Here is a 55,014-nt window from a genome sequence, read left to right as displayed (position 1 = left end):
CCGCCAGTCCATGTTCCAGTCGCCGAAACCGTTGGCGAAGGGGGCCATCTTCGCCCCGCCGCTGTTGACCACCTCCACGATGTCGCCTTCGCGGACCATTTCGAAGAACCAGGCGGCGTCCTCGGTGCTCATGCCGGTGCAGCCGTGGCTGACGTTCTCCTCGCCCTGCGCCTCCACCGACCAGGGCGCGGCATGGATGTATTCGCCGCTCCACGTCACACGGGTCGCGTAGAGCACGGGCAGGTCGTAGAACTCCTTGGTGCCGCGCTTGATGCCGACGGAGTCCCCGCGCATCCGGACCTTGGGCTCCTTGCGGAGCACGACCTTGATGCCGCTGCGGGTCCTGAACCCCGCCTTGCCGGTGGTGACCGGGATCGTCCTGATGATCCGTCCGTTGCGGCGTACGGTCATCAGGTGGGCGGCGGAGTCCGTGACGGCCTCGATCCGGTCCGCGATGGTGAACTGCACCGCGTCGGAGGGGCCGCCGTAGTCGTGGTCCCCGACCTCGACCCCGTCGAGACCGCTGCGGACGCGGACCACGGTGTGGGCGGGCCAGTACGTACGCGGCCTGAAGTGCAGAGTCGAGTCGTCGACCCAGTGCCAGGCGCCCTCGACGTGAGGCTCGGAGGTCACCTGGAGTGCCTGCTCCAGCCGGGCGCGCGCCGGGAGGTCGTCGGCGGGCACCGGCCGGCTGAGGGCGGCCGTCACGATCTCCCCCGCACCGTACGTGCCGGGGCCGGGCCCGAACTCGACCGTCAGCCTGCCCCCGTCCGCGGGCGGCGCGGTCCGGAAGGCCATGGTCACGCCGACCGGGGTCCCGGCCGCGTCCTGGGCGCCGACCTGCACGGTGTACGTCTCCCCCGCCCGCAGCGGCTCGGTGTTGAGCCAGCGCTCGCTGTGCGCGGCGAGCTCACCGGCCAGGTGGCGGCCGTGCCCGTCGCGTACGGTCACGTCGGTCAGGCGTCCCGGTTCCCCGAGGGTGATCTCCAACGGCCCGCCGGCGTCGGTGGGAAGCTCCTCCTCCCGCGCCGCGCGTGCCGCGTCGCCGAGGGACGGCTCCTTCAGCAGGGATCCCACCCCGCGGGCGGTGGCCCGTACGCGCTCCTCCTGCCAGGCGCTGCACAGTCCGGGCAGGAACATGCGCGTCGCACACCGCCCGCCGGCGGACCGGTGAACCTCGTGTCCCTCGGGGCCCTGGTCCAGCGCTCTCCCGACCAGGAGGGTGACCGCCGCTTCCCGCGGCGGACCTCCGAGGGTCCGCTCGGCGCTGTCCGCATCGGGCACCCGGCCCGGCGCCGCGGCGACGACCAGCAGGGTCCCCGTCACCGCGGCCACGGCACCCCACGCCTTGGTCGGTCGTGTCCGTCGCATGTGTGGCATAGCCGCATTAAAACGATCTGGGGCCAACATGATGATCATGAACGCGCGCTGCGGCCGAACAGGCAGCCCAAGTGAACTCGTACGGAGCAAGGAACCGCCCCCGCCCGCCTGTGAGTTCGATACCCAGGTGCCCGCGGGCTCTGCGCCCGGAACAATGCGTCCCATGCCTATTCGCACAGCACGCCTGGACGAGCTGACCGCCCTCCAGGACATCGAGCGGGCCGCCGGGCACTGCTTCCGGGCCATCGGCATGGCGGAGATCGCCGACGACGAGCCGCCGGCGCTCGACGAACTCGCCCGGTACCAGCGGGTCGGGCTGGCCTGGGTCGCGGTCGACGGAACCGATGCCCCGGTCGCCTACCTGATCGCCGAGCACGTCGAGGGCAACCTCCACGTCGAGCAGGTGTCCGTACATCCGGACAGTGCGCGCCGCGGTATCGGCCGGTCCCTGCTGGAGCACCTCGCGGAACTCGCGAGGAGCGAGGGGGTGCCCGCCCTGACCTTGACCACCTTCACCGAGGTGCCTTGGAACGCCCCCTATTACGCGCGCTGCGGCTTCCGGCTCCTGGACGACGGCCGGCTCACTCCCGGCCTGCGGGAGATCCGCGAGCGCGAGTCGGCGCACGGCTTGGACCGGTGGCCGCGCGCCTGCATGTGGCGGGACGCGTGAGGACCCCGGCCCGCACGAGGGGACGTCACCGAGGGGCGTTCCATTCGACGAGCTGGATGACGACGCCGTTGGGGTCGGTCATCTGGAAGAGGCGCTCCCCCCAGGGCTCTTCGCGCAGCGGCATGGTGATGGGGGCGCCCGCGTCGCGCAGCCGCGCTTCCTCGGCATCGAGGTCGTCGACCGTGAGCGCCAGGATCAGGCCGGCCGCCCGCCGGTCGCGCTGCTCCGGCGGGAGGACCTCGATGCCCAGGCGGAGCAGCACCACGTCCACCGCCGCGTCCTCGCGGGTCAGGGAGGCGAAACCGTCGGCGGCCGCGGCCACTTGGTAGCCGAGGTGGGTGCAGAGGAACTCGCGGGAGGCGTCCACGTCGGCGACGGTCAGGGAGAGGGTGGAGGTGGTGACGTTCACGGCGGCTCCTCGAAAATCTACTCAGTAGAACTTTACGACGGACGTAACTTTAGGCAGAGCCGTCGACTCGGTCAAGAGTATTTTTACGACCGATGTAAGATTTACTCATGGGCATCGAGATGGGACTCCGCGAGTCCAAGAAGCAGGAGACCAGGCAGCTGATCTCCGACCACGCCACCCGGCTCTTCATCGAGCAGGGCTTCGAACGGACGACCATCGCCGAGATCGCCACGGCGGCCCGCGTCGCCAAGAAGACGGTCACCAACTACTTCGCGCGCAAAGAGGACATGGCCCTCGACCACCACGAGGCGTTCACCCGAAGCCTGGCCCGCGCCGTCACCGGCCGCGCCGACGGCGAGTCCGTACTCTCCGCCCTGCGGCGGGAGTTCCTCACCGCGCTCGAACAGCACGACCCCGTCGCGGGCTTCGCCGGGCCCGAATTCGCCCGCATGATCGCCGACAGCCCCACCCTCACCGCCCGCCTGCGCGAACTCCACGACCAGCGCGAGGAGGCCCTCTCCGGGGCCTTGGCCGCCCTCACCCCCGGCCCGGCCCCCGACATCGCCCCCCGGGCGGCCGCGGCCCTGCTCGCCGCGGCGCACCGCCTGCTGTTCGAGCGCATCCAGGAACTGACCCTGGCCGGCGACTCCAACGACCGGATCACCGCGACGCTGACCCCGGAGGCCGCGCACGTCTTCGACCTCCTCGCCGCCTCCCTCGGGAACCGTACCGATCCGGCGCCGGTGTGACCCGGCGCCCTGTCGCCCCTTCGCCCTTTCGCCCAGTGCGAACCGCAACCTCAGTGCGCCGCCGATGTGTTGAGGTGGTGGGATGGATCTTCTGATATTGGGCGGGACGGCATGGCTGGGCCGGGAGATCGCGCGGCAGGCCCTGGCGCGCGGGCACGAGGTGACCTGCCTGGCGCGCGGCGAGAGCGGTGACGTCGTCCCCGGCGCACGCCTGGTGGCTGCGGACCGGGGAGCGGAGTCCGCCTACGCCGGCCTCCTCGGCCGTGACTGGGACGCCGTCATGGAAGTGTCGTGGCAGCCGGCCTTCGTCCGCGGGGCGCTCTCCGCCCTGGCGGGGCGGGCCCGGCACTGGACCTACGTCTCGTCCATCAGCGCCTACGCCGACCACGCCGCGGTCGGCGCCGACGAGTCGGCCGCGCTGCTGCCTGCGACCGGCCGCCCGTACGTCGAGCGCGACGAGTACGGGGAGGCCAAGGCCGCCTGCGAAGCGGCCGCGCGCGCGGCGGTCGCAGACCGCCTCGTCGTCGCCCGCGCCGGCCTGATCGGCGGCCCCGGCGACCACAGCGGGCGATCGGGGTACTGGGTCGCGCGCGCCGCCCGCGAGGTGGACCAGCCCATGCTCGTGCCCCGCTCCCACGGCCTGCCGACACAGGTGATCGACGTGCGCGACCTCGCGGGCTGGCTGCTGGACCTCGCGCGGCAGGGCGCCGCCGGGACCTTCGACGCCGTGGGGCCCGTCGTCCCGTTCGACGAGTGGGTCGACCTGTCACGGCGAGTGGGCGGCCACGCCGGACCGGTGGCGGCGGCCGACCCGCAGTGGCTGCTCGACCAGGGGGTCGGGCAGTTCATGGGTCCCGAGTCGATGGCCATGTGGATGCCGGACCCCCAGTACGCGGGCTTCTCCTCGCGCGACGGAAGCGCGGCGCGTGCGGCCGGGCTGCGCCATCGCCCCCGCGCGGAGGTGCTGGAGGCCACCCTGCGGTGGGAACGCGCCGAGGGGCTGGACCGCCCCCGCCGAGCCGGCCTGAGCACCGCCCGCGAGCGCGAGCTGCTCACCGCGCTCGGCGGCTGACCGTCAGGACAGGCCGTACCGCCGGGCCGACTCCTCCTCCTGGGCCAGCCGGTGCAGCGCCTTGAGCACCGGCTGGAAGAGGATGGCCGCCGCGACGGCGGTCTCGACCTTCTCCGCCTCGGAGGGGTAGGTGTCCACGAAGTCCAGGTCCCGCATGGCCGCTTGGTGCATCAGCTGGGCGTACGGCGCCATCAGCGCGGCGTCCCACGGGTAGCCGAGCCGGATGAGCGTGGCCACCGCCACCACGAGCGAGCGGTGGACCGGCGAGAGGGCGCCGAGCTCCCGGGCGGTCGACCAGCCCAGCATCTCCAGCAGCCGGTCCACCTCACCGCGCGCGGCGGTGGTGGCCTCGTCCTCACCCTCGCCCCGGCCGTCGTCCGTGTCGGGATCCTGCGGCAGTGCCCACAGGGCCGCGCCCAGGCGGATGGTGCGGCCCAGGGAGTCGTCGTCGACGTGCCGGAGCACTTCCCGGACCGTTGCCACCGGGACGTTGCCGACCTGGATCATCGCGCGTACCAGCCGCAGCCTGCGCAGGTGCCCGTCGTCGTAGTCGGCGGTGGTCGCGCTGACGCGGTGGCCCGGCGCCAACAGCCCTTCGCGCAGGTAGTACTTGATCGTGGCGATGGCGACGCCGCTCCGCTCACTCAACTCCGCGAGCCGCAATCTCTTGAACCTTTCCTTGGCGAGTGCCACTATCTAACCATGTGACGGTTGGATAGCAGCGCTATCCCACAAGGTGACCTGGAGGCCGGCGTGTTCGCGAAACCCTTACCGGGCCGTACCACCGCAGCCGCTGAGGGCGACGTCGTCGTCCTGCTCGTCGGAATGCGCATCAACCACTTCTGGGCCGTCCACCACTGGCTGCCGGTGCTCGTGGCCATGCCCCGCATGCTCCGCGAGCTGGCCAGGGACCGGAGCCGGGGGCTGCTCGGCCACGTGCTGCTCACGGCCTCGCCCCGGACGTACTACGTGGTCCAGTACTGGGAGTCCAAGGAGAAGCTCTACGCGTACGCCGCGGCCCCGGACATGTTCCACCACAAGGTGTGGTCGGTCGTCAACCGCAAGGAGCGGGCCGCCAAGCTGCGCCGCCACGTGGGCGTGTGGCACGAGTCCTACATCGTGCCCGAGGGATCGTACGAGTCGATCTACTTCGACATGCCGCCCTTCGGACTGGCCGCGGCCACCGGGTCCCTTCCCCTGGAGAGCCGCGGCCGACGCGCGGCCGACCGCTTCGCACACCGCTCCGCCGCGGCCGAGACCGCTCGGTGAGCCGGGCCTGCGGTCAGGTGCGGGGCCTGGTCGCGATGGCGGCCCGGACGGGAACGGTCCGGGCGTAGGTGCCCCGCGGGTCGTGCTCCAGCAGGGCTCGGCGCAGTTCGGACTCGAAGGCGTCCTGCCGGTCGCCGAACCGGGCCGGGCTGGAGCAGGGGAAGGAGAACTGGAGGCCGATCAGCTGGTCCACGGTGCAGCGGACGGGCTGCTCCCACGTGATGGTCTCGACGCGGGAGAACGGCGACTTCGCGAGGTGATCGTCCACGTCGTCCAGATCCTCCGGGTGCGCCGCCGGTACGAAGCCCGTGCGGTAGCCCGGCCCGAGGAAGCGCGCGCACACCTCCTCGACGACGGCGAGCCAGGGTGGGCGCGGGCCGTCGGACCCGGCCGGGGAGGTGATGAGGACGATCCCTCCCCGGGGCGCCAGCAGGGTGTCCAGGTCGGCCAGCACCCGGGCTCGCCCCATCCGGTGGAAGGCATTGCCGATCACGCACAGGTCGATCCGCGGCAGGCACAGCCGGCTGACGGCGGCGTCGTCGCCGGTCAGCCAGGAGATGTTCGCGAGGCCGCGCCCCTCCGCAAGCCCGGAACCCTCGGCGAGCATGGCCGGTTCCGGGTCGACGGCGTACACGTGGTCGACCAGCGGGGCCAGGGCCAAGGCGATCGCGCCCGGCCCGGCACCGAGGTCCAGTACGGTCTGGGACCCGTCGAGCGCGAACCGGTCCGCGAGCAGCTCGTAGAGCTCCGCCGGGTACGGCGGCCGGTAGCGGGCGTGGTACGGGGCGGTGGACGCGAACGGGGTGCTCATGGAGGTCCTCCCTGGCCGGGGTTGCATCCGCCGATCCTGGATCACGGCCCGCCGCGCGGGGGCGACTGGCGCACCGAATCCCCCGTACGGATGGCTGCCCACGCGCCGGGCGGCGGGACCTCGCGGCCACGAACCAAACCGAGCAGTTCAGCGACGCGGCCGTCGCGGAGTTCGTCGCCGAGGGCTACTCGGCGGCCTCGGTGGACACCGTCAAGCGGGCGGTCGGTGACCTCCCCCGGTGAACGGGTCGAGCCGGCGTCGGCGGCGGCTGATCGAGTCGGGGTCCCAGCCCGGGCGGGGCACGGACGCCAGCAGCAGCCGCGTGTAGGGGTGTTCCGGGGAGGAGAGCAGCTCGGAGACCGGGCGGTGCTCCATGGTCCGGCCCCGGTACATGACGAGGGCCTCGTCGCAGACGTAGCGGACGACGGCCAGGTCGTGGCTGACGAAGACCAGCCCGATGCCGGTGTCGCGCCGGATGTCCGACAACAGGTTGAGCACCTGCGCCTGCACGGACACGTCCAGGGCCGACACCGCCTCGTCGAGCACCAGCACGGCCGGTTCCACCGCCAGCGCCCTGGCGATCGCGGCGCGTTGGCGCTGCCCGCCCGAGAGGCGGCGGGGCAGGGCTGCCGCCTCGCGGTCGCCCAGGCCCACCTGGGCCAGCAGCTCCCTGACCCGTGCGGCCCGTGCCGCACGGTCGTGGGACCCGTGCAGCCGGAGCACGCCGTCGATGGTCGCGCCGATGCTGATCCGGGCGTCCAGGGAGAGGTAGGGGTCCTGGAAGACGATCTGGACGGCCTTGGCGCGCGCCAGCCGCGCCGCCCTCCCCCGTACGGACATGGCCAGCGGCTCGCCCTGTACGAGGATCTCGCCCGCGTCCGGGCGTTCGAGGCCGATCAGCATCCGGGCCGTGGTGGTCTTCCCCGAGCCGGACTCGCCGACGATGCCGAGGGCGCCGCCCTGCTGGAGGGTGAAGGACAGGTCGTCGACCGCGAGGACCTCCGTACCGCCGGCCGTCCGGTAGGTCTTGCGCAGGCCGCTCACCCGCAGGAGCGCGGGGGTTGGGGTGGAGGTGGGGGTGGGGGTGTGGGTGGTGTCGCTGGTCAACTGTCCTCCTTGCAGAGTGCGAGGGAAGGGGCCGGTGCCGTGGCCAGTTCGGCGGCGCGGTGGCACGCCACCTCCGCCGGGCCGTGCTGTAGCAGCGGGGGCGGGGACTGGTCGCAGCGGCCGGGCTCGGCGAAGCGGCAGCGGGGCGCGAAGGCGCAGCCGGGAGCGGTCTCCAGCAGTCCCATCGGGGCGCCGGGGATGGGGGTGAGGCGGCCGAGCGGACCCTCGAGGGGCGGTGAGGAACCGAGCAGGCCCGCGGTGTACGGGTGCCGGGGGCGGGTGAAGAGCTCGGTGACGGGCGCCGTCTCGACGATCCTGCCCGCGTACATCACGTAGATCCGGTCGCTGACCGCGGCCGCGAGCTCGATGTCGTGGGTGATGAGGAGGAGTCCGAGGTCCCGTTCGCGTTGGAGCCGTCCCAGGATGGCCAGGATCTCGGCCTGGGTGCTGACGTCGAGCGCGGTGGTCGGTTCGTCGCACAGCAGCAGCCGGGGTTCGGCGGTGAGGGCCGCCGCGATCACGACGCGCTGGAGCATTCCGCCGGAGAGCTCGTGCGGGTACTGGTTCATGTGCCGGGCGGGGTCGGGCAGGCCGACCGCGCCCAGCAGTTCGGCTGCCCGGGCGTTGGCCTGGGCCTTGGACCAGCCGTGGACCAGGCGCAGCGGCTCGGTGAGGAAGTCCCCGACGCGGCGTACCGGGTTGATGGCGGCGCGGGGATCCTGGTAGATCATCGCCGCCTTGTTCGTACGTACGTCGCGCAGGCTCGCGGCGTCGGCGCCGACCAGGTCGATCCCGTCGACGCGTACCCGGCCGCCGACGTCGGCGCCCGCCGGGAACAGGCCGAGGGCGGCGCGGGCGGTGACCGATTTCCCCGAGCCGGATTCACCGACCAGGGCGACGACCTCCCCGGCGGCGACCCGCAGGCTGACGCCGTCGAGGATCGGGCGGGCCATGGCGGGCAGGGTGACGCCGAGGGCGTCGTATTCGAGCAGTGTCATCAGGAGTCCCTCCCCGCGAGCCGGTCGCCGAGGTTCTCCCCGACGACGTTGAAGGCGACGACCACCAGGACGACCGCCACGGCCGGCGCGATCGCGGACAGCGGCTGCCCTTGCAGCACGGCCGCCTGCCCCTGGTTGATCATGGCGCCCCAGTCCGGGGTCGGCGGCTGTACGCCCAGCCCCAGGAACGAGAGGGCGGCGAGGTCGAGCAGCGCGTATCCGAAGTTCACCGTCGACTGGGCGAGCAGGGTCGGGGCGATGTTCGGCAGCATCCTGCGTACGGTGACGAACAGGGCGGAGTGCCCCTGTACCTGGTAGGCGGCGATGTAGGGCCGGGCCTTCTCCTGCACGGCCAGGCCGCGCACCAGGCGTGCGGTGTACGGCATGTAGGCGATCGCCATGGCGAGCACCGGGGCCGTCATCCCCTTGCCGAAGAGGGCCACCGCCAGGATCGCCAGCAGCAGCGCGGGGAAGGCGAACACCACGTCGAGCACCCGGCCGGCCATGGCGTCGATCCATCCGCCGCGCCAGGCGGTGAACAGGCCGACGGCTACGCCCAGGACGGTGGAGAACAGCACCACCGCGAGGGGTCCGGCGAGGCTGGTCCGGGTACCGACGATCAGTGCCGAGAGGGTGTCGTGGCCGCCCTGGTCGGTGCCCAGCCAGTGGCCGGCGCTCGGGCCCAGGAGGGTGTCGCCGAGCTGGCCGAAGGTCGGGTCGTAGGGCGCGAGCCAGGGTCCCAGCAGCGCGACGAGGACGAACAGGACGAGGAGGAGCAGGCAGGCCTGCTGGAGCCGGCTGCCGCCGAGGGTCCGCAGGCGCGTCAGCGGGCGGCGGCGCCCGGCCGCCAGTGCGGTCTGTGCGGTCTGTGCGTTCACCGGGCGCTCCCCGCTGCCGCCATGCGCGGATCGATCAGCGGGTGGACCAGGTCGACGAGGGCGTTGACCACGACGAACGCGGCCACCACCAGCAGGACGATCGCCTGGACCACCTGGAAGTCCAGCTGGTCCACCGACTGCACCAGCAGGGAACCCACTCCGGACATGCCGAACGCGGTCTCCACGATCGCGGTGCTGACGAGCATTCCCGAGACCAGGAGCGCGGAGACCGTCACGATCGGTCCCAGCGCGTTGCGCAGTACGTGGCGCCGGATGACGGTCCGGCGGGGTGTTCCGCGGCTCAGGGCCACCTCGACGTGTTCGCGGCGCAGTTCGTCGAGCATCGCCGAGCGGGTCACCCGGGTCACCAGCGCCACGAAGGTCACGGACAGGGCCGCGGCCGGAAGCACCACGTGGTGCAGTCGGTCGAGGATGCCGGTGCCGTTCCCGATGGTGGGGAACCAGCCCAGCTGCACCCCCAGTACCGACCTGAGCAGGAGGGCTGCGACGAAGGCGGGCGCCGCGGCGCCCACGGTCACCAGCAGCATCAGGGAACGGTCGGTCCGCGTGCCCCGGCGCAGCGCGCCGACCACGCCGGCGCCGATGCCCACGACCGCGATCATCAGGGCCGATACCCCGATCAGCAGCATGGAGGCGGGCAGGCGCGACCAGATGACGTCGCCGACGTCCTGGTGGAAGAGGTAGGAGCGGCCGAAGTCGCCGTGCAGGACCCCCTCCAGCCAGTTCCAGTAGCGGACCAGGAACGGCTCGTCGAAGCCGTACTGGCGGCGGATCTCGGCGAGTTCCTCCGGGCCGGGGCTGCGCCCCTTCACCAGGAAGGCGGCGGGGTCCCCCGGCGCGAGGAACAGCGAGGAGAAGACGAGGAAGGAGGTGACGAGCAGGGTCGCCGCCATGCCGGCCAGCTTGCGCAGCACCCGTCCGGCCCGGGTCACCGCGTGCGTCATCCCTTCGCTCCGATCTCGGCCGCCCACGGGTAGTAGAGGTAGGCGATGGAGGGCTGGACGCCGGTGATCCGCTTGCCGAGGAACACGCTCACGGGCTGGGTGTAGAGGGGCAGCCAGGGCAGTTCCTTCATGGCGATCCGCTGGGCCTCGGCGTTGGCGGCCGTGTGCTCGACGGGGTCGTAGCTTCCGATGGCCCGGTCGACGGCCGCGTCGAAGGCGGGGTCGGACCAGTTGCCGTAGTTGCTGTACGCGCCGGTCTGGAGGGAGCCGTACATGTCCAGCGGGTCGGTGATGGACGTGTACCAGAAGGTGAGGAAGAGGTCGATGCCCTCACGTGCGGCCGGGTCGGTGAAGAGCGTCGTGTACTTCTCCGCGGAGAGGGAGTCGATCTGCGGCTTCAGTCCGATGGCCGTGGCGGCCTGGGCGACGGCCTGGGTGATGATCGTGGTCTGGGAGTCCAGCGGACTGGTCGCGATCACGATCTTCTGGCCGTTCACTCCGGCCTCGGCGGCGAGCGCCTTGGCCTTGGCCGGGTCGTACGGGTACTTGGGCAGTTCCTTGAGGAGGGCCTCGCGGGTCGCGGCGGGCGCGTCGTTCCAGAGGTTGTCGGTCACGAGCGAGTCGGCGACTTCACCGACCCCGCCGGCGCCGGCCTTGACGATGCCCTTGCGGTCGATGGCCATGAGCAGGGCCTGGCGCACGCGGGCGTCGCCGAGCGGGCCCTTGAGGTTGCCGACCACCTCGTCGGCGACCGAGGTGTTGCGGCCGAAGTAGAGCGTTCCGGCCTGGGTGTCGCGCAGTTGGGCGTAGGCGTTCGGCGGGACCATCCAGCCGCCGTCGACCTCTCCGCTCTGGAAGGCGTTGACGCGGGTCGTCGCATCGCCCAGGAAGACGAACTTCACCTGGCCGGACTTGGCCTTGAGCGCGGGGTTCCAGTAGTCGTCGAAACGCTTGAGGGTGAGCGACTGGCCGGAGGTCCACGAGTCGAAGGAGAAGGGACCCGTGCAGTTCACGCCGGTCTGCGGATTGCCGTAGTTCTTGCCGGCCTTGGCGAGGGTGGCGGCGGACTCGATGGTGCCGGGGCTGGCGGCGAGGTACTTGTTGAAGGTGGAGTCGGGCTGCGTCAGGGTGACGGTGACTTCCATCGGCCCGGTCCGGTCCACGGACTTGACGTTGCGGAAGGGGTAGGCCCAGACGCTGGCCGTCTCCGGGGCGAGGTTGCGGCGCAGGGAGGCGACGACGTCGTCGGCGGTGAGCTTCGCACCGTCGTGGAACTGCACGCCGGGGCGGATCTGGTAGACCCAGGTGGTGGGGGTCGGGTTGGTGTACGAGGACGCGAGGTTCGGCGAGGTCGTCAGGTCCGGGTTCCAGCGCAGCAGGCTCTCGCAGACGTTGGCGAGGACCTGGTTGGGCGGGTAGTCGAAGGAGTAGGCGTAGTCGATGGTGGTGGGCTCCGCGTACATCGACCAGGTGAAGGAGTCCACGTCGCCGGTGGCGGTCGGCGTCTTGTCGGTGAGCTGGTAGGCGGTGGCCGCGTCCTTCGCCTGGCCGGCGGTGCCGCTGCACGCGGTGGTGATGAGCACCGTGGCCGCCGCGAGGGCGGCCCCTGCGGCGTGGCGGATCCGTCGGCGTCGCGGCGCGCGGTCGGCGGCGGGCGATGTGGCTGATGACATCGTCTGGCTCCCTGAGGGGTGAGCATGGTGGGGTACGTGGTGCTCGGCCGGTGGCGGCCCGGCCGGTGACTGACCGATCCGCCGGCAGTCCGTGATCGGTGCGTACGTGCCTGCGCGCGGGCGGCGGGCGTGCCTGCGGGCAGGCGGCGGGCGTGCCTGCGGGCGGGTGGACGGGTGGGCGGGCGCCGGTGTGTCAGTCCGTCGCGGCGAAGACGAGTTCGCCGTCGATGTAGGTCCGGAGCACCCGGGTGCCGGCGATCTCCTCGCTGGGGTGTGCGAAGGGATCCCGGTCGAGGACGACGAGGTCCGCGTACTTGCCCACCTCGACGGTGCCGGTGACCTCGTCGAGGTGGTTCGCCCAGGCGCTGCCCGCGGTGTAGGCGGTCAGGGCCTGGGAGAGGGTCAGGGCCTGCTCCGGGAAGAAGGGCGCCATGGGTTCGAACGTCCCGGACGAGTTGGGGGCCTCGTCGGGTACGGCGCGGTTGACGGCGACGTGGATGCCCCACAGCGGGTTGGGGCTGCTCACCGACCAGTCGCTGCCGGCGACGAGGCGGGCCCCGGCGCGCTGCAGGTCGCCGAACGGGTACTGGAGGGCGGCCCGTTCGGGCCCCAGGAAGGGGATCGTCAGCTCGTCCATCTGGGGCTCGTGCGCGGCCCACAGCGCCTGGATGTTGGCCGCCGCGCCCAGGCTCGCGAAGCGCCCGATGTCGTCGGGGTGGACGATCTGCAGGTGGGCGAGGTGGTGGCGGTTGTCGTTGGCGCCGTTGGCCGTACGGGCCGCCTCGAGTGCGTCGAGCACCTCCCGCACGGCCCGGTCGCCGAGGGCGTGGAAGTGGAGCTGGAAGCCCGCGCGGTCGAGCTGGGACACCGCCTCGGTGAGCAGGTCGGGGTCGATGAAGCTCAGCCCGGAGTTCCCGGTGGCGCAGCCGCAGCCGTCGAGGTAGGGCTCCAGCAGGCCGGCCGTGAAGTTCTCGGCGATGCCGTCCTGCATGATCTTCACGCTGGTGGCGTTGAAGCGGCCCACCTGGCCGGTGCGCCGGCGCTCCTCCAGCTCGGGTATCTGCTCCAGGCCGCGTTCGCGGTCCCACCACAGGGCGCCCACGACGCGTGCCCGCAGGGAGCCCTCCTCGGCGGCGCGGAGGTAGACGCCGAAGTTGTCGGGGTTGCCGGGGAACGCGCCGATCATGGCGTCCTGCCAGCTGGTCACGCCGAGGGAGAACAGGTGCTCCTGCGCGGCGAGCAGGCCCGCGTGCGCCTCGTCCGGTGTCGCGATGGGCACGTGGCGGGCGACCAGGTCCACGGCGCCCTCCTGGAGGGTGCCGGCGGGAGTGCCGTCCGGCTCCCGCTCGATGCGCCCGTCCGCCGGGTCGGGAGTGCTGCTGTCAACACCCGCGAGCCGGAGCGCCCGGGTGTTGACCCAGGCTCCGTGACCGTCCCGGTTGGTGAGCATGACGGGCCGGTCCGGCACCACCTCGTCGAGCATGGCGCGGGTGGGCGTGCCCCCGGGGAAGATGTCCATGGACCAGCCGCCGCCGCGGATCCAGGCCACGTCGGGGTGTTCCTTGGCGTACGCGGCCACCACCGCCAGGTAGCCCTCGATGGAGCGCTCCTCCGCCAGGTCGCAGCCGAGCATCAGCACGCCGGCCACGGCCGGGTGGACGTGGGCGTCCTGGAACCCGGGGACGAGCAGGCCGCCCGCCAGGTCGACCACCTCGGTGTCCTCGTCCGCGAGGGAGCGGACGGTGGCCGCGTCGGCGACGGCGAGGATCCGTCCGCCCCCGATGGCGACGGCCGCGTCGACCGGGGCCGGGCCGGTCCCGGTGAAGACCTTTCCGCCCACGAATACGGTGTCGGCCCGCTGCCCGGTCCGCTGCCTGTTGTTGGACATCGACGCATCCTCCGGCTCGGCGGGCGGACCCGCTCGGCTTGTTGTTGAGGAGGAGTGAACGGGAGCGCAACAATGTTGTCAACGGTGTTGCGCTCCCTCTGTTCCAAATCGATACACTGGCCGCACCATGCCGAAGCCATCCGACACTCCCGCCCGGTCCAAGCGCGCGGGCAGCCAGCTCACACCCGACGCGATCATCGAAGCGAGCCTGCGCATCGCGGCTCGCGGCAGCGAGGACGCCTTCACCGTCCGGCGCCTCGGCGAGGAACTCGGCGCCGATCCGACCGCGATCTACCGGCACTTCCGCGACAAGGACGAGCTGCTGCTGTCCGTCGCGGACCGCACGCTGGGCGAGGTGCTCGACAGCATCCCCGAGGGCCTCGACTGGAAGGACCGGCTGCGGGCGCTCGCCGACGGTTCCCTGGAGGTCGCGCTCAAGTACCCGGTCGTCGGATCGACCATGGCCAGCCGGACCACCCGGCGGCCCAACGAGTTCCGGGTCGTCGAGCTCATCCTCGGCGCCGTCACGGAGGCCGGGCTCACCGGCGCCGAGGCGGCCGTCCACTACCGGATGGTCGGCGACTCGCTCCTCGCCTACGTCGGCCAGCGCGCCGCCTACCTGCTCTTCCCCCCGGACATCCGGGAGGCCGACGAGTCCTCCTGGAGCCGCGAGTACCGCCTGCTCGACGCCCAGGGCTTCCCCCACATCAACCGACTGAGCACCGAGCTCGCCGAGGTGACGGACGAGCAGATCTTCGAGGCCAGGGTCGAGGCACTGATCACCGCGATCGAGAAGCGGGTCGAGGCCCTCCGCACCTCCTGACCCCCTTCGCCCTCACCTCATCCGTCCGCGATCCGTCCGCGCTCCATGAGCGATCCGTCCGCGCAACACCGTTGACAACGACGTTGCGCGGACGCTTCACTCCCCCTCAGCCCGAGTGCCACGCATTCACCCGGAAGAGGGAACACATGCATCGCAGGCATCACGCGCACCAGGAGCAAACCCCCCGATCCGCCCGTACGTTCACCCGTCGCCGCATCCTCGGCACGGCCGGTGCGACGGCCGTTGCCGCCGCACTGCCCGGCGGCCTGCTCGCCCCGAGCAGGGCGGCGGCGGCCCCCGGACCGCGCATCGTGATCGTCGGCGCGGGACTCGCCGGCCTGCGCTGCGCGCACCGGCTGTGGACCGGCGGAAACCCGGTCGCCGCGACCGTGTACGAGGCGGACACCACCCACATCGGCGGCCGCTGCTGGTCCCTGCGCGGCTTCTTCGACGGCGGCGCGGTCCACGAGCACGGCGGGGCCTTCATCAGCTCGACCGACACCGAGATCCTGGACCTGGCCCGGTCCCTCGGCCTCAGACGGGAGCTCGCCAACGGCGGCGAACTGCACGCCGGGGACTACGCGGCCTGGGTGAACAACGGCTCCTACCCCGGGCTCCAGCAGCAGGACGACTGGGTGGCCACCGCCTACGACGCCTTCAGCGCCTCCTACACGGCGGCCGGAACCGCCCGCTACAACAGCTTCACCCCCGAGGCGTACCGGCTCGACCAACTCTCCTGCCTGGACTACCTCGACGAGATCGGGCTGGCTCCCGGCTCCCGGCTCGGCCAGGTCATCCAGGCCCTCCAGCTCCAGTCGGGCGGTGAGCCGGCCGAGGCCTCCGCGCTGGGAATGATCGACTTCCTCGGGTCCTCGTCCGTCTTCGCCGGCGGACGCGGCTTCGACGAGAAGTACCACCTCGTCGGCGGCAACGACCGGCTCGTCAGCGGGATGGCGCAGCAGCTTCCCGCCGGCACCGTCCGCCAGGGGTACGAACTCATCGCCCTGCGCCGCAACACCGATGCCACGTACACCTGCACCTTCGACCACGGCGGCAGTACGGTCTGCGTCGCCGCCGACCACGTGGTGCTGGCCCTGCCGTTCAGCACCCTGCGCAACGTCGACCTCTCGGGCGCCGGCCTCTCCGCCCGCAAGCTGACCGCCATCCGGCAGCAGGGCATGGGCCAGAACGCGAAGCTCGTCACCCAGCTCTCGGCCAAGACCTGGCCCGCGCTCGGCTACAACGGGATCAGCAACACCGGCCCCCTCGGCTACCAGACGGCGTGGGACGGCTCGGTGGCGCAGGGACCCGCGGGCTCACCGGCGCTGCTGGTCAACTTCCCGGGCGGCGACACCGCCCGGGACGTGCTGACCGGAGCCGCGCACGGCCGGGCGCCCGCGGCGGACGTGAACTGGTTCCTCTCCCAGCTGGATCACCTCTACCCGGGCACCACGGCCGCGTACACCGGCAAGGCGTACGAGGACCACTGGTCGCGCGCACCCTGGCAGTTGGGCTCCTACCATTACTACAAGGTCGGCCAGTACACCTCGTTCGCCGGCTACGAAGGGGTCCAGGAGGGGCGGATCCACTTCGCCGGGGAGCACACCGACGTGGAGAACGCCACGCTGAACGCGGCGGTTTCCTCCGGCGAGCGCGTCGCGGCCGAGATCACCTGCCAGATCTGAGCCGCTCCGGCGCGGACCCGTCCCTCACTTCCGCGGGGTCAGCCGCTCCCACAGGAAGCTGTGGACCAGCGCCTCGTTGAAGGCGGTCTGCCCGTGGTCGGTGGCACCCGCGTGGCCGCCGCCCAGGTGCTCGTGGAAGAGCACCGGGTGCCCGAACTCGCGCAGCCGGGCGGCCATCTTGCGGGCGTGGCCGGGGTGGACGCGGTCGTCGCGGGTCGAGGTGAGCAGCAGCAGGGGAGGGTACGCGGGCCCGTCCGCCCGGACCTGGTGGTACGGGGAGATCCCCTCCAGGTGGGGCCGGTCGGCCGGGCTGTCGGGGTCCCCGTACTCGGCGATCCAGCTGGCGCCGGCCAGCAGCTTGTGGAAGCGGAGCATGTCCAGCAGCGGCACGTGGGCGACGACCGCGCCGAACAGTTCCGGGTCGCGGGTGAGCATCGCGCCCATCAGGAGGCCGCCGTTGCTGCCGCCCTCGATGCCCAGCTGGGCGGGGGTGGTGATGTCCCGGGCCACGAGGTCCCGGGCGACGGCGGCGAAGTCCTCGTACGCGCGGACCCGGTTCGCGCCGAGGGCCGCCTTGTGCCAGCCCGGCCCGTACTCGTGCCCGCCCCGGATGCCCGCGACGATGTAGGTGCCGCCGCGCGCGAGCCAGGCGCGGCCGGTGACCGCGCTGTAGTGCGGGACCATGGAGATCTCGAAGCCGCCGTACCCGTACAGGAGGGTGGGTCCGGGGCCGGGGCGGTCCTCGGGCCCGACGACGAAGTACGGGACCTTCGTGCCGTCCGCGGAGGTCGCGAAGTGCTGGCGCACGGCGAGACCGGCGGTGTCGAAGAGCGCCGGGCTCTGCTTGACGCTCTCGCTGTCCCCGCCGGCCGCGCCCCGGTAGAGGGTGGACGGCTGGAGGAAGCCGGAGACGTGGTGGAAGTATTCGTCGCTCACGTCCGGGTCGGTGCCGGTGACCGAGGCGGTGGACAGCGGCGGCACCCCCGGCAGCGGTGCGCGGCGCCAGCCGTCCGGGCCCGGGGTCAGGAGCTCCATCCGGGAGGAGACGTCGGCGTTGGTGCTGAGGATGAGGTGGTTGCGGGTCCAGCTGTAGCCGGCGAGCGCGGTGCGCTCGTCCGGGGCGAACAGCACCTCGGCCGTCCGCTCCCCCGCCAGGAAGGCGTCGAAGTCGAAGGCGAGGAGGGTGCCCGAGGGGTGGCCCAGCCACGGCGACTTGGGGGTGACGGTCAGCCAGTTCCGGAAGACGTTGGCGCTCGCGTCGTCCGGCACGTCGATCTTCAGCGGCTGGGCGGCTTCGCCGGCTCCGTCCTCCTGGAGGAGGAAGACCTCCTGGTTCCAGAAGTCGATCTGCCGGTGGACGAAGTCGCGCTCGAAGCCGGGGGTGTCGTCGTGCCATCCGGAGGCGGACATGTCCGACGGCCGGCCCTCGTAGACCAGCTCCGCGTCCTCGATCGGCGTGCCGCGCCGCCAGCGGCGCACCTGGAGCGGGTAGCCCGACTCGGACATCGAGCCGGCGCCGAAGTCCGTACCGATCCAGACCCGGTCGTGGTCGATCCACCCGATCCGGGTCTTGGCCTCCGCGACCTCGAACCCGTCCTCGACGAACTCCAGGGTCTCGAGGTCGAACTCGCGCACCACGCAGGCGTCGGCGCCGTCCCGCGACAGCAGGACCAGGGCGCGGCGGTGCTCGGGGGCCAGGACGCGGCTGCCCGCCCAGGCCCACTTCTCCCCCTCGGCCCCGGCCAGCGCGTCGAGGTCCAGGAGCACCTCCCAGGCCGGCCGGTCCGTGCGGTACTCCTCGAGCGTGGTGCGCCGCCACACCCCGCGCACGCGGTCGGCGTCCTGCCAGAAGTTGTAGAGGTGGCGGCCGCGCCGGACGACGTACGGGATCCGGCCGTCGTCGTCCAGGACCTCGCGCACCTCCTGCTCGATGACCTTGAACCGGGGCGAGTCGGTCAGCGCGGCCACGGTCTCGGCATTGCGCTCCCGCACCCAGGTGAGGGCGGCATCGCCGGTTACGTCTTCCAGCCAGAGGTAGGGGTCTTCATCGCTCATCCGAAGATTGTGCAGGACGACGGGCCTCGCGCAGGGCCGTGTGCACCGACCAGGTCACCGAGACCAGCGGGACCGCGACCACCGCGCCGACCATTCCGGCGGCGATGGCGCCCGCGACCACCGAGATCGCCACCACCAGGGGGTGCAGGCGAACGGCCCGGCTCATCACCAGCGGATGCAGCAGATGGCCCTCGATCTGGCCGATGACCACGATCAGCGCGACCACCACGGCCGCGACGAGCGGCCCCTTCCCGGCGAGCGCGACCACGGCGGCGACCCCGAGCGCGACCGGTGATCCGATGAGGGGGACGAAGGACGCGAAGAACTCCAGCAGCGCCAGCGGCACGGCCAGCGGGACCCCCAGGAGGTACAGCGACACCCCCACGAGGACTGCGTTCGTCGCCGCGACCAGGACGATCCCGTGGGTGTAGCCCGTGAACGTACGCCAGACCGCGCGCCCGCCGATCGCCACCCGGACGCGTGCCGTTTCGGGCAGCTGCGCGCAGAACCACGACCACTGCCGGTCGCCGCCGTGCAGGAAGAAGACCGAGCAGAAGAGCGCGAGGGCGAGGACGGTGAGGACGTGCACCAGGCGCCCGGCTCCGCTGACCGCCTCGCTGAGCAGGGTGGAGCGGTGGCTGGACAGGTACTCGCCGACCCGGGACTGGACGTCGGAGAGCGCCTGCGGGTTCAGCCGGAAGGGCGGCCGTTCCAGCCACTCCTCGATGCTGTCCAGCCCCCGGCGGAACTCCCGCATCAGGGTGGTGCTCTCGCCGGCCACCGCCTCGCCGACCAGCGTCAGCACACCCAGCAGCAGCGCCACGCTGCCGATGAGGCAGACGGCGACCGCGAGCGTCCGGGGCAGTACGCGCGCCAGCCGCCGGGTGGGCGGGCCCAGCAGCGCCGCTACGACGAGGCCGAGGAAGACCGCCACGGCGATCTCGTGGAAGCGGCCGAGCAGGGCGAAGACCGCGTAGACGGCGGCGGCGACGACCAGCAGGCGCCAGGCGTACGACGCGGCCGTACGCAGGAACGGCGACACCGGCGGCATGACCCATGACTGCCACTCCGGGGCCGCGATGCCACGCGCGGGACTGCGGATTCGCCCGTCCGGGGAGGTTGCGGACGCGCTGCGGCGGGCGCGAACGGGCGGACGCGGTCCGGGCCTGGTGGCAGGGAAAATCCGTTGCCGAGGCGGGGGTGAACACCGAGGATGGCCCCTCGTGAGTACCTCCCGATGGGCCGCCGTACTGCCCGATCTCGCCCCCTGGCGGTCCAGCCGCGACTTCCGGCTGCTGTTCTACCAGGGGACGGTGACGTACTTCGGCTCGTTCATGGCGATGATCGCGCTGCCGCTGCAGATCAAGCACCTGACGGACTCGCCGCTCGCCGTCGGCGCGATGGGCGCCGTGGAGCTGCTTCCGCTGGTGGTCTTCGGGCTGTACGGAGGCGCCCTCGCCGACGCGGTCGACCGGCGGCGGATGATCCTGCTGACCGAGGCCGGGCTCGGGGTGCTCGCTCTCGTCCTCCTGGTGAACGCCCTGCTGCCGAGCCCGCTGCTGTGGCCGCTGTACGTGGTCGCGGCCGGGGTGTCCGCGCTGGCCGGGCTCCAGAGGCCGGCGCTGGACTCGCTGATGGCGCGGATCGTGCCGCACGACCAGCTGACCGCGGCCGCCGCTCTGAACGGGCTGCGCTACCAGTTCGGCGCGATCATGGGTCCCGCGCTGGCCGGTCTGGTCGTGGCGTACGCCGGTCACGCCTCGGCCTACTCCGTCACGGTCGTCGGCTTCCTCGTCTCCGTGCTGCTGTGCCTGCGGCTCAGTCCGGCGCCGCCCGTGAAGGGCGCCGAGCGCCCGTCGCTGCGCGGGATCGCCGAGGGCGCGCGCTACGCGTGGAGCCGGCCGGTGCTGCTCGGTACGTACGCCATCGACCTGGCGGCGATGCTCTTCGCCTTCCCGAACGCGATCTTCCCCTTCCTCGCGGACGAGCTGGACGCGGTGTGGGCCCTGGGTCTGATGTACGGGGCGGGCGCGGTGGGCTCACTGGTGCTGGGGCTGACCAGCGGCTGGGTGTCCCGGGTACGGCGGCACGGGCTGCTGGTGGTCTCCGGCGCCGCGGTGTGGGGCCTGGCGATCGCGGGCGCCGGCGCCGCCACCGGCATCTGGCTCGTGCTGCTGTGCCTCGCGGTGGCGGGAGCGGGCGACATGCTGAGCGGGCTGGGCCGCGCCACGATCTGGAACCAGACGATCCCCGAGGAGCTGCGGGGCCGGCTCGCGGGGATCGAGGTGCTCTCGTACAGCGTCGGCCCGCAGCTCGGCCAGGTCCGGGCGGGGACCATGGCCGGCTGGACGGGTACCCGGTCGGCGTTCTGGAGCGGCGGTCTGGCCTGTGTGGCGTCGGTGGCGGTGCTGGCGGCGCTGCTGCCGAAGCTGATCTCCTACGATGCGGACACCGACGAGGACGCGCTGCGCCGCCGGGCCGCCCGGGAGGCGGAGCCGAGCCCGGCGGCGGCCTGACGACGGTCCCGGCAGGCTCCCCGGCTCTCCCCGTCTCTCGCTGGGATCGCCGGGTCTCGTTACGTCTCGTTCTCGGCGAGGATGCGGTCGGCGGCGTAGTGCGGGCAGTTGGGGATGTGCCAGGTCACCGACAGGGAGCGCGTTCCGGTCCGCAGGGTCCGCACCGTGCCGTCGGCGGCGCTGGCTTTACAGAAGGGGCACACGACGGTCTCCGGGCGCAGTAGATCGAACATGCCGTGTCCTTCCCGCAGCATTCTCACACCGGACCAGTCCAGAACTATCAAATCCGGCGCCATTCGGCCGCAGTACCCACAAGTACGGATGGGTACTCACGGCCTTGGCCGAGCGGGAAGGGCGGCGGGACGGGGACGGGGAGGCGCCCTCGGGCGGCGGCCGCGCCGCCCAGGACCCGGGCGGCGGCCCGGAGTTCGGCGTCGGTCGAGGCGGAGGCGCCCGGGCGCGTCGTCACTCCGGGAGGGTGGCTACGTCGTACGGGTTGCGCGGGGCCACCGCGATGACGGGGACGCGCCGGGCCGGGCGGTGGTCGGCCCGCCAGGTCCGGTCCAGGGTTACTCGCGAGGAAACACGGCCTTTGGCTATGGTGAGCGCCCTCGGTCGAGTCCCCCTTCGGATCCCATGATCAAATACGGATCCGTTGCGTCGATCGAAGGACGTCCCGCCAATCCGGGACATGAATATGTAGTGCGGGGCGACGTGGTGTCGGCAACACCGCCCGACGTCGGCTCGGCATGAGCCGGCCTGCCCTCGTCCTGTCACCCAGGACTGGAGGGCGGCGGCCCTCTCATTCACCTACCTCGCGAAGGCAAGGCAGAGATGGCAAGAAATCCCCGTCAGTCCTCCCGGCAGTCCTCCCGTCAGCAGACGCACACGCATCCCGTCGACGAACTGCTTCCGCTCCCCAGGCTGGCCCTGTACGGCTTCCAGCACGTCCTCGCGTTCTACGCGGCGGCGGTCATCGTGCCGGTCCTGCTCGGGAACGCACTGGGCCTCTCCCGCCAGGAGCTCGTCCACCTCATCAACGCGGACCTGCTGACCTGCGGCGTCGCCTCGATCATCCAGGCCCTCGGCGTCTGGAAGGTCGGCGCCCGGCTGCCCCTGGTCCAGGGCGTCACCTTCACCGCGGTCTCACCCATGATCGCCATAGGCACGGGGGCGGGCGGCGGTACCGCCGGCCTCCTCGTGGTCTACGGGGCGGTGATCACCGCGGGCATGGCCACGTTCCTGTTCGCCCCGCTCTTCAGCAAGCTGGTGAAGTACTTCCCGCCGGTGGTCATCGGCACGATCCTCACCATCATCGGCATCACGCTGATCCCGGTGGCCCTGCAGGACGCCGCGGGCGGTGCGCACCTGATCGGCACCCCCGCGTACGGGGACCCGAAGAACCTCGCCTACGCGCTGGGCACCCTGCTCTTCATCCTGACCATGGTGCGGATCGGCAAGCCGTTCCTCAGCAGCCTCGCCGTCCTGCTCGGGCTCGTCGTCGGCACGGCGGTCGCCTGGCTCTTCGGCGACGCCGATTTCACCCCCGTGCGGGAGACCGACTGGTTCGGGATCACCACGCCGTTCCACTACGGCATGCCGCGCTTCGAACTGCTGCCGATCGTCGCCATGCTCGTCGTCATCCTGATCACCATGGTGGAGACCACCGGGGACGTCTACGCGATCGGCGAGATCACCCGCAAGAAGGTCGACGCCGACACGGTCGCCAGGGCCCTGCGCGCCGACGGCGCGGCGACGGTACTCGGCGGCGTGCTCAACTCCTTCCCGTACGTGGCCTTCGCCGAGAACATCGGGCTCGTGCGCATGTCCAAGGTGATGAGCCGGTACGTGGTCGTCGCGGCGGGCGTGTTCATGGTCGTCCTGGGCCTGCTGCCGAAGGCGGGCAGCCTCGTCGCCTCGGTCCCGCACCCGGTGCTGGGCGGGGCGGCGATCGCCATGTTCGGCATCGTCGCCGCGGTCGGCATCCAGATCCTGGGGAAGGCCGATCTGCGCGAGGAGCGCAACACCCTGATCCTGGCGGTCAGTCTGGGCGCCGCACTGCTGCCGACCACCGTCGCTCCGTTCTTCGACCGGATGCCGGACGACCTCCGGGCGGTGCTCGACAGCGGGATCACGCTGGGCGCCGTCACGGCGATCGCGCTGAACCTGCTCTTCAACGTCTTCACCAGCCGCACCACAATGGAGATCGACTGGGACGACATCGGGGAAGCCGGCCCGGGCGAACCGCAGTTCGGAGCGGTCGCCCGCTGAGGCGGGCGACGGCGGGGAGGGGCGTCGGCGGCGGCCGCCCCTCCCCACCCCCATCCCCACCCCCACCCCCGCCCCCGCCCGTGCCCGTGCCCGTGCCGCCGGGTCAGCGTCCGCCCACGGGGAACGGCGACGCCTCCCCCTCCTCGCCGATCAACTCCCAGAAGTGGTCGACGAGTCGGCGCAGATATGCGGCGCGCTCCGCCGCGACCTCCTTGAGCCGGGCGTCGTCGTTGCGAGCGACGAGGTGTCCCATGTACCGCTCCGAGAACTGCGAGAACTCCGCGTGCATCGTGCGCAGTGCGTCCCCCACGCTGGTCGCGTCCACCACGGCGATCTCCGCCACCGGGTCCACGGACGCCTTCCACCGCCCGTCGACGGCCGATCGCAGGTGCTGTGTCAACTCCTCGACCCGGCCCATGATCCCGATGAGCTTCCGCAGGGACAGTCCCAGCGCCTCCACCAGCGCCCTGGTCTGCCAGGCGTCCCCGTGCCAGTGCTGCGCCGATTCGGCCTCGCGGTACTCGGTCGGGCCCATGCCTATGCGGTACGACAGCCGCTCCACGGTGAGCTTGCGGGCCAGCCGGTGCTCGGCGAGCGTCCGCGGTTCGACGCCCATCAGGGCCGTCGCCTCGCACCACAGGACGTCGGCGAGGGAGAAGAGCTCCCGGTCGGAGGGCACCTGCGCGCCCTCCTCCCAGGCCAGGACCAGTTGGGGATGGACGGGGGTGCCGCAGGCTGCCATGGAGTGGGCCACCTGGGCCGCGCTCAAGCCCATGCGGGCTCGCGCGGACCTGGCCTCGGCGGGGGAGAACGGAGTGCTGTGCACGTACGAGACACCTCGCAGCCCCCTCGGGCGCATGGCGTTCCGAGGGGAGGACGGATTGATGGATGAACACCAAGCGCGGGCACAGTAACAGATGTTCAGTGGGGTGCAACCGCCCTTACCCCTACGATTCAAAGGTTAGACAGGACCTCCAGGTTCGAAGCCCGCAAGCATCTGTACGAGCGCGGCCTGGTCCGGCCCCACGAACGGGTCGAGGCCCGGCACCGCGGCGATGGTGTCGATGAACTGCGAGGTCAGACCCACCGCGGGCGGCAGGTGCGTGCACAGGATGGTCTCCGGGTCCATCGAGCGCAGCGGATCCACCGTGGCGAGGAACCTGTCCGGATCCACCAGTTGCACCCAGGGGCTGTCCACGCTCGCCCAGAGCCGCTGGGCCACTCTCAGCTCCTCGGCCGGCAGCGCCGCGACGTCCGTACCCATGGCGATGTCGGCGGTGGGCATCGGCCCGCCGAAGCAGTCGGAGCTGAAGCACGTCCGCGACCGGTCGTCGTAGAAGCCGACGGTGGCCGGGTTGTCGAACAGCGGTGGGCGGAAGCCGTGCAGCGTACGGTCGCCCACGTCCAGGGACTGGCCCGGATTGAGGAAGTACACCCGGTCCATGGGCAGCGGCCGCTCGGTGGACATGATCCCGGCGCCGAGGAACGTGGTGACCACACGCGCCCCGGGCGCGGCTTCGAGGAGGTCGAAGAGGCCGCCCGTGTGGTCACGGTCGGGGTGGGTCAGCCAGATCCACCGCACGTCGGCGGGGTCCACCACCGATCCGAGCGTCTCGAGGAAGTGCCGGTCGGGCAGTCCGAGGCCGGTGTCGACGACCACCGGCTGCTCGGCGTGCAGGACGAAGGCGTTGACCGGGATGAACCCGATCCCCGGTACTTCCAGGCAGTCCGCGAGGACGGTGGTGTCGGGGCCCACTTTGTGCGTGCTCATGGCGATCTCCACGGTCCGGGGAGGGACAGGGGTCCTCACTCCATCGTGGCGCCGTCGACGTGCGCACGCGCGCGGGAGGCGGTATGCGCGGGACACGGTACGCGTGCGTGACCGGGCAGGGCCTAGTTCGGGCAGTCCGAGTCCTGGGCGGGACGCCTGCCGGTGGTGAGGAACTCGGTGACGGCGCGGTTGCCGCACGCGTTGCCGTTGCCGACGTAGAGCCCGTGGCCGCCCTGCTCGACGGTGACCAGGCGGGCGCGGTCCCCCAGGGCCTCGCGCATCTTCAGGCCCCCGAACAGCGGGGTCGCCGGATCCCGGCGGCTCTGGATCATGAGGATGTTGGACGGCCCGTCGTCGGTGATCCGGGTCGGCTCCTGCGTGGGGGCGCCCTTCCAGAAGGAGCAGGGCATCACGTTCACGGGCATGCCGGCCGTGAGGGGGTGCCGGGCCCGGTCCTCGTCGACGGCGCGCTGGTACGAGGCCGTGGGCGTACGGGGCCACGCCACGTCGTTGCAGATGACCGCGACCATGAGCGCGGCGTCCTCGTCCCGGATGGGCTGCGCGAGCTCCGGCGGGAGTGCGGGGGTCCCCGCCGGGTCCTGGACGGCCCGGACGAGCCGGGCGAAGGAGGCGAAGGCGGAGTCGCTGGTAAGGGTGTTCTGGAGGGCCTGGCGCAGACCGTTGCCGGTCAGGGGCACCCCCGGGGTCGTCGACTTCCGCGGCGCGCGGTCCAGCTCCGCGGCGAGGGAGACGACGAGCGGCCGCACCTCCTCCGCCCGCCCGGCCAGTCGCAGGCCGTCTCCGTCCCGGTCGGGATGGGCCGCCCACGCCGCGAAGTCGGGGAAGCGTTCCTCCACACCCGGCGCCATGTTCGCCAGCCAGCCGCGGGCCACCCGCTTCGGGTCGGGGTCGCCGCTGCTGTCCAGCACCCAGCGGTCCGTGTGCTGGGGGTACTTCTGCGCGTACACGGCTCCCACGTACGTCCCGTAGGAGATGCCCCACGCGGAGATCTTCCGCTCGCCGAGCGCCTCGCGGAAGCGGTCCATGTCGCGGACCTGGTTGGCGGTGGTGAAGCTGCGCAGCTCGGGTCCGCCGTTGCGGGCGCACGCCTCGGCGATGCGCCGGGAGCGGGCCACGTTCTCGGCGATCTCGCCGTTCGGGCCCGGCCAGGACCGCAGGCTGGTCAAGTAACGGTCTTCCGGGGCGAGTTCGCAGCTGGCCGTGGTGCTGGCGCCCACGCCGCGCGGATCGAGGGCGACGAGATCGTACGCGCCGGCCAGCTCCCGCTGGAGCGCGGCGCCCTTCTGGGTCAGGCGCTGCACGCCGGATCCGCCCGGGCCGCCGGGGATCACGACGAGCGTGCCGCGCCGGGCCTCGGGACGGTCGCTGCGGATACGGGAGACGGCCACGGTGATCTGTCGGCCGCCGGGGCGGTCGTAGTCGAGCGGCACGGGCAGCTCCGCGCACTCCTGGGCAGCGGGCCCATCCGGCTTGGCGCAGGGGCGCCACGTGAGCTGCGGGACGGCCGTCGCGGGCCGGGCGAGCGCCGGTGCGGCGGTCGCGGTCAGGCCGGCGGCCACGGTGGCCGTGGCGAGGGCGAGGAGGAGGGCCTTCTCCGGGTAAGTCGTCATGGCGCAAGCCTTGTTGACCGCGCCGCAGGCTCCCATCCGGCGGGCCGGTCAGCGCGCGGTGGGGAAAACCCCCGACCGGTTCAGGGCAGCGGGATTCCTCGGGCCGTGATCCAGAGCCTGTACCACTCCTCGTGCGTGAGGTCGGGCTCGCGCAGGACGGCGTCGCGGCAGGCGCGGATCCGGTCGGGGCGGGCGGTGCCGATGACCGGTGCGATGGCGGCGGGGTGCCGCATCAGCCACCACAGCAGGACCGACTCGGGGGTCGTGCCCTTGCGCCGGGCGAGCTGCGCCAGGAGCTCCGCGGTGGCCTGTTCGGCCGGCGTCTGCTGGCGTCCGGTGAACCGGCCCTGCGCCAGCGCGCCCCAGGCCTGGAGCCGTATCCCCTGGTCGCGGCAGTGCTCCAGCGTGCCGAACGGGAAGCCGTTGCGCGCGAATTCGGGCGTGTTGACGAGCACTCCGGCCTCGACCCAGTCGCGGCTGTGCAGGCTCATCTCCAGCTGGTTCGCCACCAGCGGTACGTCGAGACGCGCCTGGAGGTGGGCGATCTGCGCGGCGCCCATGTTGGACACGCCGAAGCTGCGCACCAGGCCGTCCCGGTGCAGGGACGTCAGCGCCGACGCGATCGAGTCCACGTCGGCGAGGGGATCGGGACGGTGCAGCAGGAGCACGTCGATCACGTCGGTCCGCAGCCGGGTCAGGCTCTCCTCCACCCGCCACCTGATGCTCTGCCCGCGCAGGTCGTACATCCCCGGGCGGGTCCCTTCGCCGAGCCGGATCCCGCACTTGGTCTGGAGCGTGATGCGCGCCCGCAGTCCCGGAGTCCGCGCGAGCACCTCGCCGAACACCGCCTCGGCCTTGCCGTGCCGGTAGATGTCGGCGTGGTCGAAGGCGGTGATCCCGCTGTCGAGGGCGGCGCTGATGGCCGCCTCGGCGGCGTCGATGTCGGCGGGCCCGTACGGCTCGGGCCCCCAGCTCCCGCCCAGCCCCATGCACCCGTACAGCACCCGCTCGCCCGCACTCACGTTCGTCGTCACCGCCCCACCCTAGTGCTGTGACCGGAAAGGTTTGCCGGGTCGCGGCCCCCGGCACGGCACCTCGCCGCGTTGTCGGACCGCGCCGGTACGTCCAGTACGAGCCGCAGCCCTCCGCCTTGCGATGCACCGCACCGGACGCCGCGACCCGGCAAACCTTTCCGGCCACAGCACTAGGCCTCGTCGTCGAGGTCCCGTCTCGCCGGGTCCTGCGCGCCCGCCCCTCCCGAAGAACCCGCTCCGGGGCGGCCCGGACCGGCCCCGTGACGGCCCTCGGGGCGCGCGTGGGCGGCCGCGCGCCGCACGGGAGGGGGGTGGCTCGTCCGCCCGGCCCACGGGCCCGCAGGGGTCCGTGCAAGCCCTCCGGGCACTGCCCCTGACCTGGGCTTTTACGCTTCCCGGACATAGAATCAGGGCCTCGGGAAAGGGGACTTGATGGACCAGAACGTGGACCGGAGCATACGCACGATGGAGGACGTACTGAGCCTTCTGGACGGCCTGTTCGCGCCGGAGGCCGACCGCTGGACCGCCGGCGGGGCCGGCTGGTGGGACGGCTTCTACGCCGACCGCTCGAAGCCGGTGCCGTTCTTCGTGGCGAAGCCGGACGAGAACCTGGAGTCGTACCTCGACCGGGGCCTGATCTCCCCGGGCCGCGCCCTCGACCTCGGTTGCGGCCCGGGCCGCAACGCGCTGCGCCTCGCCTCCCTGGGCTTCGAGGTGGACGCCGTGGACCTGTCACCGGCGGCGATCTCGTGGGCCGAGGAGCGTGCGCGGGAGGCGGGGGCCGACGTCCGCTTCCACTGCGGGGACGCCTTCGCCCTGACCGCGGCCGAGCTGAGCGGTCCGTACGACCTGGTCTACGACTCCGGCTGCTTCCACCATCTGCCGCCGCACCGCCGCGTCAGCTACCTCGCGCTCCTCGACCGGGTCCTCGCGCCGGGCGGTCATCTCGCCCTCACGTGTTTCGCAGCCGGCGCGATGGGCTCCGAGCTGCCCGACGCGGACTTCTACCGCCACTCCGGGCTCCAGGGCGGCCTGGCCTATACGCCGGAGTCACTGCGCCGGATCTTCTCCGACCTGGCGGAGGTCGAGCTGCGCCGGATGCGCGACGAGCCGTCCGAGTCCCCGCTGTTCGGCGAGGCCTTCCTCTGGACGGCCCTGTTCCGCCGGCCACAGCACTAGGGGGCGATCGGCAGCTGCCGCTTGTGCTCCGTGAGCCGGTAGCGGCGGACGATGATCTCGAAGGCGCGCTCGTCCACCGGCTTGCCCTCCAGGAAGTCGTCGATGTCGTCGTACGTGACGCCGAGCGCGTCCTCGTCGGCCTTGCCCGGGTCGAGGGTCTCCAGGTCGGCGGTCGGGGTCTTCCACACCAGCTCGGCGGGGGCGCCCAGGGCGTCCGCGACGGCCCGTACCCGGCGCTTGGTCAGGCCGGTCAGCGGGACGAGGTCGGCGGCGCCGTCGCCGAACTTGGTGAAGAAGCCGGACACCGCCTCGGCGGCGTGGTCGGTGCCGACGACCAGGCCGTCGTGCGCGCCGGCGACCGCGTACTGCGCGATCATGCGCTGGCGGGCCTTGATGTTGCCCTGGACGAAGTCCTGGTGGTGCGCGTCGCGGAAGGCCACTCCGGCGGCGAGCGAGGCCGCGAGGGCGGCGTCGCTCGCCGGCTTCACGTCGACGGTCAGCACCTGGTCGGCGCGGATGAAGGAGAGGGCGAGCTGGGCGTCGCGCTCGTCGGCCTGGACGCCGTAGGGCAGGCGCATCGCGTAGAAGGTGGCCTCGTGCCCGGCCGCGCGGGCCCGTTCCACGGCGAGCTGGCACAGCCGACCGGCCGTGGTGGAGTCGACGCCGCCGCTGATGCCGAGGACCAGGGAGCGCAGGCCGGTCGAGGTGAGCCGCTCGGTGAGGAAGGCCACCCGGCGCTCGATCTCGCGCTCCGCGTCGAAGGACTCGCTCACCAGGAGTTCCCGGGCGATCTCCTGCTGAAGTGCGGTGGACGCCGGCTCGGTCACGGCTTCTCCTCGGGGTCGCGCGTACGGTACGCGGTGTCGCTGTCACGAAGACCCTAGTCGACCCTCCCGGGGACCCCACCGGCGGACCCTGGGGGTCCGGCCGGATGGGGTGGCGAAGACCTTCTCGGCGTTGTCAGCGGTGGTGCGTGCCGAGGCGGGCGATCAGGAGGTTCGGGTCCCGCATCGTCGTGAAGGCCGCGCTGGGCACGTACACCTTGTTGTGGCGCAGGGCCACGGAGGTGGGGTTGGACAGCCCGTCCTGCGGCTTCAGCACGATGGAGTGGGTGCCGTCGGGGCGTACGAGGGCGACCTCACTGCTCGCGTTCAGCGCGGCGAGGACGGTCTCGCCGGGGCCGGTGAATTCGAAGTCGTCGATCCCGGCCAGCCCGGTGGCCTGTGTCTTGATCGTCCCGGCGGAGCCGTCCTCGTTGACGGGGATGCGCAGCAGGGTGCCCCGGTCGAGGTTGGACACCCACACGGCGTCGTGGTGGACCTTGATGCCGTTGGCGCCGGCGAAGCCGACCGGCTGGAGTGCGGTGCCGGTGGCCCAGGTCGTCACCGAGCCGTCGTCGAGCGAGACGCGCCACACCTGGCCCAGGGCGGAGTCGGCGGCGTAGAGCACGCCGTGTTCCTCGTCGAGGGCGAGGCCGTTGGCGAAGCTGGTGGTGGGCAGTTCGGCGAAGCGCTCGACGGAGCCGTCGGGGGTGATCCGCCAGATGCCGGTCAGATCGCTGGTGCCGGTGAGGTAGTTGAAGTAGAGCGATCCGTCGTCGGTGCGGACGATCCCTGTCGTGACCTCGACGCCGATGAGCGGCGTGGCCGGGTTCGCGGCGGCCGGCAGGGTCGCGAGGATCCGGGTGTGTCCGTGTTTGCCGACCCGGGCGACCTGCCGGGCGAGGGCGAAGGTCAGGTTGGCCGACCCGTCCGGCTCCAGGGCGATGTTCTCCGGTGTCTGGCCCTTGGCGAAGTCGAAGTGGGCGACGATGCGCGGGTCCGACAGCGAGAGCGACGGGGGCGGCTCGACGGGGGCGGCTCGACGGTGGCAGCGGTGGCGGTGGCCGCGGACGCCAGCAGGGCGAGGGCGACGGCCGCCGCACCGGTACCGGCGAGGCGCGGCAAGCGGGCCAGACGGGGCACGGAATTCTCCTTCTCGACCGGGCAGGGGGGTTACCGGGCGGGACGAGAATCCAGAAGAACTTGACGGAAGGTCATTATCGGGTTGTCGCACGGCGAATGGGCCGGAGATCGCCCGCCTGGCCGAAGACCCTGGTCGTCGGTGCGACCCGCGGCCCGGCGGCTGCCGGGGAAGGTCCCCTCAGGCCGAGTCAGGCCCCCGCCAGGCCCCCTCAGGCGGCGCCGCGGCCGCACTCGGCCGCCAGGCGGGCGAGGGTGGTGCGCATGCCGGCGCGGTTGACCTCGACGCGGCGTTCCGGGTTGGTGCCGGTGAACACCGAGCCGAGGAGAACCGCCAGGCGGGCGCTGCGACCGCTGCGCAGGTCCCGCCAGGTCTCCGTGACGCGGGTGCCCTCGCCGTCCGGCTCGAAGCGGTATCCCCAACGGGCGATCGGGAGCCCGAAGACGGCGACGTCGAAGGTGAACTCACCGGTCCCGTCGGGCGAAGCCGCGGGGTCCCGCAGGGCCGTGACCCGGCCCATCGTGAACCAGAGGAACAGTCCGCTCCGGTTGAACCCGACGAACCGGCCTCCGACGCGGAGCGGCGGCCGGGGCACCCAGACCCGCCGGCACTCCGGGCTCCAACGGCCCATGTTCCGCAGGTCGGACACCACCCGGTGGACGTCCACCGGGGCGGCGTCCACCACTATGTGCTCTTCCAGGCTCCACTGCGACTCGCTCACTTCGCTCCCCCTCCAGGCGACGGTCTGCACTGCGGGAGTCTAGTGCGGTGACCGGGCCGGGCCGTCTGCGGGAGCCTCAGGGGAGGTCGTCGGTCGGCGGGTCCGCCTCGTACACGTGCGAGGGGTCCGAATCCCACTCCACCAGCTCGGTGCCGCCGAGGACCACGTCGTCGGGGTCCGGCATGCCGGCGCGCCGCAGGAACTCGATCACGTCGTCGTCCGAGCGGGCCAGACCGAGGGACTCCTCCGCGCTCGCGGTCCGCAGGGTGACCTGGCGGCCTCCCGACGGGAGGATCCGATGCACGACAACCGGGGCATGATGCATACCCCCAGCCTCGCCCGGTCGGCCCGACCCGGCACCCCGGGGGGTCAAGGCGTACGGCCGACGGTGGCGGCGCCCTCCGCCGTCGCCGGGATGCGGAACATCGAGGGGTCGGGGTACGTCGCCCGCTCGGCCCGTACGACCTCCTCGATCTCGGCCCTGAAGCCGGGCTCGAAGAGCTCGACGGACAGCAGCAGCCGCAGCCCCAGCAGGGTCGGGTCGAGCAGCGGGCGGCCCATCCGGGCCCCGCCGCCGGAGATGCCGGTGAAACCGGCCCGGGCCGCGGCCAGCCGCCCGCCCACGCGCTCCTCGAAACCGGCGCTCGCGTAGCCGACGATCAGCGCGAGTTCGGTGAGGAACTTGCGGGTCCCGAGGGCCATCTCCTCCGCGCCCTGCAAGGTCTGGACCGAGCCGCCCGCCACCTTGAAGTCGTCGCTGTTCCGCTTGAGGCCGCGCGCCTCGTACACGGCGAGCGCCTCCTCGAAGAGCCGTCCCGCCTCCTCGACCGCGTGCATCGCCTTCACCAGTCGGTCGATGTCGATGTCGGTCTCGCGCTTCACTCTGCCTCCTGGTCCGGAACCGTGCTGCACAGACCGTAGGAGGCGAAGCCCTCGCTGCGGAACACCCGTGCGGTGGTCAGATCTCCGAACCTTCGGCGCCACCCAGAGGCGCTCCCCCGGCCGCGCCCCAACCTGGCACGCCCTCTTGTGACTTGGGGCCGGGGTCCCAACAATGCTCATGACAACCGAAGGATTCTTCGGTCGCACATGGCCATCAGAGGGGAACCCCCACATGAAAAAGCCTCTCGTCGGCGTCTTACTCTCCCTGCTCCTCACGGGAGCGGCCGTCACCCCGGCCGTCGCCGCACCCTCCGCCCCCACCGCACCCTCCGCCCCCACCTCCGTCACGGCTCCCACCGCATCCGACGCCACCGCCGTCGCGGTCAACTTCGCGGGCACCGTCGCACTCAGCAACTGTTCCGGTTCCGTCGTCCGCGCACCCGGCTCCCAGCCGGGCGACCTCGCCCTCGTCCTGTCCAACGGGCACTGCCTGGAGACGGGCTTCCCGGCGGCCGGCGAGGTCATCAAGGACCAGCGCTCCAGCCGCTCGTTCTCGCTGCTCAACTCGGCCGGCTCCAAGGTCGCGACGCTGCGGGCCAGCAAGATCTCGTACGCGACGATGACCGACACGGACATCTCGATCTACCAGCTGACCAAGACCTACGCCCAGATCCAGAGCCAGTACGGCATCAGCGCGCTGACCCTGAACGACGTGCGCCCGACGCAGGGTTCGGCGATCAGCGTGGTCTCCGGGTACTGGAAGCGGATCTACAACTGCAACATCGACGGGTTCGCCTACCTCCTCAAGGAGGGCGACTGGACCTGGAAGGATTCGGTCCGCTACACCTCGTCCTGCAACACCATCGGTGGCACCTCCGGCTCGCCGGTCGTCGACGCGGCCACCGGCAAGGTCGTCGCCGTCAACAACACGGGTAACGAGGACGGCGCGCGCTGCACTGTGAACAACCCGTGCGAGGTTGACCAGAGCGGCAACGTGACGGTCCGACAGGGCATCAACTACGCGCAGGAGACCTACACCATCGTCCCCTGCATAGGCCCCAAGAACGTGATCGACCTGAACCGGCCCGGCTGCACGCTGCCCAAGCCGTAGTCCCCTCGGTCCCCGCCCGAGCCGAAAAGCCACACGGCCGGGCCTCGGGCGGGGATACTCGGACGCGTGGAACTGCACATCGATCACCGCTGGCTGCTGGAGCGGCAGGAGGCGCTGTTCAAGGACGTGGGGGTGGCCGACCACTCCGCCCTGGTCGCCGCCGTCGCCCGGCACCGGGTGAACACGCCGAGCCTCGAAGTGGACACCCCCGACGCCTACTGGCGTGCGGCCGCGCTGCTCGACGCGATCGTCCTGCTCCGGCCGCTCCCCGACTCCAACGAATACTTCGCCTATGGGGTGGCCGTGGCCTACATCGAGGCCTCCGGCCAGGCGGTGGACGGCTCCTACGCACAGTGGCGCGACCTCATCACCGACATCCGCATGCTCCGCGTCACGGTCTACGAGGTGGCCGCCCGGCTCCGCTCCTGGCAGCCCGCCTGAGGGGCCTCGCGAGGGGGGTCAGCGCCTGCGCTGTGCGGGAGTGCCCACGAGGAGCGCGTCGGAGACGAGCCGCGCGCTGCGCGACAGGCGCCCCAGCTGCTCCAGCTCCACGGCGTACATCCGGATCGAGTTCTCGATGACCGACTCGGCTATGCCCATCATGGGCAGCTCGGCCCGGCTGGTCTGCAGGGCCGCCCGTACGGCGCGCATCTCGTGCTGGAGCTGGAGCTGTACGTGCCGGGCCAGGAGCGCGTGGTGGCGGGTCAGCGTCAGGTAGCCGCCGTAGCGGGCCGGGAGCAGGTCGCGCAGCCATCGCGTGGCCGTGCGTTCCCAGTCGTGGGTCCCGGGCGCCTTGACCTGCATGGGCCAGTCCGGGCTGCGCGTGATGGTGGCCGTCTGGGGCATTCTCGTCACTTCCGAGGGTGTCGAAGCTCTGATCGAGACGTTCTGGGGCGGCCTCGGCCCAGGGGTTGACCGAGGCCGCCATGGGCGCTCTGCGGGATCCGAGGGCCTGGACTCGACGCCCGGTCGCGGCGTGAGGAGGTTCGCCGTACCGGGCGTCCGTTCAGGAAGACGTGGGGTCGTCCTCCTTGGCATCTGGTGGATCCGGAGCGCCGTCGTCAGTAAACATATATACCGTCGAGTACGCAAGGGTATGAAAAATTTCATGCACCTCGATGGCTGAATATCCCCTGGTGGAAGCGGGCGCTACCCGAGCTACAAGAAGAAGCCGTGCTGGTCGGCCACGTGCTCGTAATCCTCCAGGCGCGCCTGCGTCCGCTCCGGGTCCGCATCGGCCATCGCCTGCAGCAGGGCCGCTGACAGCATCCCGGGCGCCGCGTACGAGTCGAACACCAGCCGGGACCCGGTCCCCGCCGTCAGTGCCACGTCCGCCTCGTCCACCAGCGGCCCCAGGGTGGGATCCGTGATCAGGACCACGCGCAGCCCCGTACTGCGGGCGGCACGAATGGCCGAAAGGGTCTCCTTGGCGTGCCGTGGCATGGCGAAGGCCAGCACCCAGGTCCCGCCGGCGGCCCTGGACTGGAGCAGCGCGTCGAAGGCCACGCTGCCGCCGCGGGTCACCAGGCGTACGTCGGGGTGGATGCGCCGGGCCGCGTACGCGAAGTACTCGGCCAGGGAGACCGAGATGCGCAGTCCGAGCACGGTCAGCGGCACCGAGGCGGCCAGCTCGCGGCCGATGTCCAGCACCTGGTTGGTGTCGGCGAGCAGCCGGCGTACGTTCTCCAGGTTCTCGATCTCCGCGTCGACGGCGGCCTGGAGCTCGTTGCGGCGGATCTGCTCGCGGGTGTCCGGGGAGCCGGCGACGGCGCTCAGCGCGATCGGCTGGAGCACGTCGCGCAGGGCGGGGTAGCCGCTGAATCCGAGGGAGGCGGCGAAGCGGGTCACGGAGGGCTGGCTCACGCCGACCCGTTCGGCCAGCTCGGTGATCGAGAGGAACGCGGCCTCGGTGAGATGGTCGATCAGGTACTGGGCGATCCGGCGCTGGCCCGGGGACAGGCGGCGGCCATCGAAGAGCGCGAGGAGCCGGTCGGCCGGAGGACGGACCTCTTGGGACGACTGGCCGCTCGGCTTGATCGCAGCCGCCTGTGCGCGTGCCTGCTGGCCCGATGACACCGGAGTGCCTCCTTACTCATGTCACTCGCGCTCAAACATAGCTCACGCCCTGTGCCCGAGGTGATCAGTCCTGTGCGCGTGCGGTCACCGGCGCATCGGTGCGGTCGCCCAGGAACTCGTACCAGCGGCGCTGCAGGCACAGGTAGCGGGTGTCCGCCTCGGCGAGGTCGAGGAAGGCGTCGATCGTCGAGACCAGTCGCTCGGACAGGCCCTGGTCGGAGAGGGCGCCGTCCTCGGCGAACGCGTGGTGGGCGCCCGCCAGGCTGAACATGTCGGGGTAGACGCGGGCGCCGAGGTGCTCCAGCGGTACGCGCAGGGCCCAGAGCCCGCGGTTGCCGCCCACCATCGAGGGCGAGGCCGAGAGGAGCAGGCTCTGCTTGTCCTTGAAGGGCTGCGGGCGGTAGCGGGAGACCCAGTCGATGGCGTTCTTCAGTACGCCCGGGACGGAGGCGTTGTACTCGGGGGACGCGATGACCAGCGCCTGTGCGGCCTCGATCCGCTCGCACAGGGCGAGCGCCCCCTTCGGCAGGCCCTCGTCGGCCTCCACGTCGCCGTCGTACGGGGGCATGGGGAAGTCGCCGAGCGTGGCGGCGTCCGGGACGGCGCCGGCCCTGGACACCAGGGCGGCGGCCAGGGACGCGAGCCGGGCGTTGACCGAGCCGGTGCGCGAGGACCCGGACAGGACGAGGACGCGCAGGGAGCTGCGGGCGTACACGCCATCGTGCGGGCGGGCCGGGTCCGCCGGGAAGTGGTCGGTGTCGGTCGGGTTCATGCGGTCTCCTGCTCTCTGCTCTCTCGGGCTCCTGACCGGTCACGCGCGGCGGGACCCGCACACGCCGGTGTGCGGGTCCCGTCCGGGCCGCCGGGTCACTTCGCGCCGGGGTTCTCCCAGCGGTAGAACTCGTGGGCCATCGCGTCCTTCGGGCTGCGCCAGGTCTCCGGGTTGTGCGGGCTGATGTAGGCGGTGAGCCGGTCGCTGAGGTCCCGGAACTCCGGGTGGTCGGTGACCTGCGCGATGGCGGGGCCGGGGGGCCGGTCCGACTCGATCAGGTGCATGTAGACGTCGCCGAACTGGAAGAGGCTGCGGCGCGTGACGCCTACCAGGTGCGGCAGTTCACCCGCGTCCGAGCTCGCGAAGAGCTCGGCGATGTCGGGGGCCGATCCGGGCGCCATGCGGGCGACGATGAGAGCGCGGTGCATCCGTTGCTGCCTTTCGTTTCAGAGACGGCTGACGGCGGGAGTGCGGCTCTCGCGCTCGCGCTGCTCGATCTTGTCGCGGATGAGCGCCATCTGGATCGGGGAGTTGCGGTTGATGTTGTCGGTCATCCACGCGTCGTCCACCGGCGCGTCCGGCTTCATCGCGAAGTCCTGGGTCCATTTCATCCGGGTGCCGCCGGGCACCTTGAAGTACTGCCAGTGGATGTCCATGTGCGCGAAGGGGCCCGTCTCCACCCGCCGGGCGCGGACGCTGAGGCCGGCGCGGTCGACGGTCCGCTCCGAGACCCAGCTCCACACCTTGCCGTTCTCGTCGGGGTGCATGGTCAGGCGGAACCGGGTGGTGTCGCCCTTCTGTTCGAGGATCTCCAGCGAGGCGTACTCGCTGAACAGGTTCGGCCAGCTCGGGAGGTCGTTGGTCATCTCCCACACGAGGTCCACGGGCGCGTTGACGGTGATCTCGTTCTCGGTGTGTCCTGGCATCTCAGGCTCCGGTCATCAGGCTGTTGTTGACGAGGTCGAGGAATTCCCCGGGGGTCTTGCAGCGTTCGGCGTCGGTGGGCAGGGCCCGTCCGCGCGCTCTCTCCAGCTCGCCGACGATGCCGAGCAGGCCCAGCGAATCCAGGCCGTACTCGTCGAAGGCGGAGTCCGGACGGCTCGCCAAGTCGGTGGGGTCGACGGTGATGCCGGCGGTCTTCATCAGTGCCGCCAGCTCCTCCAGGGTCAGTCGGTCGGACACGGTGGCTTCTCTCTTCCTGTTCTGTTCCTGCGAAAGGACCGCACGGGGCCCGCCGCACCACTCCAACTACGTGGCCGCCGGGGAGCCCTTGCGGACGACGAGCGCCGAGTTCGATCCCATCCGGCCCCGGCTCAGCACGAGCGCGGTGCGCAACTCCGCGGGGCGGGCGCCGCCGGTCACCACGTCGAGGTCGTGGCACACGTCGAAGACGTTCGGGGTCGGCGGGATGACGCCGTGCTCCAGGGCCAGCGCCGCGGCCGCGGTGTCGAGGGACGGCGCCGCGCAGTAGGCCCTGCCGGTACCGGTCTTGGGCGCGGTGACCGGCACCTTGCGGCCGTGGTCGCCGAGGGCGTCGGCGATGGCGGCCGCCTCCGCGGTGTCGGCCTGCACGGTCCCGAGGGCGTCGGCGAAGACCACGTCGATCTCCTCGGGGGCGCAGCCGGCTTCGCGGAGCGCGCCGCGGATGGCGTGGGCCAGGCCTTCGCCGCGCTCGTCCGGACGCTGGGTACCGGTGAAGGTCGCGGCGTGGCCGGCGAGTACGGCGCGTACGGTGGCGCCGCGGCGGCGGGCCACGGCCTCGTCCTCCACGACGAACATCGCGCCGCCCTCCGCGGGGACGTACCCGCAGGCCTTGTCGGTGAACGGCCGGTAGGCGCGCTCCGGGTCGTCACTGGTGCTCAGGCCCTCGTACTCCAGCTGGCAGACGATGGAGTACGGCGCGAGGGGTGCCTCCGTCGCCCCGACCAGCATCGCCCTGCTGCCCTGGCGGATCGCCCGGACGGCGTGCGCGAAGGCGTCCAGCCCGCCCGCCTCGTCGCTGGCCACCACCCCGCAGGGGCCCTTCAGGCCGCGCCGGATGGAGATCTGGCCGGTGCTCGCGGCGTAGAACCAGGCGATCGACTGGTAGGGGCCGACGAAGCGGGGGCCCTGCTCCCACAGGTGCTGGAGCTCGCGCTGCCCGAACTCGCCGCCGCCGGAGCCGGCCGCCGTGACGACTCCCACGGAGAAGGGGTCGCCCTCGTAGTCGGCGCGGCCGAGCCGGGCGTCCTCCAGGGCGAGGTCGGCCGCGGCGAGGGCGTGGTGGGTGAAGCGGTCGGTCTGGACGAGGAAGCGGTCCTCGACCATGGCGCCGGGGTCGAAGCCCCGGACCTCGCCCGCGACGCGCAGCGGGAGGTGCTCGCACCCCGCTCTGGTGACGCGGTCCAGCACGCTGAGGCCGGACTGGGTCGCCTTCCAGAAGGCGCTCGCGCCCACGCCGTTGGGCGCGACGACCCCGATGCCCGTGATGACCGTGCGGCTGGTCACGAGACCGCCTCCTTCGGCATGGTCATGACGACGGCGGACTGGAAGCCGCCGAAGCCGCTGCCCACGGAGAGCACGCTGCGCAGTTTGCGGCCGCGGGCGACGCGGGGCACGTAGTCCAGGTCGCACTCGGGGTCGGGCGTCTCGTAGTTCGCGGTCGGCGGTACCACCTGGTGGGTCATGGCGAGTACGCAGGCCGCCAGCTCGATCGCGCCGATGGCGCCGAGGGAGTGCCCCACCATGGATTTGATGGAGGTCATCGGCGTCTTGTAGGCGTGCTCGCCGAGCACCCGCTTGACCGCCGCGGTCTCGTGGCGGTCGTTCTGCTTGGTGCCGGAGCCGTGCGCGTTGACGTAGTCGATCTCGTGGGCGGCGACCCCGGCCTGGGCGAGGGCGGTTTCGATCGCCCGCGCCATCTCCAGGCCCTCGGCGGTCAGCCCGGTCATGTGGTGGGCGTTGCCGAAGGTGGCGTAGCCGCCGATCTCGCAGTAGACGGTCGCACCGCGGGCGCGGGCGTGTTCCAGCTCTTCGAGTACGAGGACGGCGCCGCCCTCGCCGAGGACGAAACCGTCCCGGTCGGCGTCGAACGGCCGGGAGGCGTGGGCCGGGTCGTCGTTGTTCGGCGAGGTCGCCTTGATGGCGTCGAAGCAGGCCACGGTGATCGGCGATATGGGTGAGTCGGAGGCGCCCGCGATGCACACGTCCATCCGGCCCTCCGCGATGGAGTGGACGGCGTACCCGATGGCGTCGAGTCCCGAGGTGCAGCCGGTGGAGACGGTCTGGACCGGGCCGCGCGCTCCCGTCTGCTCCGCGACGGCGGAGGCGAGGGTGGCGGGCGTGAACGCCCGGTGCAGGTGCGGGCTCGCCAGTTTGTGGTCCACGTCCCACCAGGAGCCGGACTGGCTCACGGCGACGTAGTCGTGCTCCAGACGGGTGGTGCCGCCGACGGCCGTGCCGAGGGAGACGCCGGTCCGCCAGGCCTCGTCCGTGGTGAGGTCGAGTCCGGAGTCGAGCAGGGCCTCGCGGGCGGCGACCAGGGCGAACTGGATGTAGCGGTCCGCCCGGGCCGCCTCGCCCTCGCCGAGGCCGTGCGCGGCGGGGTCGAAGTCGACCTCCGCGGCTATCCGGGAGCGGAATCCCGCCGGGTCGAAGAGGCTGATGCCGCGTGTGGCCGTACGGCCGTTGGAGAGCAGGTCCCAGAAGTCGCGGACGCCGATCCCGCCGGGCGCGACCACGCCGACTCCGGTGACGGCCACCCGCCGGCGGGTCACGAGACCGCTCCGGTTCGGTCCGGCGGCTGCTCCCAGGCGGTGCTCTCCGGGTGCGGGGCCTGCTCGGTGTCGACGTGGCCGAGCTCCGGGCGCGGGGCCAGCGGGCCGAGGTGGAAGACCATGCGGGCCTCGGTGTCGCCGACGTTGCGGAACCGGTGGCGCATGTTGAGCGGGACCAGGAGGCCCTGGTCGGTGCGCAGCGGATGGGCCTCGCCGTCGAGGTCGACCTCCAGCCGGCCGGCGACCACGTACACGAACTCCTCGGAGTACGGGTGGTAGTGCTCGGCGATGGACTCCCCGGGAGCCATGATCGCCAGGCCCATGAAGCCGCTGGTGGAACCCACCGAGGTCGGGGTGAGCACGGCCCTCAGATCGCCGCCGCGCCGGCGGTTGGGCGGCGTCTCGCTGAGGTCCACGATGCGTGGGCGCTGTCTGGTCATGGCGGGTTCCTCCTGGCGTGTGGTGGAGAGCCTGGACGGGGATGGGGTCCAGGGTGGGACTCGGGGTGGACCGGGGGGGATCAGGACTGCGCGGGTGCCCGGCGGTCGGTGATCAGGGTCATGGTGTGGTGCGCGGCGCGGGCCTGCCCGCCGGGCGCGGCCGTCAGCCGGTCGAGCACCGCCGCCTTGCGCGGGCCGAAGGCACCGGAGCCGGCCTCGGGCGCGGCGTCCAGCGGGCCCCGCACGTCGATCAGGCGGACGACGATGTCGTCACGCTGGAAGATGCTGCTGCTCCGTACGGGGCTGGCGGGGTGGTGCGCGGCCGCCTCGTCCTGCAGGGCCAGGAACTTCGCGAGCGCCGGGCCGCAGCCGGGCTTGGCCGGGTAGAACAGCGCGTGCCGCTGCACGTCGGCGGATTCCGGCTCCGGTGCGGTGATGTGGTGGACCGCGGGGAGCGCGGCGCGCATGAAGAACATGCGGGCGGATTCCGGGTCGTTCAGGTTCCGGTCCTGTTCGAGGTAGGGGTTGATCGCCTCCTCCACGGCGCGTACCTCGGGCTGCTCGGAGACGTGTCGCAGGGCCGTCACCAGGTCGCCCTGGACCTCCACCGTCCGGACGACCCGGTTGCCGTGCATGAAGAGCGAGGTGCGGCACAGGCGGGTGTGGGCGTCGACGCGGGCCGCCGGGGAGGCGTAGCTGGAGAGGATGGCCGCGACCTCCTTCTCGCTGCCCGGCTTGACGGTGAAGGTGAGGGCGTGGCGCACGATCCCGGCGCCCAGCCGGGGTGCGCTCTGCAGGCGCGCCGTGGTCGGGCGGGCCGCCTGGTCGTAGCCGCGGCCGGTCTCCCGCAGGACGGTGAACTTGAGCGGGCGCATGTTGCGCGCGCACGCGCCCAGCGGTTTCACCTGTTCGGCGTGGTGCTCGCTGTTGACCCATGCGAGGTACTGCGGGGCGCTCTCCCACTCACTGGTGATGAGCCACTGCGAGGGATCCTCGAAGGATTGGCACAGTTGGTCGCTGATGTGGCCCGGGACCGACGCGATGTCGTGGCGGAGCTGTTCGTACGCCTCGAAGAACTGCTGCTGGGTCCCCTCGTGGAGATCCATCAGCAGGACGACCCGGAGCATGGAGCCGTCGAAGGCTGACTGCGACACCCGTTCGGACAGGGTGGTTGTCATCTACTCACTCCTTCATGAGGGGGTGGAGATCCATCGCGTACGGACCCCTCGTCCGTCACCGGTGGCGTCCGCCCGGGCCGGCGGCCGCCTCGGTCGGGAACGGCAGGCCGGCGCGTCTCAGGGGGAGCCGCTGTCGCTCATCGTCATCCGGGTGGGGACGTACCGCTACATGTCAGGATCAAGCGGGTGACAACCGACGAATCAACTGGGCCTGATCTCCGATCGGGGGCATAAAGAGTCCACTCCCCCACACAGAAAACAGGAGCCCGCAGCTGATGGAAGACAACGCCGATGTTCGCGTACCGGTTCTCGTCGTGGGCGGCTCCCTCGTGGGCCTGTCCACCTCGCTTTTCCTGAGCCGCCACGGAGTGAGGCACCTGCTGGTCGAGAAGCACTCCGGTACTTCCGCGCACCCGCGCGGCCGCGGCATCAACGCCCGGACGATGGAGCTGTTCCGCACGGCAGGGGCGGAGCGCGCGATCCGCCGGGCGGCGTCCGTACTGGAGGGCAATCAGGGCATTCTGCAGGCCAGGTCACTGACCGACGGCGACCACAACTGGCTGATCAAGTCGGTCGACCCGTCCGGCGCGCTGGCCCGTTTCAGCCCGACGGGCTGGTGCCTGTGCAGCCAGAACAACATCGAGCCCGTGCTGGCCGCGCAGAGCCGCGCGCAGGGCGCCGATGTCCGGTTCGCCACCGAGCTGATGAGCTTCGACCAGGACGCGGCGGGGGTGAACGCCGTGGTGAAGGACCGGGAGACCGGCGTGCACAGCACGGTGCGCGCCGACTTCCTGATCGCCGCGGACGGACCGCGCAGCCCTGTCAGGGAGCAGCTGCGGATCCCTCAGACGGGCAACGGCGAGCTGTTCCACAACGTGAGCGTCACCTTCCGCTCGGAGCGGCTCGTCGAGGTGCTGGGCGACCTGCGGTTCATCGTCTGCTACCTGATGCGTCCGGGCGCGGACGGGGCGCTGCTGCCGGTGGACAACGAGACGCAGTGGGTCTTCCACGCCCCCTGGCACCCGGACCGGGGCGAGACCCTGGAGGACTTCACCGACGAGCGGTGCGTGGACCAGATCCGCGAGGCGATCGGCGTGCCCGACCTGGATGTGGAGGTCGGCGGCAAGGCTCCGTGGCATGCCGCCGAACGGGTGGCGCAGCGGTACGGGGCCGGCCGGGTGTTCCTCGCCGGGGACGCGGCCCACGAGATGTCCCCCACCGGTGCCTTCGGCTCGAACACGGGCATCCAGGACGCGCACAACCTGGCGTGGAAGATCGCCGCGGTACTGGAGGGGGCGGCCGGCATCGGGCTGCTCGACACCTACGAAGCCGAGCGGCTGCCGGTGGCCCGGGCCACGAGCGAACGGGCGTCGGCCCGTTCGGCGGAGCACAGCCACCCCGGGTACGCGCCGCCGCCCACGATGGGCGGCGGGCCGGGCAGCGGGGTCCTCACCACGGCCATGGGCTACTGCTACCCGCGGGGCGCGCTGGTCGGCGGCGACCCGGAGCGGCCCGTCATCCCGGAGACGCTGCGCCTGACGGGCGACACCGGCACCCGGGCCCCGCACATGTGGGTGACCAGGGCCGGTGAGCGGATCTCCACGCTGGACCTCTACGAGCGCTCCTTCGTGCTGCTCAGCGGCGCGGGAACGCCGTGGCGGGCGGCCGCGCAGCGGGTGGCCGAGCGGCTGCCGGTGCGGCTGGACGCCTACGCCATCGGCTCCGGACCGGACGCGGACCTGATCCAGGCCGGCGGTCCCGACTGGAGCGAGGTCCACGCGATGAGCGCCGAAGGCGCCGTGCTCGTACGGCCGGACGGGTTCGTGGCCTGGCGCTCGGAGGGCGCCGTGGCCGATCCCGCGGCGGCCCTGCACGAGGTCCTCTCGACGGTGCTGCGACGCGCGTGACCACTTCCCCTCCCCTTCCGCCGGCCGTGCGCGCGGCCGGCGGAAAGGGTTCAGCGGCAGGCCCAGCAGCCTGCCCAGCAGCCGGCGCCCGGCCGGACGGCACGGCGGCGGCCGGCGCCGGACCCCGCCCCGACGCCGCGTTTCGCGTCGCCGTCACCGGACGTCCGATGCGCCGCGTAGCACGCGACGACGACCGCGATCGCGGCCAGTTCCTCGGGGGCGGCAAGGCCCCTCTCCACACGCAGCAGGCTCGCTATCGGGACATCGTCAGACATCGGCACGGCCTCTCTCACGGGGGCTGCGCGTGCGCCCGGTCGCGTCGCGAGGGGCGGACCGGCTCGGCACCGACGCGGGCGGCACACGTGCGGCTCGGCGCGCTGGCGCGACGTGTTCCGCATCTGCGAACCGGCCTGCGAAGTCCTGTCGGGTCACCAGGACTCCTGACGCCACCGACGCTACAAGCGCCCGGCGCACCCGCCACTCGGGCGAAGACCGGAGCCCGGCGCACGCCCGTCGCCGCGCATCCGTCGGCGGGGCGGCCGTGAGCGGCCACGGTGCCCTGCTCTGCCGGGGCTGCGCGGGCAATCTGTACGCCGTCTGCACCACCGACCGCGGCCCCGGCGGGGACGCGGCCGGCGAGTGGGAGGTCGACCACGAGATCCCCGTACCGTGCCCGCTCTCCGCGCTGCTGCCCTTGACCGGGACGGCGGCGTCCGTCCACGACCTGCCCGGCGCGCGGGAGGTCCTCGGCCCGCCCGATTGAGGGCGGCGAGTTGGGCCTTATGGGTGACGGGCCCCTCGGCGCGGCCTCAGGCCGCGCCGAGCGTTCAACGAATGAACCCCCTTGACCCGTAAGCCCTTTGCCGGTTCAAAGTCTTGACGCCCTCGGTGCCGGGGAGCACAGTGTCCAGCGCAGCCGCTTGAGAGCGCTCTCAAGACGGTGAGCTCCGCCGGCTCTTCCCCCCCGCACCGCGCCTCACGGCGCTTCAGAGAGGGCACCCATGCGTCAGACATCCGGTAGGAAACGGCCGACCGTCCGGCAGGCCGTCTTAACCGCGCTCAGCACGATCACCCTGGTCGCGGCCGCCTCGGCGGCCGTCACCCTGCCCGCGGGCGCCACGGCTCCCCCCACCCCGGCCGGCTGGTCCCAGGTGTTCCTGGACGAGTTCAACGGGCCCGCGGGCTCCGGCGTGAACACCGCCGACTGGCAGTACACGACCGGTACGAGCTATCCCGGCGGGCCGGGCGGCTTCGGCACCGGCGAGATCGAGACGATGACCGCCGACCCCGCCAACGTCTCCCTCGACGGGTCGGGCAACCTGCGCATCACCCCGCGCCGGGACGCGGCCGGCAACTGGACCTCGGGCCGCGTCGAGACCCGGCGGTCGGACTTCCAGCCGGCGCCGGGCGGCACACTGCGCACCGAGGCCCGCATCCAGATGCCGAACGTCACGGGCCCGGCGGCCAAGGGCTACTGGCCGGCGTTCTGGATGCTCGGGGCCCCCTACCGGGGCAACTGGTGGAACTGGCCCTCGATCGGTGAGCTCGACATCCTGGAGAACGTCCAGGGCATCAACAACGTCTGGGCCACGATGCACTGCGGCACCAGTCCGGGCGGCCCCTGCAACGAGACCTCCGGCATCGGCGGCCAGCGGGTCTGCCCCGGCACCAGCTGCCAGGGCGGGTTCCACACGTACGCCGTGGAGTGGGACAGGTCGACCGCCGTCGAGCAGATGCGCTTCTACGTCGACGGGATCAACTTCCATACGGTACGGGCCGATCAGGTCGACGCCACCACCTGGACCAACGCCACGAACCACGGCTACTTCATCATCCTGAACGTCGCCATGGGCGGCGGTTTCCCGGACGCCTTCGGCGGCGGGCCCGACGCGGGGACCGAGCCCGGCCATCCCATGGTGGTCGACTACGTGTCCGTCCTCGGCTCGACCGGCGGCACGACCCCGCCGACCACCCCGCCGACGACACCTCCCACCACACCTCCGACGACGCCGCCCACCACCCCGCCCGGCGGCAACCGCGACGCGTACGCGGCGATCCAGGCCGAGTCGTACGACTCCCAGGCCGGGGTGGCGAAGGAGACCACCTCGGACAGCGGCGGCGGCCAGGACCTCACCGCGCTCGGCAACGGCGACTGGGCCCTGTTCAAGGGCGTCGACTTCGGCTCCACGGCCGCGAGGCAGTTCTACGGGCGCGTCGCCTCCGGGGCCGCGGGCGGGGTGAGCGGCCTGGTCGAGGTACGGCTCGACAGCCGGACCTCGGCGCCGGTCGGCAGCTTCTCCGTGGCGAACACGGGTGGCTGGCAGAGCTGGCGTACGGTGCCCGCGAACATCACCGCGGTGACCGGCACCCACGACGTGTACCTGACCTTCACCAGCGGCCAGGGCGCCGACTTCGTGAACGTCAACTGGTTCGACTTCGGCCACTGACCGGACGCAGGAGGGCACCCGTGAACACCACGCACCCCCCGCGCCGGGCGCGGATACCGCGACTCCTGCCCGCCGCGCTCCTGCTCCTGCTCGCGCTGCCGGTCTCCCTGACGGCGGCCCCGGCGACGCCCGCCCGGGCCGCCGCCACGGGCAGCGCAGGAGGAGGGACCGGCAGCTTCCCCATCACCTTCCGGAACGACACCCGCGGCGCGTATCCGGATGCGCAGGTCTTCGTCACCGTTCTCGGCCAGGTGACCCCCGGCCAGTGGTCGTACATGAAACCCGACGGCAGCACGGCCCACATCAACCACCTCGACGCCACCGCTCCCGGTCACCTGGTCAAGAAGGGCGTCGCCTACCCGAACATGTCCTTCACCCTCGCCCAGGTCGGCGGGACCGTCCCCTCGCCGCCCGCGATCCGCGGGGGCCGGATCTACCTCTCCCTCGGCTCCCCGGTGTTCATCCCCGTCTCGCCCGACGACCAGGGCTGGGGCGGCCCCGATCCGCGCAACCCCGACGACCCGAACAACGACGTGTACTTCGACTGGTACGAGTACACCTACGTGTACGGGCAGGTCCCCTTCGGCGGGAACACCACCCAGGTCGACCAGTTCGGCCTCCCGATCACCTCCAGGCTGCGCCAGAGCTCCAGCGGCCATGACACCACCCGGGGCATCACCCGTACCCGCGCCGAGGTGATGCAGCGGTACGCGGCCTCCGTCGGCTCCGCCTTCCGGCCGCTGCAGAACAACCACCGGATCCTGGCGCCCCGTTCCTCCGACCTCTTCCTGCCCGGCGGAGCCCGGCAGGACCACCTCTCCGCCGCCATCGACCAGGCCTGGGCCCACTACACCGCCCACCCCTTCACCCTGACCCGACTCGGCGAGACGTTCACCGGGCGGGTCACCGGCTCCACCCTCACCTTCGGCAAGAACGGCGCGGGCCCCTTCACCCTGCGCAAGCCCACCTCGCCCGAGGTCATGTCCTGCTCCGGCGCTCTGGCCTCGGGCAACGACACCGAGAAGCAGCTCGGCGCGGAGTTCTGCGCCGCGTTCAACCGGGGCGTCGCCCTCGACACCGCCTCCTGGTACAGCCCGGCGGCGTACTACACCGGCCCGGCGAAGAACGACTACGCCGGCTTCTTCCACACCGTCGGCCTGAACGGACGGGCCTACGGCTTCCCCTACGACGACGTCAACGACCAGTCCCCGGTGCAGATCCTCGGCAACGCCGACCCGCCCACCGGCCTGACGCTCGGCATCGGCTGGTAGGTGCCCGCGCCGCCGGGAGCGCACTCGCGCTCCCGGCGGCACGCGTTACCCTGCTGCCCGGCGAGGCGACCGCCCGCGGACACCCAGGAGGAACGCCCGTGCCCGAACAGCGTCCCGGGGAGCGCCCCACGCTGGAGGCGGTGGCAGCACGCGCCGGAGTGTCCCGGGCCACCGCGTCCCGCGTGGTCAACGGCGGCGACGGGGTGCGCCCGCACCTGGTGGACAAGGTGCGCGCGGCCGTCCGGGAGCTGGCCTACGTGCCCAATCCCGCGGCCCGGGCGCTGGTCACCCGGCGCACCGGCGCCGTCGCGGTGATCATCGCCGAGCCGGAGATCCGGATCTTCTCCGACCCCTTCTTCTCCCGGCAGGTGCGCGGCATCAGCAAGGAACTGACCGCGCACGACATGCAGTTGGTGCTGCTGCTGGTCGAGGACCGGGGCGACTACGACCGGATCGAGCGCTACTTGGCGGGCGGCCACGTCGACGGGGCGCTCGCCTTCTCGCTGCACACCGACGATCCACTGCCCGCGATCACCCGCCGGATCGGCCTGCCCACGGTCTACGGCGGCAGGCCGGGCTGGACCACCGGGCCCGGGGTGGAGCCGGGCGAGGGGGTGGCGTACGTCGACGCCGACAACCGCGGCGGAGCGCGCGAGGCCGTACGGTACCTGCTGGCCCGGGGGCGCGAACGGATCGCGCACATCGCGGGCCCGCTCGACCAGACGTCCGCCGCCGACCGGCTGAGCGGATACCGGGACGTGCTGCCGGACGCCGATCCCGGGCTGGTGGCCGAGGGGGACTTCACCGTGGCGGGCGGGGCCCGCGCGATGGCCGAACTGCTGGACCGGCACGTCGGGATCCACTCCGGAACCGGCTCCGGGATCGGCTCCGGGATCGATGCCGTCTTCGCCGCGAACGACCTGATGGCGACGGGCGCGCTGCGGGTGCTGCGGGAGCGCGGCCACGCGGTTCCCGCGGATGTGGCCGTGGTCGGCTTCGACGACGCCGAACTGGTGGCGGAGGGCGCCGATCCGCCGCTGACGACGGTGCGCCAGGACATCGAGGGCATGGGGCGGCTGATGGCGCGGCTGCTGCTGGGCACGCTGGGCGGCGGGAAACGGGATGAGCGCGCCGCTCCGGACCCGGTGATCACCACCACGTCCTTGGTGCGGCGCGCTTCTGCCTGAGGCCGGATCGGATGGGATCTGATCCGATCTGATCTGATCCGATCAGTAGGCCGGGCACTCCTTCCAGGAGAAGTGGTACACGCTGTTGATGCTGCCGTCCGTCGAGTCCAGCGCCATGAAGCTGGTCTGCGACGGGTCGGAGGTCCCGACCTCTGCCCGCAGCTCGGTGTTGATGTTGAAGTTGCGCTGCTCGCCACAGGGGGCGAAGGCGAGGGCCTGGACGCCCGTGGTGTCGGTCGCCTGCCAGTTGTCGTCGAGCGCGCCCGTGAACTTGTGGGTGCGCTGGGCGGTCTTGCTCATGCCCTGGAAGTAGTAGCTGGCCTTCTGCGTTCCGATCGCGCCCTCCTGCAGGCTGCCGAAGCCCCGGTAGTCGACCTGGGCCACCGCGTAGGTGTAGCCCTGGGGGACGTGGACGACGAGGGAGAGCTGACAGTTCTTGCGGCTTTCGACGGCGGGGGCCCCGCCGCCGGCCTGGGCCACGTACTCGCTGTAGGTGACGGTGAAGGCCGTGTTGTCCGGCGCCACGGCGACGGCGGCGCTGCCTGGACGGCAGCCCGATCCGTTGACGGAGGCGACGTCCACCGTCACCTCGTCGGAGGGAGCCTTCACGAAGGGAGCCGAGGCAGAGGCCCCGGCCGAGGGGGAGAGCGTGACGAGAGCTGCGGTCACGGCGGCTGCGGTGAATCCGGTACGGAGCGACTTGATCACGTCGACATGGATAGCGCTCCGCGGCGGCCGCGGGCGGGCGGCGCGCGGGCGAAGGTTGCGCGCTCTCACCTCTATGGCCGCAGCGATTCATCCGGAAAAGGGTCCGCTTTCTCCTAATATCGGCGGAATCGATCAGACCTTCAGCTGAGGAGTTCCATGTCCCGCGCCCATCGGACCGCCGCAGTGTCGGCCTGGGTGATCGCCTCCGTCCTGGCCCTCACGGGGGCGGCGCCCGCTCCGGAGCCGAGGGCCGACGAGGCCGCCGTGCTGGGCGTGGAGCACGCCCACGCGCACGCGCGGCTGCGGCAGGCGGCCCAGGGCACCCAGGGCTATCCGCAGTCGAAGCGCACGGCGAGCCTGGTTTCGCTGGAGCAGTCCCAGCGCAAGGCCAACGCCGGCTTCCAGGCGGCGGCGTTCGGCCGGTTCACCCAGTTCTTCCCCTCGCCCGACTTCGGCGTCCACGTGGCCCTGCTGCCCACGGGCAAGGTGCTGCTCTTCTCCTTCGAGCGCGTGGAAGCCGATCCCACCAAGGAGACCGGTCCCACGAACACGGTCGGCCGGACGAACGCGGGCCGCGCCTACCTCTGGGACCCGGCCAGGGGGACGGGGGCGGCGGCCTTCAAGAACGTGCCGCCGCCGGTGGTGCTGATGCCCGACGGCACCTACGCCCCGCGCCCGGCGCCGTTCTTCTGCGCCGGTCACTCCTACCTCCCCAACGGCATGGTCGGGGTCTTCGGCGGCAACGTCGGCGGGAAGGGCGGCAGCGGCGCCAAGCTCTCCTTCGTGTTCGACCCGTGGACCGAGACCTGGTTCCGCAACCGCGACATGTCCGTGGGCCGCTGGTACCCCTCGGTCGTGACCGGGGCGGACGGCCGCCAGATCATCATGTCCGGCCAGTCCGAGCGCGGGACGGGCACACCCACTCCGGTGGTGGAGCGCTTCCCCGCCCTCCGGCATCCCGTGCCCTGGCGGCCGTACGACATCCCGGTGGACGTCGCCTCGGAGCGGCTCCGGTCGCAGGCCCCCTTCCGGAACGACTATCCGCACCTGTTCTCGCTGCGGGACGGGATGATCTACGGGCTGGGCCGCGACGCCGACCAGCAGTGGCTGTTCGACCCGGTCAAGGACGTGCGCACCGACCTGCCCCGGCGGCCCGCCGACTTCCGGGGGTACGGTTCGGCCGTGCCGCTTCCGGCCGGTTTCCGCGGCCCGGACTCCGTCCTGGTACTCGGCGGCGACCCGCGCGACCCGCTCACGTACCGGCTGTCCGGCGGCCGCTGGAGCATCGAGGAACCGCGGGCGTTCGGCCGTACCCAGGACGGCACCCTGATCCTGCCCGACGGCACGCTGCTCACCGTGAACGGCGCCCTGGACACCCGGGACTACGGCCACGGGCCGTTCAATCCGAAGGCCGACCTGAAGTACCGGCAGATCGAGCTGCGCGATGCGCGCGGCCACTGGAAACTGGGGCCCGCCCAGCGGCTGCCCCGCGGCTACCACTCCAACGCCCTGGTCCTGCCCGACGGCCGGATGATGGTCACCGGCGACGAGCTCCAGCAGATCGCCAACGACCCCGACATCCGGGACGGGATGGACGGCAGCATCGAGCTCTACGAGCCGGCCTACCTGCACCGGGGCGCCCGGCCGGCGCTCGACCGGGCGCCGGCGGGCGAGCTCGGCTACGACAAGGCCTTCGAGGTCACGAGTTCGACGCCGGCGGACGTGAAGCGCGCCGTGCTGCTGGCGCCGACGACCGTCACGCATTCGGTGAACACCAGCCAGCGCCATCTGGAGCTCCGGCTCACCGGGGTCCACGGCTCCGCGATCGGGCTGCGCACTCCCCCGGGCGCGGCCGACGCCCCGCCCGGGTACTACATGCTCTTCCTGCTCAACGCGAAGGGCGTGCCCAGCGCGGCGAAGTGGGTGAAGCTGGGCGTGCGCTGACCCCTACCTCAGGCGTACGACGGCCGCACGTCCGGAGGTCCGTACGAGGCCGGCGAAGGGGCCCGTCGCCAGGACCGCGTCGTACGCGTCCAGGGCGAGGGGCGGGCCCTGCGACGGTTCGAGGACCGCCGGTCCGTCGAGGGCGACGATCAGCAGCGTCTCGCCGGGCGGCGCGGTGAGGCCGAGGCGGCCCCGTACGACGGCGGTCTCCACCGTCGCGGCGCCCCGGCGGTACATGACGTTGAAGTTCACGACGGGGCCCGAGAGGAGCCGGCAGTCGGTCGGCTCGTCCCCGGCGAAGTCCCGCGGCGCGAACCGCTCGTCGACGAGGCGCCGTACGCCGCCCACCGTGAGGTCCATGCCCGCGCCTTCGGCGAGGGTGAGGGTGCGGTCGATGCCGGGGAAGGCCGAGAACGGGCCGTCGGCAGCCACCTCGGCGAGGCTCGCCCGCCAGCGGAACGCGTCCATGCCGGCGCCCTCGGGGTGGGCCGCGATCTCCCGGGTGACTCCCCCGCCGTTCTTCCAGACGGCGGCGGGGCGGTCGGCCGCCCGCAGGATCCGGATCTCGCCGCCGCCGCTCGCGCCGTCACCGCTCAGACCGCCGCCGTTCGTGCCGTCACCGCTCATGCCGTCGCCCCGGTCAGTCGCTCGCGCAGCTCCTCGGCATCGGCGAGGAACCACGTCTGGCGGCCGCGGTTGCACTCGCGGACGAAGTCCCGCAGGGCCGTACTGGCCGCCGTGTGCCGGGAGATGTCGCCGAGGACGACGATGCCCATCCGGTACTGGGCGAACTTCTGGATGATCTCGCCGGCGACGCGGGTGCTCAGCCGGAAGAACGCCTCGCCGAAGCGTTCGACGGGGATGACGACCCAGTGAGCGCCCTGGTAGGAGGCGTCGCCGATGCAGAGCAGGGCATCGCGCTCGCTCGCGATGACCTCACCCTCGGCCTCGAACATCATCACGGGTATGCCATTGATCATCTGAAGGGTGCTCATGGAGGTCGAGGCTAGTGCTTCTCCATCGAGGGGCGCAGCCGGGCCAGCAGCGCGTAGAGCGTGGCGCTCTCGGCCTCGTCGAGCGTGTCCAGCGCGCCGTGCATCGCCTGCATCTCCTGCCGTACGCGGCGGATGACCTCGCGGCCGGCGTCCGTGGCCACGACGTTCTTGACGCGGCGGTCGGCGGGGTCGGGCTCCCGGCGCACCAGCTCCCGGGCCTCCAGGCGGTCGACGATGCCGGTCACGTTCGAGGCGTCGCAGACCAGCAGGGTGGCGAGCCCGCGCATGGGCACGGGGCCGTCGAGCTGGGCCAGGACCCTGGCCTGGGTGGAGGTGAGTCCGTACTGGGAGGCGGCCGCCGCGAACTCGCGCCATTGGGCGGTGCCGATGGCGGCGAGCAGCTCCAGCAGCTGGAGCTTGGTGGGGGCGGGCGTGGCGGTGTCGCTCATACCTGGAGCGTACTCAGGATGTTTCACATTATCAATTGTTTACTTGACCACCTTAACTATTGAGGTCTACCGTCGACCGAGTTACTTGATGACTTCAAACATCTGCGTTAGGTCCCGCCACCCATGAGCACCCCCTCCTCCGCCGCGGCCCCGGCCTCCGGGCACAGGAACGAGACGGTCATCGTCTTCGCCCTGAGCCTCGCCGCCATGGTCGTGTCGATGATGCAGACCCTGCCGGTCCCGATCCTCGGCCTCATCCGCGACGATCTCGGCACCTCGACCGCCAACGTGAGCTGGGTGACCACCGCCACGCTGCTGTCGGCGGCCGTCTTCACCCCGCTCCTCGGCCGCTTCGGCGACCAGCACGGCAAGAAGCCCACCCTGGTCGCCGTGCTCGGCGTGATGGTCGCCGGCTCCGTGATCGCCGCGCTGGCGTCCTCGCTGCCGCTGCTGATCCTGGGCCGGGTGCTCCAAGGAGCCGCCACCGCGATCTTCCCGCTGGCCCTCTCGGTCCTGCGCGAAGAGGTCCGGCCGCAGAAGCTGCCGGGCGCGATGGCGCTGGTCAGCGGCACGCTCGCGTTCGGCAGCGGCCTGGCGCTGGTCGCGACCGGGCTGCTGACCTCCGGGTCCGGCGCGGACTACCGCAACGCCTTCTGGATGGCGACCGGCTTCGCGGCCCTCGCCCTGCTCGCCGTCGTCTTCCTGGTGCCGGCGACCCGCCACAAGACGGGCGGCCGCACCGACTTCCTCGGCGCGCTGACCCTCGGCATCGCCCTGCTGCTGCTCCTGCTGCCGATCTCCCAGGGCCACGAGTGGGGCTGGACCTCGGGCCGCACGGTGGGCAGCTTCGCCGGCGCCGCCGTCATGACCGCCGTCTGGGTGCTCGTCGAGCGCAAGGTCCGCGAGCCCCTCGTCGACATGCGGATGTTCGTCCACCGCCCGGTGCTCATGGCCAACCTGGCCGGCATCCTCGTCGGCTTCGGCATGTTCGCGAACTTCCTGGGCGTCTCGTACCTCGTCCAGATGCCCGAGGCGCTCACCGGCTACGGCTTCGACGCGTCGATCCTGCGCGCCTCCGTGCAGTTCCTGCTGCCCGGCGCCATCGTCTCGCTGCTCGCCTCCCCCATCGGCGGCCAGATCGTCCGCCACCGCGGTCCGCGCGCGGCCCTGGGCCTGGCCGCCGTGCTCGGCGCGGTCGGCTTCGGCTGGCTCGTCCTGGACCACCAGCACAGCCTCTCGGTGATCGGCGCCGGGCTGGTCGTCGGCGCGGCCGTCAGCTTCGGCTACGCCGCCATGCCGGCCGTGATCATGGCCAGCGTCCCGCACCACCAGAGCGGCATCGCCAACGGCATCAACTCGATCTCCCGCTCCACGGGCAGTGCGATCGGCAGCGCCGTCGTCACCACGATCCTCGCCTCCAAGACCATCGAGCACCTGCCTGCGGGGGTCCCCCCGCTGCCGGCGGAGTCCGGGTTCACCCTCACCTTCGGGATCGGGGCCGTGGCCTTCGCCCTGGTCGCGGTGATCAGCTGGATCGGGCTGCGGGGCGGGCACGGCACCGTGGCGGTGGCTTCGGCTCCCGCCGGCGCCGCGGAAGGGTCCGCGAAGGCCGAGAAGGCGGAAAAGGCGGACGAGGCCGTAAAGGCCGACGCCGCCCACTGAGCCGCCCCGCTCTCCCCGCCCTCCCCGCCCGCCGGCCGCGTGTCGCTCGCGGCGGGCGGGCCGCCGGGCCTTGCATGGTGGGTGCATGAAGGCTACGGACGTCATCGCCGACGGGTTCGGACGCATCCGGGAGATCGTGCACGAGGTCGTGGACGGTCTCCCGGCGGAGCGGCTCAACGCGCGCATCGACCCGGCGGCGAATTCGATCACCTGGCTGGTCTGGCACCTGACCCGGATCCAGGACGACCACATCGCCGACGCGGCCGACCTGGAACAGGTCTGGCAGGCCGAGGGCTGGGCGGACCGGTTCGCCCTGCCGCTGCCCGCGGCGGCGACCGGGTACGGGCACTCGGCGCGGCAGGTCGCCGCGGTCCGGGTCGACTCGGGCGAGCTGCTGCTGGGGTACTTCGACGCCGTGCACGAGCAGACCCTGCGGTTCGTTCGGGCACTGGCCGCCACCGACCTGGACCGGGTGGTCGACGAGCGCTGGGACCCGCCGGTCACCCTCGGGGTTCGGCTGGTCAGCGTGCTGGGCGACGACCTCCAGCACGCCGGGCAGGCCTCCTTCGTACGCGGCGTACTGGAGCGGGGGGGGGGGGGGGGGGGGGCAGGCCCCCCCCCCCCCCCACCCACCCCCCCCCCCCCCGCCCCCCCCCCTTGGGTTGCTTTTCCTCCACGGGGGGGCCCGAACGACACCCCCCACCCACCGACCT

General features: G+C 72.1%; 55 protein-coding genes and 1 pseudogene (1 of these 56 running past the window's edge). 19 read left to right on the top strand and 37 right to left on the bottom strand.

Annotated features, from left to right (window positions below; all coding sequences use genetic code 11):
• Positions 1-1,371: the 5' portion of a L,D-transpeptidase gene (locus ACZ45T_RS26595; protein WP_468445462.1), read on the bottom strand. Its footprint begins 90 nt before the window's first position; the window shows 1,371 of its 1,461 coding nt (coding positions 1-1,371); it begins with the start codon at positions 1,369-1,371; its stop codon lies beyond the left edge, outside the window.
• 172 nt (positions 1,372-1,543) lie between these two features.
• Between ACZ45T_RS26595 and ACZ45T_RS26590 the strand changes: the two genes are divergently transcribed.
• On the top strand, positions 1,544-2,050 hold the full coding sequence (locus ACZ45T_RS26590) for a GNAT family N-acetyltransferase (RefSeq protein WP_468445460.1): 507 nt from the start codon (positions 1,544-1,546) through the stop codon (positions 2,048-2,050).
• A gap of 25 nt (positions 2,051-2,075) precedes the next feature.
• Here ACZ45T_RS26590 and ACZ45T_RS26585 read toward each other — a convergent pair whose 3' ends face one another.
• Complete coding sequence (locus tag ACZ45T_RS26585; protein ID WP_468445458.1) at positions 2,076-2,459, bottom strand: VOC family protein; 384 nt, start codon at positions 2,457-2,459, stop codon at positions 2,076-2,078.
• A 119-nt stretch (positions 2,460-2,578) separates the two neighbouring features.
• Between ACZ45T_RS26585 and ACZ45T_RS26580 the strand changes: the two genes are divergently transcribed.
• Both ACZ45T_RS26580 and ACZ45T_RS26575 read left to right on the top strand, forming a co-directional pair.
• Positions 2,579-3,208, top strand: coding sequence for a TetR/AcrR family transcriptional regulator (locus ACZ45T_RS26580; RefSeq protein ID WP_468445585.1), 630 nt, complete (start codon positions 2,579-2,581; stop codon positions 3,206-3,208).
• 82 nt (positions 3,209-3,290) lie between these two features.
• A complete protein-coding gene (locus ACZ45T_RS26575) occupies positions 3,291-4,280 on the top strand; it encodes an NAD-dependent epimerase/dehydratase family protein (RefSeq protein ID WP_468445456.1) in 990 nt (329 codons plus the stop codon).
• 3 nt (positions 4,281-4,283) lie between these two features.
• On the opposite strand, the gene ACZ45T_RS26570 is transcribed toward ACZ45T_RS26575, so the two are convergent.
• Positions 4,284-4,943: a MerR family transcriptional regulator gene (locus ACZ45T_RS26570; RefSeq protein ID WP_468445583.1), complete on the bottom strand. Its 660-nt coding sequence runs from the start codon at positions 4,941-4,943 to the stop codon at positions 4,284-4,286.
• Between the two features lie 90 nt (positions 4,944-5,033).
• Here ACZ45T_RS26570 and ACZ45T_RS26565 point away from each other — a divergent pair, with 90 nt between their 5' ends.
• Positions 5,034-5,549 carry a DUF4188 domain-containing protein gene (locus tag ACZ45T_RS26565; RefSeq protein WP_468445454.1) on the top strand — a complete coding sequence of 172 codons (516 nt, stop codon included), beginning with the start codon at positions 5,034-5,036 and terminating at the stop codon, positions 5,547-5,549.
• Between the two features lie 13 nt (positions 5,550-5,562).
• Here the strand turns inward: ACZ45T_RS26565 and ACZ45T_RS26560 are convergent, their stop codons facing one another.
• From ACZ45T_RS26560 to ACZ45T_RS26530, 7 genes are all read right to left on the bottom strand, one after another.
• Entirely contained in the window at positions 5,563-6,360 is a 798-nt protein-coding gene (locus tag ACZ45T_RS26560; RefSeq protein WP_468445452.1) for a class I SAM-dependent methyltransferase, read from the bottom strand.
• A 210-nt stretch (positions 6,361-6,570) separates the two neighbouring features.
• Positions 6,571-7,467, bottom strand: a complete 897-nt coding sequence (locus ACZ45T_RS26555; protein WP_468445451.1) for an ABC transporter ATP-binding protein — start codon at positions 7,465-7,467, stop codon at positions 6,571-6,573.
• On the bottom strand, positions 7,464-8,465 hold the full coding sequence (locus ACZ45T_RS26550; RefSeq protein ID WP_468445449.1) for an ABC transporter ATP-binding protein: 1,002 nt from the start codon (positions 8,463-8,465) through the stop codon (positions 7,464-7,466). The genes ACZ45T_RS26555 and ACZ45T_RS26550 overlap by 4 nt, the downstream gene beginning before the upstream one ends.
• Positions 8,465-9,343, bottom strand: a complete 879-nt coding sequence (locus ACZ45T_RS26545; RefSeq protein WP_468445447.1) for an ABC transporter permease — start codon at positions 9,341-9,343, stop codon at positions 8,465-8,467. Before ACZ45T_RS26545 ends, ACZ45T_RS26550 begins: the two co-directional genes overlap by 1 nt.
• A complete protein-coding gene (locus tag ACZ45T_RS26540) occupies positions 9,340-10,308 on the bottom strand; it encodes an ABC transporter permease (protein WP_468445445.1) in 969 nt (322 codons plus the stop codon). The genes ACZ45T_RS26545 and ACZ45T_RS26540 overlap by 4 nt, the downstream gene beginning before the upstream one ends.
• Positions 10,305-11,981: an ABC transporter substrate-binding protein gene (locus tag ACZ45T_RS26535; RefSeq protein WP_468445443.1), complete on the bottom strand. Its 1,677-nt coding sequence runs from the start codon at positions 11,979-11,981 to the stop codon at positions 10,305-10,307. Before ACZ45T_RS26535 ends, ACZ45T_RS26540 begins: the two co-directional genes overlap by 4 nt.
• A 193-nt stretch (positions 11,982-12,174) precedes the next feature.
• On the bottom strand, positions 12,175-13,869 hold the full coding sequence (locus tag ACZ45T_RS26530) for an amidohydrolase (RefSeq protein WP_468445441.1): 1,695 nt from the start codon (positions 13,867-13,869) through the stop codon (positions 12,175-12,177).
• 127 nt (positions 13,870-13,996) lie between these two features.
• Between ACZ45T_RS26530 and ACZ45T_RS26525 the strand changes: the two genes are divergently transcribed.
• On the top strand, positions 13,997-14,692 hold the full coding sequence (locus ACZ45T_RS26525; RefSeq protein WP_468445439.1) for a TetR/AcrR family transcriptional regulator: 696 nt from the start codon (positions 13,997-13,999) through the stop codon (positions 14,690-14,692).
• 146 nt (positions 14,693-14,838) lie between these two features.
• Positions 14,839-16,377, top strand: coding sequence for a flavin monoamine oxidase family protein (locus ACZ45T_RS26520; protein WP_468445437.1), 1,539 nt, complete (start codon positions 14,839-14,841; stop codon positions 16,375-16,377).
• Between the two features lie 24 nt (positions 16,378-16,401).
• Here ACZ45T_RS26520 and ACZ45T_RS26515 read toward each other — a convergent pair whose 3' ends face one another.
• Both ACZ45T_RS26515 and ACZ45T_RS26510 read right to left on the bottom strand, forming a co-directional pair.
• Positions 16,402-18,432, bottom strand: a complete 2,031-nt coding sequence (locus ACZ45T_RS26515; RefSeq protein WP_468445435.1) for a prolyl oligopeptidase family serine peptidase — start codon at positions 18,430-18,432, stop codon at positions 16,402-16,404.
• The gene (locus tag ACZ45T_RS26510) at positions 18,422-19,483 is read right to left on the bottom strand and encodes an AI-2E family transporter (RefSeq protein ID WP_468445433.1); all 1,062 of its coding nucleotides are present in this window, start codon (positions 19,481-19,483) and stop codon (positions 18,422-18,424) included. Before ACZ45T_RS26510 ends, ACZ45T_RS26515 begins: the two co-directional genes overlap by 11 nt.
• A 172-nt stretch (positions 19,484-19,655) precedes the next feature.
• Between ACZ45T_RS26510 and ACZ45T_RS26505 the strand changes: the two genes are divergently transcribed.
• Positions 19,656-20,948, top strand: coding sequence for an MFS transporter (locus tag ACZ45T_RS26505; protein WP_468445431.1), 1,293 nt, complete (start codon positions 19,656-19,658; stop codon positions 20,946-20,948).
• A 59-nt stretch (positions 20,949-21,007) separates the two neighbouring features.
• On the opposite strand, the gene ACZ45T_RS26500 is transcribed toward ACZ45T_RS26505, so the two are convergent.
• Positions 21,008-21,181 (bottom strand): hypothetical protein, encoded by a 174-nt coding sequence (locus ACZ45T_RS26500; protein WP_468445429.1) that lies wholly within the window; start codon positions 21,179-21,181, stop codon positions 21,008-21,010.
• A 601-nt stretch (positions 21,182-21,782) separates the two neighbouring features.
• On the opposite strand from ACZ45T_RS26500, the gene ACZ45T_RS26495 reads away from it, so the two are divergent.
• Positions 21,783-23,219, top strand: coding sequence for a nucleobase:cation symporter-2 family protein (locus ACZ45T_RS26495; RefSeq protein ID WP_468445427.1), 1,437 nt, complete (start codon positions 21,783-21,785; stop codon positions 23,217-23,219).
• 103 nt (positions 23,220-23,322) lie between these two features.
• Here ACZ45T_RS26495 and ACZ45T_RS26490 read toward each other — a convergent pair whose 3' ends face one another.
• The 4 genes from ACZ45T_RS26490 to ACZ45T_RS26475 form a co-directional block, all read right to left on the bottom strand.
• Entirely contained in the window at positions 23,323-24,045 is a 723-nt protein-coding gene (locus ACZ45T_RS26490) for a transcriptional regulator (RefSeq protein WP_468445425.1), read from the bottom strand.
• Between the two features lie 135 nt (positions 24,046-24,180).
• The gene (locus ACZ45T_RS26485; RefSeq protein WP_468445423.1) at positions 24,181-24,990 is read right to left on the bottom strand and encodes an MBL fold metallo-hydrolase; all 810 of its coding nucleotides are present in this window, start codon (positions 24,988-24,990) and stop codon (positions 24,181-24,183) included.
• A gap of 122 nt (positions 24,991-25,112) precedes the next feature.
• Entirely contained in the window at positions 25,113-26,621 is a 1,509-nt protein-coding gene (locus tag ACZ45T_RS26480) for an alpha/beta hydrolase (RefSeq protein ID WP_468445421.1), read from the bottom strand.
• A gap of 80 nt (positions 26,622-26,701) precedes the next feature.
• Positions 26,702-27,655, bottom strand: a complete 954-nt coding sequence (locus tag ACZ45T_RS26475) for an aldo/keto reductase (RefSeq protein WP_468445419.1) — start codon at positions 27,653-27,655, stop codon at positions 26,702-26,704.
• A 444-nt stretch (positions 27,656-28,099) separates the two neighbouring features.
• Between ACZ45T_RS26475 and ACZ45T_RS26470 the strand changes: the two genes are divergently transcribed.
• Positions 28,100-28,834, top strand: a complete 735-nt coding sequence (locus ACZ45T_RS26470) for a class I SAM-dependent methyltransferase (RefSeq protein WP_468445580.1) — start codon at positions 28,100-28,102, stop codon at positions 28,832-28,834.
• On the opposite strand, the gene nadE is transcribed toward ACZ45T_RS26470, so the two are convergent.
• The 5 genes from nadE to ACZ45T_RS26445 all read right to left on the bottom strand — a co-directional run bounded on the left by nadE (position 28,831) and on the right by ACZ45T_RS26445 (position 32,399).
• A complete protein-coding gene (gene nadE, locus ACZ45T_RS26465; protein ID WP_468445417.1) occupies positions 28,831-29,661 on the bottom strand; it encodes an ammonia-dependent NAD(+) synthetase in 831 nt (276 codons plus the stop codon). The two genes, ACZ45T_RS26470 and nadE, sit on opposite strands and share 4 nt — an antisense overlap.
• Positions 29,662-29,794: 133 nt before the next feature.
• Positions 29,795-30,889 (bottom strand): SMP-30/gluconolactonase/LRE family protein, encoded by a 1,095-nt coding sequence (locus ACZ45T_RS26460; RefSeq protein WP_468445415.1) that lies wholly within the window; start codon positions 30,887-30,889, stop codon positions 29,795-29,797.
• 118 nt (positions 30,890-31,007) lie between these two features.
• On the bottom strand, positions 31,008-31,517 hold the full coding sequence (locus ACZ45T_RS26455) for an SRPBCC family protein (RefSeq protein WP_468445413.1): 510 nt from the start codon (positions 31,515-31,517) through the stop codon (positions 31,008-31,010).
• A 76-nt stretch (positions 31,518-31,593) separates the two neighbouring features.
• Entirely contained in the window at positions 31,594-31,842 is a 249-nt protein-coding gene (locus tag ACZ45T_RS26450; RefSeq protein ID WP_468445411.1) for a hypothetical protein, read from the bottom strand.
• 44 nt (positions 31,843-31,886) lie between these two features.
• The gene (locus tag ACZ45T_RS26445) at positions 31,887-32,399 is read right to left on the bottom strand and encodes a hypothetical protein (RefSeq protein WP_468445409.1); all 513 of its coding nucleotides are present in this window, start codon (positions 32,397-32,399) and stop codon (positions 31,887-31,889) included.
• Between the two features lie 232 nt (positions 32,400-32,631).
• Between ACZ45T_RS26445 and ACZ45T_RS26440 the strand changes: the two genes are divergently transcribed.
• Both ACZ45T_RS26440 and ACZ45T_RS26435 read left to right on the top strand, forming a co-directional pair.
• Positions 32,632-33,510 (top strand): S1 family peptidase, encoded by an 879-nt coding sequence (locus ACZ45T_RS26440; RefSeq protein WP_468445407.1) that lies wholly within the window; start codon positions 32,632-32,634, stop codon positions 33,508-33,510.
• A gap of 66 nt (positions 33,511-33,576) precedes the next feature.
• Positions 33,577-33,951, top strand: coding sequence for a toxin Doc (locus ACZ45T_RS26435; protein WP_468445405.1), 375 nt, complete (start codon positions 33,577-33,579; stop codon positions 33,949-33,951).
• Between the two features lie 18 nt (positions 33,952-33,969).
• Here ACZ45T_RS26435 and ACZ45T_RS26430 read toward each other — a convergent pair whose 3' ends face one another.
• The 10 genes from ACZ45T_RS26430 to ACZ45T_RS26385 all read right to left on the bottom strand — a co-directional run bounded on the left by ACZ45T_RS26430 (position 33,970) and on the right by ACZ45T_RS26385 (position 41,731).
• Entirely contained in the window at positions 33,970-34,356 is a 387-nt protein-coding gene (locus tag ACZ45T_RS26430) for a hypothetical protein (protein WP_468445578.1), read from the bottom strand.
• A 312-nt stretch (positions 34,357-34,668) separates the two neighbouring features.
• On the bottom strand, positions 34,669-35,586 hold the full coding sequence (locus tag ACZ45T_RS26425; RefSeq protein ID WP_468445403.1) for a MurR/RpiR family transcriptional regulator: 918 nt from the start codon (positions 35,584-35,586) through the stop codon (positions 34,669-34,671).
• A gap of 64 nt (positions 35,587-35,650) precedes the next feature.
• Positions 35,651-36,283 carry an NADPH-dependent FMN reductase gene (locus ACZ45T_RS26420; RefSeq protein WP_468445576.1) on the bottom strand — a complete coding sequence of 211 codons (633 nt, stop codon included), beginning with the start codon at positions 36,281-36,283 and terminating at the stop codon, positions 35,651-35,653.
• 170 nt (positions 36,284-36,453) lie between these two features.
• Complete coding sequence (locus tag ACZ45T_RS26415) at positions 36,454-36,786, bottom strand: TcmI family type II polyketide cyclase (protein ID WP_468445401.1); 333 nt, start codon at positions 36,784-36,786, stop codon at positions 36,454-36,456.
• An 18-nt stretch (positions 36,787-36,804) separates the two neighbouring features.
• On the bottom strand, positions 36,805-37,284 hold the full coding sequence (locus tag ACZ45T_RS26410; RefSeq protein WP_468445399.1) for an SRPBCC family protein: 480 nt from the start codon (positions 37,282-37,284) through the stop codon (positions 36,805-36,807).
• 1 nt (position 37,285) lies between these two features.
• Entirely contained in the window at positions 37,286-37,540 is a 255-nt protein-coding gene (locus tag ACZ45T_RS26405; protein WP_468445397.1) for an acyl carrier protein, read from the bottom strand.
• Positions 37,541-37,606: 66 nt separating this feature from the next.
• Positions 37,607-38,845, bottom strand: a complete 1,239-nt coding sequence (locus tag ACZ45T_RS26400) for a beta-ketoacyl synthase N-terminal-like domain-containing protein (protein ID WP_468445395.1) — start codon at positions 38,843-38,845, stop codon at positions 37,607-37,609.
• On the bottom strand, positions 38,842-40,113 hold the full coding sequence (locus ACZ45T_RS26395) for a beta-ketoacyl-[acyl-carrier-protein] synthase family protein (RefSeq protein WP_468445393.1): 1,272 nt from the start codon (positions 40,111-40,113) through the stop codon (positions 38,842-38,844). Before ACZ45T_RS26395 ends, ACZ45T_RS26400 begins: the two co-directional genes overlap by 4 nt.
• The gene (locus tag ACZ45T_RS26390; RefSeq protein WP_468445392.1) at positions 40,110-40,553 is read right to left on the bottom strand and encodes a cupin domain-containing protein; all 444 of its coding nucleotides are present in this window, start codon (positions 40,551-40,553) and stop codon (positions 40,110-40,112) included. The genes ACZ45T_RS26395 and ACZ45T_RS26390 overlap by 4 nt, the downstream gene beginning before the upstream one ends.
• A gap of 80 nt (positions 40,554-40,633) precedes the next feature.
• Positions 40,634-41,731, bottom strand: coding sequence for a SchA/CurD-like domain-containing protein (locus ACZ45T_RS26385; RefSeq protein WP_468445390.1), 1,098 nt, complete (start codon positions 41,729-41,731; stop codon positions 40,634-40,636).
• Positions 41,732-42,006: 275 nt separating this feature from the next.
• Here ACZ45T_RS26385 and ACZ45T_RS26380 point away from each other — a divergent pair, with 275 nt between their 5' ends.
• Positions 42,007-43,638 (top strand): FAD-dependent oxidoreductase, encoded by a 1,632-nt coding sequence (locus tag ACZ45T_RS26380; RefSeq protein WP_468445388.1) that lies wholly within the window; start codon positions 42,007-42,009, stop codon positions 43,636-43,638.
• 50 nt (positions 43,639-43,688) lie between these two features.
• On the opposite strand, the gene ACZ45T_RS26375 is transcribed toward ACZ45T_RS26380, so the two are convergent.
• A complete protein-coding gene (locus ACZ45T_RS26375; protein WP_468445386.1) occupies positions 43,689-43,913 on the bottom strand; it encodes an acyl-CoA carboxylase epsilon subunit in 225 nt (74 codons plus the stop codon).
• A 266-nt stretch (positions 43,914-44,179) separates the two neighbouring features.
• Here ACZ45T_RS26375 and ACZ45T_RS26370 point away from each other — a divergent pair, with 266 nt between their 5' ends.
• The 4 genes from ACZ45T_RS26370 (at position 44,180) to ACZ45T_RS26355 (ending at position 48,543) form a co-directional block, all read left to right on the top strand.
• Positions 44,180-44,401: a hypothetical protein gene (locus tag ACZ45T_RS26370; protein WP_468445384.1), complete on the top strand. Its 222-nt coding sequence runs from the start codon at positions 44,180-44,182 to the stop codon at positions 44,399-44,401.
• Between the two features lie 238 nt (positions 44,402-44,639).
• Positions 44,640-46,085, top strand: a complete 1,446-nt coding sequence (locus tag ACZ45T_RS26365) for a glycoside hydrolase family 16 protein (RefSeq protein WP_468445382.1) — start codon at positions 44,640-44,642, stop codon at positions 46,083-46,085.
• A 20-nt stretch (positions 46,086-46,105) separates the two neighbouring features.
• Positions 46,106-47,356 (top strand): glycoside hydrolase family 64 protein, encoded by a 1,251-nt coding sequence (locus ACZ45T_RS26360; protein WP_468445380.1) that lies wholly within the window; start codon positions 46,106-46,108, stop codon positions 47,354-47,356.
• A gap of 98 nt (positions 47,357-47,454) precedes the next feature.
• The gene (locus ACZ45T_RS26355; protein WP_468445378.1) at positions 47,455-48,543 is read left to right on the top strand and encodes a LacI family DNA-binding transcriptional regulator; all 1,089 of its coding nucleotides are present in this window, start codon (positions 47,455-47,457) and stop codon (positions 48,541-48,543) included.
• Between the two features lie 42 nt (positions 48,544-48,585).
• On the opposite strand, the gene ACZ45T_RS26350 is transcribed toward ACZ45T_RS26355, so the two are convergent.
• Positions 48,586-49,251 carry a DUF4360 domain-containing protein gene (locus tag ACZ45T_RS26350; RefSeq protein WP_468445376.1) on the bottom strand — a complete coding sequence of 222 codons (666 nt, stop codon included), beginning with the start codon at positions 49,249-49,251 and terminating at the stop codon, positions 48,586-48,588.
• A gap of 156 nt (positions 49,252-49,407) precedes the next feature.
• Between ACZ45T_RS26350 and ACZ45T_RS26345 the strand changes: the two genes are divergently transcribed.
• Entirely contained in the window at positions 49,408-51,195 is a 1,788-nt protein-coding gene (locus ACZ45T_RS26345) for a galactose oxidase-like domain-containing protein (protein ID WP_468445374.1), read from the top strand.
• Between the two features lie 3 nt (positions 51,196-51,198).
• Here ACZ45T_RS26345 and ACZ45T_RS26340 read toward each other — a convergent pair whose 3' ends face one another.
• From ACZ45T_RS26340 to ACZ45T_RS26330, 3 genes are read right to left on the bottom strand one after another with little or no spacing between them, the layout of a single operon-like run.
• Entirely contained in the window at positions 51,199-51,822 is a 624-nt protein-coding gene (locus ACZ45T_RS26340) for a HutD/Ves family protein (RefSeq protein ID WP_468445372.1), read from the bottom strand.
• A complete protein-coding gene (locus ACZ45T_RS26335) occupies positions 51,819-52,190 on the bottom strand; it encodes a DUF4180 domain-containing protein (protein WP_468445370.1) in 372 nt (123 codons plus the stop codon). Before ACZ45T_RS26335 ends, ACZ45T_RS26340 begins: the two co-directional genes overlap by 4 nt.
• Before the next feature lie 11 nt (positions 52,191-52,201).
• A complete protein-coding gene (locus ACZ45T_RS26330; protein ID WP_468445368.1) occupies positions 52,202-52,639 on the bottom strand; it encodes a MarR family winged helix-turn-helix transcriptional regulator in 438 nt (145 codons plus the stop codon).
• A gap of 123 nt (positions 52,640-52,762) precedes the next feature.
• On the opposite strand from ACZ45T_RS26330, the gene ACZ45T_RS26325 reads away from it, so the two are divergent.
• Both ACZ45T_RS26325 and ACZ45T_RS26320 read left to right on the top strand, forming a co-directional pair.
• Positions 52,763-54,301, top strand: coding sequence for an MFS transporter (locus ACZ45T_RS26325; protein WP_468445366.1), 1,539 nt, complete (start codon positions 52,763-52,765; stop codon positions 54,299-54,301).
• A gap of 85 nt (positions 54,302-54,386) precedes the next feature.
• A pseudogene (locus ACZ45T_RS26320) lies at positions 54,387-54,890 on the top strand (mycothiol transferase); the annotation flags it as partial.
• Positions 54,891-55,014: the final 124 nt, after the last annotated feature.

It is taken from the genome of Streptomyces sp. NPDC030995, from assembly GCF_055571215.1.
The sequence above is the reverse complement of the archived record's forward strand: the minus strand, read 5'-3'. Positions and strand labels throughout refer to the sequence as shown.

What these genes read in the sequence shown, in the direction of transcription:
- ACZ45T_RS26590 (WP_468445460.1), top strand. Translation starts at nt 1,544, where the DNA reads ATGCCTATTCGCACAGCACGCCTGGACGAGCTGACCGCCCTCCAGGAC.
- ACZ45T_RS26580 (WP_468445585.1), top strand. Translation starts at nt 2,579, where the DNA reads ATGGGACTCCGCGAGTCCAAGAAGCAGGAGACCAGGCAGCTGATCTCC.
- ACZ45T_RS26575 (WP_468445456.1), top strand. Translation starts at nt 3,291, where the DNA reads ATGGATCTTCTGATATTGGGCGGGACGGCATGGCTGGGCCGGGAGATC.
- ACZ45T_RS26560 (WP_468445452.1), bottom strand. Translation starts at nt 6,360, where the DNA reads ATGAGCACCCCGTTCGCGTCCACCGCCCCGTACCACGCCCGCTACCGG.
- ACZ45T_RS26550 (WP_468445449.1), bottom strand. Translation starts at nt 8,465, where the DNA reads ATGACACTGCTCGAATACGACGCCCTCGGCGTCACCCTGCCCGCCATG.
- ACZ45T_RS26540 (WP_468445445.1), bottom strand. Translation starts at nt 10,308, where the DNA reads ATGACGCACGCGGTGACCCGGGCCGGACGGGTGCTGCGCAAGCTGGCC.
- ACZ45T_RS26535 (WP_468445443.1), bottom strand. Translation starts at nt 11,981, where the DNA reads ATGTCATCAGCCACATCGCCCGCCGCCGACCGCGCGCCGCGACGCCGA.
- ACZ45T_RS26530 (WP_468445441.1), bottom strand. Translation starts at nt 13,869, where the DNA reads ATGTCCAACAACAGGCAGCGGACCGGGCAGCGGGCCGACACCGTATTC.
- ACZ45T_RS26525 (WP_468445439.1), top strand. Translation starts at nt 13,997, where the DNA reads ATGCCGAAGCCATCCGACACTCCCGCCCGGTCCAAGCGCGCGGGCAGC.
- ACZ45T_RS26520 (WP_468445437.1), top strand. Translation starts at nt 14,839, where the DNA reads ATGCATCGCAGGCATCACGCGCACCAGGAGCAAACCCCCCGATCCGCC.
- ACZ45T_RS26515 (WP_468445435.1), bottom strand. Translation starts at nt 18,432, where the DNA reads ATGAGCGATGAAGACCCCTACCTCTGGCTGGAAGACGTAACCGGCGAT.
- ACZ45T_RS26510 (WP_468445433.1), bottom strand. Translation starts at nt 19,483, where the DNA reads ATGCCGCCGGTGTCGCCGTTCCTGCGTACGGCCGCGTCGTACGCCTGG.
- ACZ45T_RS26500 (WP_468445429.1), bottom strand. Translation starts at nt 21,181, where the DNA reads ATGTTCGATCTACTGCGCCCGGAGACCGTCGTGTGCCCCTTCTGTAAA.
- ACZ45T_RS26495 (WP_468445427.1), top strand. Translation starts at nt 21,783, where the DNA reads ATGGCAAGAAATCCCCGTCAGTCCTCCCGGCAGTCCTCCCGTCAGCAG.
- ACZ45T_RS26485 (WP_468445423.1), bottom strand. Translation starts at nt 24,990, where the DNA reads ATGAGCACGCACAAAGTGGGCCCCGACACCACCGTCCTCGCGGACTGC.
- ACZ45T_RS26480 (WP_468445421.1), bottom strand. Translation starts at nt 26,621, where the DNA reads ATGACGACTTACCCGGAGAAGGCCCTCCTCCTCGCCCTCGCCACGGCC.
- ACZ45T_RS26450 (WP_468445411.1), bottom strand. Translation starts at nt 31,842, where the DNA reads ATGCATCATGCCCCGGTTGTCGTGCATCGGATCCTCCCGTCGGGAGGC.
- ACZ45T_RS26440 (WP_468445407.1), top strand. Translation starts at nt 32,632, where the DNA reads ATGAAAAAGCCTCTCGTCGGCGTCTTACTCTCCCTGCTCCTCACGGGA.
- ACZ45T_RS26430 (WP_468445578.1), bottom strand. Translation starts at nt 34,356, where the DNA reads ATGCCCCAGACGGCCACCATCACGCGCAGCCCGGACTGGCCCATGCAG.
- ACZ45T_RS26415 (WP_468445401.1), bottom strand. Translation starts at nt 36,786, where the DNA reads ATGCACCGCGCTCTCATCGTCGCCCGCATGGCGCCCGGATCGGCCCCC.
- ACZ45T_RS26410 (WP_468445399.1), bottom strand. Translation starts at nt 37,284, where the DNA reads ATGCCAGGACACACCGAGAACGAGATCACCGTCAACGCGCCCGTGGAC.
- ACZ45T_RS26390 (WP_468445392.1), bottom strand. Translation starts at nt 40,553, where the DNA reads ATGACCAGACAGCGCCCACGCATCGTGGACCTCAGCGAGACGCCGCCC.
- ACZ45T_RS26385 (WP_468445390.1), bottom strand. Translation starts at nt 41,731, where the DNA reads ATGACAACCACCCTGTCCGAACGGGTGTCGCAGTCAGCCTTCGACGGC.
- ACZ45T_RS26380 (WP_468445388.1), top strand. Translation starts at nt 42,007, where the DNA reads ATGGAAGACAACGCCGATGTTCGCGTACCGGTTCTCGTCGTGGGCGGC.
- ACZ45T_RS26375 (WP_468445386.1), bottom strand. Translation starts at nt 43,913, where the DNA reads ATGTCTGACGATGTCCCGATAGCGAGCCTGCTGCGTGTGGAGAGGGGC.
- ACZ45T_RS26365 (WP_468445382.1), top strand. Translation starts at nt 44,640, where the DNA reads ATGCGTCAGACATCCGGTAGGAAACGGCCGACCGTCCGGCAGGCCGTC.
- ACZ45T_RS26345 (WP_468445374.1), top strand. Translation starts at nt 49,408, where the DNA reads ATGTCCCGCGCCCATCGGACCGCCGCAGTGTCGGCCTGGGTGATCGCC.
- ACZ45T_RS26340 (WP_468445372.1), bottom strand. Translation starts at nt 51,822, where the DNA reads ATGAGCGGTGACGGCACGAACGGCGGCGGTCTGAGCGGTGACGGCGCG.
- ACZ45T_RS26335 (WP_468445370.1), bottom strand. Translation starts at nt 52,190, where the DNA reads ATGAGCACCCTTCAGATGATCAATGGCATACCCGTGATGATGTTCGAG.
- ACZ45T_RS26330 (WP_468445368.1), bottom strand. Translation starts at nt 52,639, where the DNA reads ATGAGCGACACCGCCACGCCCGCCCCCACCAAGCTCCAGCTGCTGGAG.
- ACZ45T_RS26325 (WP_468445366.1), top strand. Translation starts at nt 52,763, where the DNA reads ATGAGCACCCCCTCCTCCGCCGCGGCCCCGGCCTCCGGGCACAGGAAC.